Source organism: Beijerinckia indica subsp. indica ATCC 9039 (assembly GCF_000019845.1).
Lineage (GTDB): Bacteria > Pseudomonadota > Alphaproteobacteria > Rhizobiales > Beijerinckiaceae > Beijerinckia > Beijerinckia indica.
This window is the reverse complement of the sequence record NC_010581.1, coordinates 802,844-860,051: the sequence shown is the minus strand read 5'-3', so window position 1 is coordinate 860,051 and position 57,208 is coordinate 802,844. Positions and strand designations below refer to the sequence as shown.

The 57,208-nt window shown below is 57.4% G+C and carries 53 protein-coding genes and 1 riboswitch (2 of these 54 cut by a window edge); of the genes, 37 read left to right on the top strand and 16 right to left on the bottom strand.

Translation table 11 applies throughout. The features are described 5' to 3' along the window. The 6 genes from BIND_RS03905 to BIND_RS03885 all read left to right on the top strand — a co-directional run. Window positions 1-1,326: the 3' portion of a DNA cytosine methyltransferase gene (locus BIND_RS03905; protein ID WP_202944766.1), read on the top strand. 75 nt of this gene lie to the left of the window's left edge; 1,326 of the gene's 1,401 nt are visible here — the last part of the coding sequence; its start codon lies beyond the left edge, outside the window; the stop codon is at window positions 1,324-1,326. Continuing rightward, entirely contained in the window at window positions 1,326-3,179 is a 1,854-nt protein-coding gene (locus tag BIND_RS20005) for a DUF262 domain-containing protein (RefSeq protein ID WP_012383772.1), read from the top strand. The genes BIND_RS03905 and BIND_RS20005 overlap by 1 nt, the downstream gene beginning before the upstream one ends. Beyond that, entirely contained in the window at window positions 3,172-4,287 is a 1,116-nt protein-coding gene (locus BIND_RS03895) for a DUF3696 domain-containing protein (RefSeq protein WP_012383771.1), read from the top strand. Before BIND_RS20005 ends, BIND_RS03895 begins: the two co-directional genes overlap by 8 nt. Window positions 4,288-4,294: 7 nt before the next feature. After that, window positions 4,295-5,248 carry a hypothetical protein gene (locus BIND_RS03890; protein WP_012383770.1) on the top strand — a complete coding sequence of 318 codons (954 nt, stop codon included), beginning with the start codon at window positions 4,295-4,297 and terminating at the stop codon, window positions 5,246-5,248. A gap of 175 nt (window positions 5,249-5,423) precedes the next feature. Beyond that, entirely contained in the window at window positions 5,424-5,585 is a 162-nt protein-coding gene (locus BIND_RS21585; protein ID WP_012383769.1) for a hypothetical protein, read from the top strand. Window positions 5,586-5,587: 2 nt separating this feature from the next. Next, window positions 5,588-6,001 carry a very short patch repair endonuclease gene (locus tag BIND_RS03885; protein WP_012383768.1) on the top strand — a complete coding sequence of 138 codons (414 nt, stop codon included), beginning with the start codon at window positions 5,588-5,590 and terminating at the stop codon, window positions 5,999-6,001. 251 nt (window positions 6,002-6,252) lie between these two features. On the opposite strand, the gene BIND_RS20000 is transcribed toward BIND_RS03885, so the two are convergent. After that, entirely contained in the window at window positions 6,253-7,029 is a 777-nt protein-coding gene (locus tag BIND_RS20000; RefSeq protein WP_012383767.1) for an SIMPL domain-containing protein, read from the bottom strand. A gap of 286 nt (window positions 7,030-7,315) precedes the next feature. On the opposite strand from BIND_RS20000, the gene rlmN reads away from it, so the two are divergent. Next, window positions 7,316-8,509 carry a dual-specificity RNA methyltransferase RlmN gene (gene rlmN, locus BIND_RS03875; RefSeq protein ID WP_041777909.1) on the top strand — a complete coding sequence of 398 codons (1,194 nt, stop codon included), beginning with the start codon at window positions 7,316-7,318 and terminating at the stop codon, window positions 8,507-8,509. Window position 8,510: 1 nt separating this feature from the next. Here rlmN and BIND_RS03870 read toward each other — a convergent pair whose 3' ends face one another. Beyond that, a complete protein-coding gene (locus BIND_RS03870; protein ID WP_012383765.1) occupies window positions 8,511-9,014 on the bottom strand; it encodes a disulfide bond formation protein B in 504 nt (167 codons plus the stop codon). Beyond that, window positions 9,014-9,646 (bottom strand): YqaA family protein, encoded by a 633-nt coding sequence (locus BIND_RS03865; RefSeq protein WP_012383764.1) that lies wholly within the window; start codon window positions 9,644-9,646, stop codon window positions 9,014-9,016. The genes BIND_RS03870 and BIND_RS03865 overlap by 1 nt, the downstream gene beginning before the upstream one ends. A gap of 484 nt (window positions 9,647-10,130) precedes the next feature. Between BIND_RS03865 and BIND_RS03860 the strand changes: the two genes are divergently transcribed. The 3 genes from BIND_RS03860 to BIND_RS03850 all read left to right on the top strand — a co-directional run bounded on the left by BIND_RS03860 (window position 10,131) and on the right by BIND_RS03850 (window position 13,692). Next, window positions 10,131-10,751: a hypothetical protein gene (locus tag BIND_RS03860; RefSeq protein WP_244395954.1), complete on the top strand. Its 621-nt coding sequence runs from the start codon at window positions 10,131-10,133 to the stop codon at window positions 10,749-10,751. Window positions 10,752-10,832: 81 nt separating this feature from the next. Then, window positions 10,833-12,821 carry a tetratricopeptide repeat protein gene (locus BIND_RS03855; protein WP_012383762.1) on the top strand — a complete coding sequence of 663 codons (1,989 nt, stop codon included), beginning with the start codon at window positions 10,833-10,835 and terminating at the stop codon, window positions 12,819-12,821. Window positions 12,822-12,927: 106 nt separating this feature from the next. After that, window positions 12,928-13,692: a hypothetical protein gene (locus tag BIND_RS03850; RefSeq protein ID WP_012383761.1), complete on the top strand. Its 765-nt coding sequence runs from the start codon at window positions 12,928-12,930 to the stop codon at window positions 13,690-13,692. Window positions 13,693-13,832: 140 nt separating this feature from the next. Here the strand turns inward: BIND_RS03850 and BIND_RS03845 are convergent, their stop codons facing one another. The 3 genes from BIND_RS03845 to BIND_RS03835 all read right to left on the bottom strand — a co-directional run bounded on the left by BIND_RS03845 (window position 13,833) and on the right by BIND_RS03835 (window position 18,125). Further along, complete coding sequence (locus tag BIND_RS03845; protein WP_012383760.1) at window positions 13,833-15,506, bottom strand: NAD+ synthase; 1,674 nt, start codon at window positions 15,504-15,506, stop codon at window positions 13,833-13,835. Between the two features lie 355 nt (window positions 15,507-15,861). Continuing rightward, the gene (locus BIND_RS03840; RefSeq protein WP_012383759.1) at window positions 15,862-16,650 is read right to left on the bottom strand and encodes a DODA-type extradiol aromatic ring-opening family dioxygenase; all 789 of its coding nucleotides are present in this window, start codon (window positions 16,648-16,650) and stop codon (window positions 15,862-15,864) included. An 86-nt stretch (window positions 16,651-16,736) separates the two neighbouring features. Next, a complete protein-coding gene (locus BIND_RS03835; protein WP_012383758.1) occupies window positions 16,737-18,125 on the bottom strand; it encodes a class II 3-deoxy-7-phosphoheptulonate synthase in 1,389 nt (462 codons plus the stop codon). Between the two features lie 363 nt (window positions 18,126-18,488). Between BIND_RS03835 and BIND_RS03830 the strand changes: the two genes are divergently transcribed. Further along, window positions 18,489-19,676, top strand: coding sequence for a site-specific DNA-methyltransferase (locus BIND_RS03830; RefSeq protein WP_012383757.1), 1,188 nt, complete (start codon window positions 18,489-18,491; stop codon window positions 19,674-19,676). Window positions 19,677-19,938: 262 nt separating this feature from the next. On the opposite strand, the gene BIND_RS03825 is transcribed toward BIND_RS03830, so the two are convergent. Beyond that, window positions 19,939-20,208: an Imm74 family immunity protein gene (locus BIND_RS03825; RefSeq protein ID WP_012383756.1), complete on the bottom strand. Its 270-nt coding sequence runs from the start codon at window positions 20,206-20,208 to the stop codon at window positions 19,939-19,941. Continuing rightward, the gene (gene mutY, locus BIND_RS03820) at window positions 20,169-21,320 is read right to left on the bottom strand and encodes an A/G-specific adenine glycosylase (protein WP_012383755.1); all 1,152 of its coding nucleotides are present in this window, start codon (window positions 21,318-21,320) and stop codon (window positions 20,169-20,171) included. Before mutY ends, BIND_RS03825 begins: the two co-directional genes overlap by 40 nt. Before the next feature lie 277 nt (window positions 21,321-21,597). On the opposite strand from mutY, the gene BIND_RS03815 reads away from it, so the two are divergent. The 11 genes from BIND_RS03815 (at window position 21,598) to BIND_RS03770 (ending at window position 32,582) form a co-directional block, all read left to right on the top strand. Continuing rightward, window positions 21,598-22,113, top strand: a complete 516-nt coding sequence (locus tag BIND_RS03815; protein ID WP_012383754.1) for a DUF721 domain-containing protein — start codon at window positions 21,598-21,600, stop codon at window positions 22,111-22,113. A gap of 501 nt (window positions 22,114-22,614) precedes the next feature. Next, a complete protein-coding gene (locus tag BIND_RS03810; RefSeq protein WP_012383753.1) occupies window positions 22,615-23,292 on the top strand; it encodes a DsbA family protein in 678 nt (225 codons plus the stop codon). A gap of 95 nt (window positions 23,293-23,387) precedes the next feature. Next, window positions 23,388-26,840, top strand: a complete 3,453-nt coding sequence (gene smc / locus BIND_RS03805) for a chromosome segregation protein SMC (RefSeq protein ID WP_012383752.1) — start codon at window positions 23,388-23,390, stop codon at window positions 26,838-26,840. 203 nt (window positions 26,841-27,043) lie between these two features. Then, on the top strand, window positions 27,044-27,415 hold the full coding sequence (locus tag BIND_RS03800) for an AtpZ/AtpI family protein (protein ID WP_012383751.1): 372 nt from the start codon (window positions 27,044-27,046) through the stop codon (window positions 27,413-27,415). A 189-nt stretch (window positions 27,416-27,604) separates the two neighbouring features. Next, window positions 27,605-28,366 (top strand): F0F1 ATP synthase subunit A, encoded by a 762-nt coding sequence (locus BIND_RS03795; protein WP_012383750.1) that lies wholly within the window; start codon window positions 27,605-27,607, stop codon window positions 28,364-28,366. A gap of 56 nt (window positions 28,367-28,422) precedes the next feature. After that, window positions 28,423-28,653 carry a F0F1 ATP synthase subunit C gene (locus BIND_RS03790; protein ID WP_012383749.1) on the top strand — a complete coding sequence of 77 codons (231 nt, stop codon included), beginning with the start codon at window positions 28,423-28,425 and terminating at the stop codon, window positions 28,651-28,653. A gap of 122 nt (window positions 28,654-28,775) precedes the next feature. Then, a complete protein-coding gene (locus BIND_RS03785) occupies window positions 28,776-29,339 on the top strand; it encodes a F0F1 ATP synthase subunit B family protein (protein WP_012383748.1) in 564 nt (187 codons plus the stop codon). Between the two features lie 81 nt (window positions 29,340-29,420). Continuing rightward, a complete protein-coding gene (locus tag BIND_RS03780; protein ID WP_012383747.1) occupies window positions 29,421-29,906 on the top strand; it encodes a F0F1 ATP synthase subunit B family protein in 486 nt (161 codons plus the stop codon). Between the two features lie 291 nt (window positions 29,907-30,197). After that, on the top strand, window positions 30,198-30,713 hold the full coding sequence (locus BIND_RS03775) for a Spy/CpxP family protein refolding chaperone (RefSeq protein ID WP_041778413.1): 516 nt from the start codon (window positions 30,198-30,200) through the stop codon (window positions 30,711-30,713). A 240-nt stretch (window positions 30,714-30,953) separates the two neighbouring features. Continuing rightward, window positions 30,954-31,118 carry a DUF3309 family protein gene (locus BIND_RS20455; RefSeq protein WP_012383745.1) on the top strand — a complete coding sequence of 55 codons (165 nt, stop codon included), beginning with the start codon at window positions 30,954-30,956 and terminating at the stop codon, window positions 31,116-31,118. Between the two features lie 99 nt (window positions 31,119-31,217). Then, on the top strand, window positions 31,218-32,582 hold the full coding sequence (locus BIND_RS03770) for a PQQ-dependent sugar dehydrogenase (RefSeq protein ID WP_012383744.1): 1,365 nt from the start codon (window positions 31,218-31,220) through the stop codon (window positions 32,580-32,582). Window positions 32,583-32,627: 45 nt separating this feature from the next. Here the strand turns inward: BIND_RS03770 and gcvPB are convergent, their stop codons facing one another. The 6 genes from gcvPB to BIND_RS03740 all read right to left on the bottom strand — a co-directional run bounded on the left by gcvPB (window position 32,628) and on the right by BIND_RS03740 (window position 39,104). Further along, on the bottom strand, window positions 32,628-34,184 hold the full coding sequence (gene gcvPB / locus BIND_RS03765; RefSeq protein WP_012383743.1) for an aminomethyl-transferring glycine dehydrogenase subunit GcvPB: 1,557 nt from the start codon (window positions 34,182-34,184) through the stop codon (window positions 32,628-32,630). Window positions 34,185-34,228: 44 nt separating this feature from the next. Beyond that, complete coding sequence (gcvPA, locus tag BIND_RS03760; RefSeq protein WP_012383742.1) at window positions 34,229-35,572, bottom strand: aminomethyl-transferring glycine dehydrogenase subunit GcvPA; 1,344 nt, start codon at window positions 35,570-35,572, stop codon at window positions 34,229-34,231. Window positions 35,573-35,608: 36 nt separating this feature from the next. After that, entirely contained in the window at window positions 35,609-35,983 is a 375-nt protein-coding gene (gene gcvH / locus BIND_RS03755; RefSeq protein ID WP_012383741.1) for a glycine cleavage system protein GcvH, read from the bottom strand. Then, on the bottom strand, window positions 35,983-37,137 hold the full coding sequence (gcvT, locus tag BIND_RS03750; protein ID WP_012383740.1) for a glycine cleavage system aminomethyltransferase GcvT: 1,155 nt from the start codon (window positions 37,135-37,137) through the stop codon (window positions 35,983-35,985). The genes gcvH and gcvT overlap by 1 nt, the downstream gene beginning before the upstream one ends. A gap of 261 nt (window positions 37,138-37,398) precedes the next feature. Next, a riboswitch (glycine riboswitch) is annotated at window positions 37,399-37,522 on the bottom strand. Between the two features lie 60 nt (window positions 37,523-37,582). Further along, entirely contained in the window at window positions 37,583-38,281 is a 699-nt protein-coding gene (locus BIND_RS19995; protein ID WP_012383739.1) for a hypothetical protein, read from the bottom strand. A gap of 181 nt (window positions 38,282-38,462) precedes the next feature. Further along, on the bottom strand, window positions 38,463-39,104 hold the full coding sequence (locus BIND_RS03740) for an invasion associated locus B family protein (RefSeq protein WP_012383738.1): 642 nt from the start codon (window positions 39,102-39,104) through the stop codon (window positions 38,463-38,465). Between the two features lie 533 nt (window positions 39,105-39,637). On the opposite strand from BIND_RS03740, the gene coxB reads away from it, so the two are divergent. The 12 genes from coxB (at window position 39,638) to BIND_RS03685 (ending at window position 53,914) form a co-directional block, all read left to right on the top strand. Continuing rightward, entirely contained in the window at window positions 39,638-40,525 is an 888-nt protein-coding gene (gene coxB / locus BIND_RS03735; RefSeq protein WP_012383737.1) for a cytochrome c oxidase subunit II, read from the top strand. Window positions 40,526-40,685: 160 nt separating this feature from the next. Next, on the top strand, window positions 40,686-42,353 hold the full coding sequence (gene ctaD / locus BIND_RS03730) for a cytochrome c oxidase subunit I (protein ID WP_012383736.1): 1,668 nt from the start codon (window positions 40,686-40,688) through the stop codon (window positions 42,351-42,353). A gap of 259 nt (window positions 42,354-42,612) precedes the next feature. Then, window positions 42,613-43,578: a heme o synthase gene (locus BIND_RS03725; RefSeq protein ID WP_012383735.1), complete on the top strand. Its 966-nt coding sequence runs from the start codon at window positions 42,613-42,615 to the stop codon at window positions 43,576-43,578. 18 nt (window positions 43,579-43,596) lie between these two features. Beyond that, window positions 43,597-43,764 (top strand): hypothetical protein, encoded by a 168-nt coding sequence (locus BIND_RS21770; protein WP_012383734.1) that lies wholly within the window; start codon window positions 43,597-43,599, stop codon window positions 43,762-43,764. Between the two features lies 1 nt (window position 43,765). Further along, entirely contained in the window at window positions 43,766-44,392 is a 627-nt protein-coding gene (locus BIND_RS03720; RefSeq protein ID WP_012383733.1) for a cytochrome c oxidase assembly protein, read from the top strand. Window positions 44,393-44,765: 373 nt separating this feature from the next. Next, complete coding sequence (locus BIND_RS03715; protein WP_012383732.1) at window positions 44,766-45,629, top strand: cytochrome c oxidase subunit 3; 864 nt, start codon at window positions 44,766-44,768, stop codon at window positions 45,627-45,629. 94 nt (window positions 45,630-45,723) lie between these two features. Next, a complete protein-coding gene (locus BIND_RS03710; RefSeq protein WP_012383731.1) occupies window positions 45,724-46,107 on the top strand; it encodes a DUF983 domain-containing protein in 384 nt (127 codons plus the stop codon). Window positions 46,108-46,127: 20 nt separating this feature from the next. Beyond that, the gene (locus tag BIND_RS03705; protein ID WP_012383730.1) at window positions 46,128-46,871 is read left to right on the top strand and encodes an SURF1 family protein; all 744 of its coding nucleotides are present in this window, start codon (window positions 46,128-46,130) and stop codon (window positions 46,869-46,871) included. A 222-nt stretch (window positions 46,872-47,093) separates the two neighbouring features. Next, window positions 47,094-48,506 (top strand): threonine synthase, encoded by a 1,413-nt coding sequence (gene thrC / locus BIND_RS03700; protein ID WP_041778409.1) that lies wholly within the window; start codon window positions 47,094-47,096, stop codon window positions 48,504-48,506. A gap of 92 nt (window positions 48,507-48,598) precedes the next feature. Next, the gene (locus BIND_RS03695; RefSeq protein WP_012383728.1) at window positions 48,599-49,864 is read left to right on the top strand and encodes a M16 family metallopeptidase; all 1,266 of its coding nucleotides are present in this window, start codon (window positions 48,599-48,601) and stop codon (window positions 49,862-49,864) included. 244 nt (window positions 49,865-50,108) lie between these two features. Continuing rightward, a complete protein-coding gene (locus tag BIND_RS03690) occupies window positions 50,109-50,717 on the top strand; it encodes a GNAT family N-acetyltransferase (RefSeq protein ID WP_012383727.1) in 609 nt (202 codons plus the stop codon). Window positions 50,718-51,061: 344 nt separating this feature from the next. Then, window positions 51,062-53,914: a sensor domain-containing phosphodiesterase gene (locus BIND_RS03685; protein WP_012383726.1), complete on the top strand. Its 2,853-nt coding sequence runs from the start codon at window positions 51,062-51,064 to the stop codon at window positions 53,912-53,914. A gap of 64 nt (window positions 53,915-53,978) precedes the next feature. Here BIND_RS03685 and BIND_RS03680 read toward each other — a convergent pair whose 3' ends face one another. Next, window positions 53,979-54,596: a YqgE/AlgH family protein gene (locus BIND_RS03680; RefSeq protein WP_012383725.1), complete on the bottom strand. Its 618-nt coding sequence runs from the start codon at window positions 54,594-54,596 to the stop codon at window positions 53,979-53,981. A 291-nt stretch (window positions 54,597-54,887) separates the two neighbouring features. On the opposite strand from BIND_RS03680, the gene BIND_RS19990 reads away from it, so the two are divergent. The 3 genes from BIND_RS19990 to BIND_RS19985 are packed head-to-tail and all read left to right on the top strand — an operon-like array spanning window position 54,888 to window position 56,867. Beyond that, entirely contained in the window at window positions 54,888-55,619 is a 732-nt protein-coding gene (locus BIND_RS19990; RefSeq protein WP_158304350.1) for a protein-disulfide reductase DsbD domain-containing protein, read from the top strand. Next, window positions 55,616-56,206 carry an NUDIX hydrolase gene (locus BIND_RS03670; protein WP_012383723.1) on the top strand — a complete coding sequence of 197 codons (591 nt, stop codon included), beginning with the start codon at window positions 55,616-55,618 and terminating at the stop codon, window positions 56,204-56,206. The genes BIND_RS19990 and BIND_RS03670 overlap by 4 nt, the downstream gene beginning before the upstream one ends. A gap of 16 nt (window positions 56,207-56,222) precedes the next feature. Beyond that, window positions 56,223-56,867, top strand: coding sequence for a TIGR02301 family protein (locus BIND_RS19985; RefSeq protein ID WP_012383722.1), 645 nt, complete (start codon window positions 56,223-56,225; stop codon window positions 56,865-56,867). 147 nt (window positions 56,868-57,014) lie between these two features. Here BIND_RS19985 and BIND_RS03660 read toward each other — a convergent pair whose 3' ends face one another. Then, window positions 57,015-57,208: the 3' portion of a hypothetical protein gene (locus BIND_RS03660; RefSeq protein ID WP_012383721.1), read on the bottom strand. 106 nt of this gene lie beyond the right edge of the window; 194 of the gene's 300 nt are visible here — the last part of the coding sequence; the start codon falls outside the window, past its right edge — the gene reads right to left on this strand; its stop codon occupies window positions 57,015-57,017.

Here is a 57,208-nt window from a genome sequence, read left to right as displayed (position 1 = left end):
CGAGGGTTCCATTCTCTGGGCTTTGAACCCAAATTTGCCAATGACGTTTGGCCATTGGCTCTATACAACTTTCTAATGAATTTCGATGCAACATACGCCGCAACAAGCGGGACACATCATGGCGACATCTTGGGTCTAGTGGGTTCGGTTGAGGATATTTCAATATCGGATATTCTGCCGAAAATTTCCTCCTCCAGTGGAGAGGGATCCCTGAAGGTAGGCGAAATCGACGTTTTGCTCGGAGGACCACCGTGCCAAGGCTTCTCGCTTAATTCACATGTGCGGTCTGTACAGGATCCTCGGAATTACCTGTTTCGGCATTACGTACGATTGCTTAAGGGCCTGTCACCGAAAATCTTCGTGCTTGAGAATGTCCCTGGAATGCTGTCGCTCGAAGGAGGCCATTTCTTCGAGGAGTTTTTGAGAGAAGTGTCGCTCTCGACGACAGTGGATTGTCCTGGATATGAGGTGAGATTCAAAATATTGAACGCCGCACATTATGGTGTGCCTCAGGAAAGATTCCGTGTCGTTGTAGTCGGAACGCGCAAGGATGTTGCAGATAGAGCAGGCGTCGTATCTTTGCCTATTCCGCACCATTTTTCATTAGCTCAAGCACACTTCAAGGGAGGACGGACCCATACGTTTCATTATGCCATCGGACGTGGAAAGCATCCATCAACTGACCAGATTTCACACATAGGTCCCCAGCTTGAGCCGTTTGTGACTGTTATAGATGCTATAGGCGACTTGCCTAAGCTCACGAACGGTGGAGGAGAAAATGTTGGGCGCTACGGCTACAACAAAGACGCGCCGCAGCTAAGTAAATACCAGCAGAATATGCGCTCTGATGGCGAGCTATTAGCCAATCATTGGTGCCGAGCCCTTTATCCGCCGAATACAGAACGCATAAAGCATATTCCCGCAGGTGGAGACTGGCGCTCGATTCCCCGCGATCTACTTCCCCCTGGAATGCAAAGGGCGCTGCGAAAAGATCATACTAAGCGCTACGGGCGCCTTTCTCCGACGCAACTGGCTGGCACTTTGTTGACAAAACCTGATCCACACTGGGGCACGTTCATCCACTACGACTTGGCGCAGCAAAGGCTAATTTCCGTTCGTGAAGCTGCACGAATACAGTCATTTCCCGACAGGCACGTTTTTTATGGGGGTCAAGTGGATCAATACAGGCTTTGTGGGAACGCTGTTCCTCCTTTAATGGCGCAAGCAATTGCCAAGCAGGTAAAGGGGGTTCTTGACGTATATTATGGCTTCGATGAACGAAAGATTTTTGACAAGGTTGTTTCCGCCAGAGGTCCCAACACCTAATGGATGATGAAAAGCTCAGACACCTTCCGCTAGAGAAACATTTTTCGAATCTTGCGAGAGATTCAAAAAATAAATTATATTTTGAAGTTCTCGATGCAAGATTTATCGGGAGCCTCTTAGGCTCGGATATCAAATCTCGTAACCATATATATAGATTTAAACTGAATGATGACAATCAAGAAGTAAACTTTGTTGCTTATTCGCTAGTTTTAAACGGCCAAACCAGATCGAATACTCGCGCTGAAGCCTTCGGTAGAGCGCTTGCAGCTGCCAATGGCAAACTGTTTGAAGAAAATCCGTTTTTGCTAGTTTTTGATTATGTCGGCAATCAGATAATGGCAGTGTCAGCAGCAAAACTATTTGGAGCCTTTACAAAGAAATCGAAAATAGAACCGAGACTACCATCTAGGACAGCGACTTTCACACTTTCACCTCATTTCGGGAATGTGACGATCTCTATGTATGCGACGTTAGAGAAGCCTGATGTATGGTGGACCCCTCTGTCTGAGAATCATCCGACATTTGGTGAGGTACGTGAGCACCTTCTTCGATTCAAAGATGAAACGGCAAGTGCCACAGACAGAATCCAGGAAATAGTAGAGACGTTAAAGGCCCGGATCTCCGCGAAGGAAGTGCCGCCTGAGCCTATTGAAACGGCTGCCGCACGGATTTCTGCTTTGGAGCCAACGGACCGAGCGCCTGTCGGGCGAATTGATATTACACAAGTCGACACTGGTGTTGAATCCGAACGCTCTGTTTCTGAGGATGACGATCTTGAGAAGATCGCAGAACCATTTGATCCAGAAAATATTGACGTCATCACACGCTCAATGACAGTCGATCTTCTTCTGTCGCGCACAGAATCTCAGATGATCGATCTCCAGCCAGATTTTCAACGCCGATGGGGTATATGGGACAATCGACGGCAAAGCCGTTTGATTGAGTCCTTGCTCTTACGAATTCCGTTACCTGTCCTTTACGCAGCGGAAGACGACGACGAGCGATGGGAAATCGTTGATGGAATTCAGAGGTTGTCTGCGATTGCCCGATTCATAAGGCCGACGGTCATCCAAAGCGAGCCACTTGAACTGTCTAATCTCGAGTATCTGAAATCGTATGATGGAAAGAAATTCATGGATCTAAGTCAGCGTATGCAAATGCGCCTACGCGAAACGGAGTTAGTGATCCATTTGATCAGAAAAGGCACCCCACCTGAGGTCAAATATAATATTTTCGCGCGTATCAACACTGGCGGAGTTCCGCTATCGCCGCAGGAGCTTCGTCACGCGATCACCCCGGGCCGAGCGAGGATTGTTCTCCAAGACTGGGCGAAGTCCGACGTTTTTAAGCGTGCAACGGACGGAAGCGTCCAGCCGATCAGAATGGATGATCGTGAACTCGTATTGCGCTTTATTGCGTTCTATTCGCTCGGCCTACCTGCATACAGGCAACCGGATATGGACGGGTTTCTCGTCAATGCTATGAAGGCGATCAACGGTTTTTCAGAGGAACAAATAGTGGAGACCCAATCCGCATTCTACAGAGCGCTGAACACAGCGTATGCTGTGTTTGGGAATGATGCCTTCCGAAAAAGGTTTGGTCCGGAAAATAGCCGCCTGCCGATCAACAAAGCATTATTCGAAGCGGTGTCTGTGAACCTGGCAAATCTCGATCAATCGCAAGTAGTTCGTTTAATCGAACGGAAAGAAAGGCTGCATGAGGGCATTATTCGGCTTTGCAATGATCGTGCGTTCGAATCCTCGATTTCGCAAGGTACCGGCGATGTACGGAAAGTAAAGCGACGATTTACAAGGGTTTCGGAAATGATCACAACGGCGTTGCGCGATGATTGAGTTTATTGAACTGCGAAATTTTAAGACATTCGACGAAACAGAGCTAAATCTTGGTTCGTTAACATTGCTTGCAGGTCTAAACGGCAGTGGCAAGAGCACCGTTATTCAAGCTCTCGGTCTTTTGCGCCAGTCTTTTGACGCAAGATTTCTTACGTCTGGCGCCCTCGCTCTGAACGGCGAGCTCGTGGAGATCGGAACTGGTCGCGATGTTCTTTATCACGGTTTCGACATCCCGCAGATCAGAATTGTGTTGGGCACCCGTCGAGGGACCGAGGAAGCTATTTTATCTTGGGCGGCGGAAGTTCCGACAGATGGCGACGTTCTAACCTGCAACGAAAAGCCGGACGACCATGCTTTGGCAGATTTTGATCTATTTAGGCCGGGATTTCAGCTCCTTCGAGCCGATCGAATCACGCCATCAACGACGTTCCCGAAATCGCAACACGCCGTACGTCAACAGCGTTTTCTTGGTGCACGAGGCGAATATACAGCACATTTTCTCTTGGAATTTGGAGAGGAGATCAGCACTGCGAAATTGCTACGTTGGCCGGGTGAGCCGGAAGTAGCCAGTCTTGGCGCCCAGGTAAACGCATGGATGCAGGAGTTCAGTCCAGGTGTACGTGTAGAGGCAGTTCCAGTGCCAATGACGGACTTTATTCGACTTGTATTCTCATATAAGGGGGAAGGAGTTGCATACGGAGAGCCGTTGCGTCCGACGAATGTCGGATTCGGGCTGACGCATGCACTCCCTGTTATAGTAGCGTGTCTCGCAGCTTCTCCTGGCTCGTTGCTTATTGTTGAAAATCCAGAAGCTCAACTCCATCCTCGTGGGCAGGTGGCGATCGGGCGACTACTGGCGTTAACGGCGGCAGGCGGCGTTCAGGTCATCGTAGAAAGTCATAGCGATCACGTTCTTAACGGCATTCGGCTCGCTGTGAAGGACAAGCAATTAGCATCGTCGGAAGCACAATTTCATTTTTTCTCTCGCTTACCTGGTAAGGCAAGTAGCTACGAGACGCCCGTGGTTGGTGAAGGTGGTCGCTTGTCGTATTGGCCATCCGGATTTTTCGATCAGTGGGAAAAAAGCCTTGATAGCTTGCTCGGGTAACTTCTAAATGTCTCTAGAGCTTTTTCTTAATGAACTGTCGTCGCCAAATAAGGCGCTACCGTACGAGGTCGCAACGAACTACCTCAAAGCGATAGTTGCTACGACGCGCGCTGCGTTTCGTATCGACCCTGGACTTACGTTGAACAGCGAAACGCCCGTTCATTCCTTGTCCTTGGGCACAGCTTGCTCGATTGCTTCCATCCGTAATCGCGGTGAATGCGTTGAGGAAAGTCTGTTTCTGAAGGCTTTGCAAAACCGTGCGCCGCTGCGACAGGCGTTAGCCATATTAAAGCATATAGACGGTTCAGAATTCGAATACAGGTTATTGGCAGACGCTCCGGTCAGAGCGGCTGAACCTGCAGAAGCGCTAGGACTAGCTCATCTATTTGACGGCCTCACAATAAGTTTTCCTTCACATGTTTTTTGGCATAAGATATCGATTTCACTGAGACGGCTTCAACTCGACGCAAACGGTAATCTGGAAATTTCTTCTGTTGAGGCCAGAAACGCTTGTAGCCCAGACCACATTAACGAACACGAGGTCGCCCTTCGGTCAGTTGGCAAGCCTACCTTCCAAAACGGTCGCGAACTTTGGGCGTCGCGGAGCGAATTGCTTCCAAATCTCCGCTTCATCCCGCGGACACGGCCACAAATCGAGGGGATCCTAGAAGGAGATCCGGCACTTTTGTCGATTTGGACAAAACTGGCGGGCATCGATCAAGCTATTGCACTGTGGAGCCAGGAAAAATCAGACCATCCAATTTTCCCATTCAACGTACGCCCAGAAAGCCGAAGTAGATTGCATCTTGTCTCATTCAATGATGAAAACGGGTCACCGAGGACATTCAGTGATCATGTTGATTTCGCACCTGGCGAAGGTCGAATTCATTTTATCATAGAACCGAATCCACGGCGACATGCCATCGTCGGCCATTTAGGTCGCAAACTGGGAATCGGATGAGCTGGTGGGTCATCCCTCTTGCAGACGAGCTTCGAATGAGGTCACATCAATCAAAGTGGCATTTCTCGGCTGCTACGCCGGCGCCTTACTCATGCCTATTGAGGAAGTAAGATGAGATTTGCTTCGCGGTTCCTTAGGTTTGGAGCACTCTTACTAGATCGGATTTGGAACAGAGATGCCGACGGCGGTTTTATTGTTCATGGCACGTGGCGAGAGCGTCGGTGTGCGCTACTTTAGCTACCTCCACCGCGAGTTCGATCGTGCGCACCGCCAAATCAACTTTGTCCGGCCATCGTTATTTAAGGCGGTGACTGACACGATGCTCGACATTTTGTGAAAATGCGTTCGCGATGGGATGACGTACCGGAAAGTGTCCGCGCTTCGATGCGATCCAACAAATCAAAAGGAACGCGCCCTGAAGTCGCAGTTCGGTCCTTGCTCTGGTCTTTAGGATATAGATATCAGCTACACCGCCGCGATCTTCCGGGAAAGCCGGACATCGTTTTTCCGGTGAAGAGGAAGGCAGTTTTCGTGCATGGCTGCTTTTGGCATCAGCACGAGGGCTGCCGGAAGGCGCACATACCACATTCTAGAATAGAATACTGGATGCCCAAATTGGCAAGAAACCGAGCCCGGGACATAGCAGTACTCTCAGCCATGGAAAATATTGGCTGGTTGGCGCTGGTCGTGTGGGAGTGCGAGATTGAGAACCGCGAGGCGTTAACTAACAAACTCCGCGCGTTCCTTCAATAACCCCCCGCGACGATCTGCCAAATTTGACGACTGGTGAGTTGGTCGCATTATAATTTGGCAGCCGGCAAACCTCGAAAGTTGGAAACTTTCTAGACACGGATTATGCGTTAAAATAAAGATATTGTGAGCATTTTCACGGGAAGTGTTCGATGGCATCGCTCGTTAGGAACGACGCCATAAATCCTTCCAAACGCATCAAATTCATCCAAAAAGTGGTACCCCCTTGTCTGATTTGATGCTCTAGAAGCTACTCAAGGTTTCGCGGGCGTGAGTTCGAAGGTCACCTGCGTTTCCACCTGCACTTTCTGCGTACCAGGTTCGACGGGCAGCACGGGCGGATGATCGGCCTGAGCGAAAACCGCCTTTTGCGCCCGGACCATGGGAATGGGAAAGCCGACTGGCCCTTGCGGCTGAATCACCAACACCCGGCCGGGCTGCAAGCCGAGCGGCGCGGCAAAGCTTTTCGCCTGGGCCAAGGCATCGCTTGCCGCCTCCCCGCGCAACTTGTCCAAAACCTTGCTCTTGTCGGCCAGTTGGAAATCAATTCCATCGATGACATTGAGCCCCTTGTCGAAGAGGCTTCCCGCGAGCTGGCCCGCTAGAGCGAGAGGCGAGACGCGCAGGACGAATTCATTACGCGCCCTGTAGCCTCGCAAGACACGTTTTTTCAGCTCTCCCGCCGGATCGTGGCTGTCCTCATAGACCGGTACGAGACTAACTTGTAATGTCCTGATATCCTTAGACTCGACGCCTTGCCCCCTCAACGTGTCGATGAGCGTTTGCACGGAGCGGGCGTTTTCCGCGGACGCATCCGAAGCCCTTGGCATTTCGGTTTCCACACCGAGCGAAATCAGGGCCGTATCGGGGACAATCTCCGTGCTCGCCTGGCCTGTGACGGTGATCGCCGGCACCGAGTCCCGCAAGGGAACCGAAAGCCCCTGCGCCCGAACACCTGCTGCCGATCCAAAGGTGAGGCATGAGAAAATCGTCAGAACAAAGGAAAGGCTCAACGCGCTTTTTTCGATCATGGAGCACACCCTGTCATTGTGAGTCATACCAAAGGTCTTGAAGAACGACCTTTGGTTCCTTTCTTGAATTTTCGCTTTTTCAAAGCGATGGCGAAAATTCAAGAGCGGTCCAACGGTCATTGATCATGACCGTTGGTATAAGACCAATATACTTTTTAAAACGCATGCATGAAGAGCGTTGCCTTCCCTATATGTCCATTGTGAAGGCTCACCATTGCCCATGCCTTACCAGGCCGAATGATTTCGAAAACATTTCGCAGCCGGGCGACCAATGATAAAAGGGCCCATGAACGAGATTTCCTTAATGTCCGCCCCCGCCCCCGAGGCGACGATTGGCACCCTCCCCTCCCTGCTCGGCGCGACACGGGAGGAGCTTGGCGACGCGCTCGCCGCGATCGGCGTGCCGGAGCGGGAAATCCGCATGCGCACCGCGCAGGTCTGGCATTGGATCTATTTCCACGGCATCCGTTCCTTCGACACTATGCTCAATGTCGGCAAGGGCTTGCGGACAACGCTAGCCGCGCATTATTCGCTCGAACGGCCACAAGTCGTCAGTGAACAGGTCTCGGTGGATGGCACGCGCAAATGGCTGATCCGGCTCCCGCCGGTCGATGCTCAAGATCGCGGCGCGGAAGTCGAATGCGTCTATATTCCCGAAAGCGACCGCGGCACTCTGTGCATTTCGAGCCAGGTCGGCTGCACCTTGACCTGTTCCTTCTGTCATACCGGCACGCAGAAACTCGTCCGGAATCTAAGCGCGCGGGAAATCGTCTCGCAACTCGTCGTCGCGCGGGAGAAACTCGGCGATTTTCCTGGTCTTGTGCCGCCGAAAGACGGTCTTCTGCCAACTGAGGGCAACAGGCCCATCACCAATATCGTCTTCATGGGCATGGGCGAGCCTCTCTATAATTTCGACAATGTCCGCAAAGCTGTCAGCGTCCTCTCCGATGGCGAGGGCCTGTCGCTCTCACGCCGGCGCATCACCGTTTCCACGGCCGGCGTGGTCCCGCAAATGGAAGCTCTCGGACGCGAGGCCGGCAGCATGCTCGCCGTTTCCCTGCACGCGGTCCGCGACGATCTGCGCGACAAGCTTGTGCCGCTCAACAAGAAATATCCGATCAAGACCTTGCTCGAAGCTTGCCGCACCTATCCCGGCGCCTCGAATGCCCGACGCATCACTTTCGAATATGTGATGCTGAAGGATATCAACGATTCGCCAGCCGAGGCGCGCGAACTCATCCGCCTGCTCAAAGGCATTCCAGCCAAGATCAACCTCATCCCCTTCAATCCCTGGCCCGGCGCGCCCTATGACTGCTCCGATTGGGACCGGATCGAGCGTTTTTCCGACATTGTGTTCAATGCCGGTTACGCGAGCCCGGTGCGCACGCCGCGCGGCCGCGATATTCTCGCCGCCTGCGGCCAATTGAAGAGCGAAACCGAGAAATTGCGCGCCCGAGCCCGCCTGCTCGGCGAGGATTAGATCAGGACCGGCTCGGTGCGGCAGCTTTGAAGGCAAGCCCTGCCAGAAGCACGGAAATGACTGCGTTCCATCCGGCCAGGGAAAGACCAAGGATGCGAAGCGCCGCTTCGTCACAGCGCACGACCTTCACGCTTTGCAATTGCTGCCAGAAATCATTGATGGAACCGCCCCTTTGCAAGGGACCGGTGCAATCCGTCGGGCCTTTCCAAAACCCCCATTCGACCCCGGCGTGATAGAGGCCAAAAAGAGCGCTGACGACGAAAATAATCGCCAGCACGCTGCACAAGCTCCTGCAACTCCGGTCCGCGCCCCGAACAGCAAAAAAGAGGGCAGCAAGGCCAAGCGGGATGCCGGCATAATAAGGCCAGCGTTCCTTGAGGCAGAGTTCGCAAGGAACGACGCCAAAGGCCTGAAAAATCCACGCGCCGATAATGGCGCCGCTCGCCAGCAGAACAATGGCGAGCAGCAGAGGCACTTTGGGACGAGACAAAAGGGCCAAGCTCATCACAGGACGCGCGTGGCGATCCAGAAACCGCCGACCACGGTTACGAGGAGCAAAATCAAGAAGAGGCCAAAATATTGATCGAGCAGCCGCTTGATCGGTTCACCATAGAAATTCAGAAGCAGGGCCAGAATGAAAAAGCGTGCTCCGCGCGTGAGCAGGCACAAGGCGACGAAGACCGGAATATTATAGGCCAAAAGACCGCTGGTAATGGTGACGATCTTGAAGGGAATGGGCGTGAGGCCCTTGATGAGAATGACGGCCCAGCCCCATTGCGCGTAAAGCGCGCGCAATTCGTCGACCCGCGCCCCATAGCCATAGAGATTGATGAGCCATTTGCCGACGGTCTCATAGAGAAAGGCGCCGATCGCATAGCCAAGAAGCGCGCCGAGCACCGATCCAATGGTGCAGATCAGCGCGAAGACCCAAGCGCGTTTGGGCTTGGCGACCGACATCGGCACCAGAAGGGCATCGGGCGGAATCGGAAAGAAGGAACTCTCCGCGAAAGCGACGAGGCCAAGGGCCAAGGGCGCGTGACGGCTCTCCGCAAGACTCAAGGTCCAATCGTAAAGCCTTTGGAAAACGCTACGTTTCTCGGACGGTGAGATAGACGCTGTCGACGGGGCATTTTTCATGCTGGACTCAAATCCTCGAACCTACACGTCCAGCCCCCACGGCTTGGACTCGATTTTTTTTGCACGGGCGGCGAAGCCGCGCAGGAGCGGTGCCAGGCCAAAGCCACAGTTGATTGAGTTTTGTTGCAAACTCAATACGCTACAGCATTTAAATGGAAGCGAACGCGTTGAAGTTTGCTTCGCACCGCCATTACAAATCTCTTCTTTACCAGTAACAAAGCAGAGAATTGTGAAGGAAAGCAATATCACCCCTTTTCCCGGAGTTAAAAGCCGGTGCAGATTAAAAGGAAGAGAGAAATTGATTGAATTGCACAGCAAGGGAGGAAGCGCGGGACATGCCGGAGGGAAGGCCCAGACAGGAACAACCTGGAAGCAACATTTCTCTTTTAGCCTGTTTTTCCTATTCCTGGCGGGAAGTTCGATCTCGCCCCTTGCCGCTCAGACACCATCCCCTTCACCAGCAATCCCACAAGCGAATCCTCGCGTGACCTGGCCCGATACATTCGTCTCCCGCCTGAAAATATGGGCACTAATCGAGACACTGAATGCCGAGCTCCTGGCGGCCGACAGTGCGACCCTGACCCTCGACAAATGGTGTCGTGATCATCAGCTCGCGCCCGGCGCGCAAATCCTCGCCCGCCGCACCGATACGGAGCAAAAACCGCTGACACCGCAGCAGAGGAATGATCTGCGGATCGGTACCGAGGAACCCGTCGCCTATCGCCGTGTCGCCCTCCATTGCGGTGATCTCGTCCTCTCAGAAGCCGAAAACTGGTATGTGCCAAGCCGGCTGACTCCCGCCATGAACGAGGCCCTGGAACAGACCGATAGCGCCTTTGGCCGCGTCGTGCGGCCCTTGGCGCCGCAAAGGCATACATTTTCGGCGCGTATCCTTTGGCATCCCTTGCCGGACGGCTGGGAAATGGCAATGCCCGAAAACCCCGTTCAGGCGGCCCCAAGGCCGGCTGATCCGCCCGTCCCCCCTCTCGAAATCCCAGCCCATTTGCTGGAACATCGCGCTTTGCTCTCGACATCGGAGCACCAGCCCTTCAGCTTGGTCATTGAAACCTATACGAGCGGCATACTTTCCTTCAGATCCCGTTGAACGCGGCCCAGCCGCGGATGCTCCTTCAGGATAAATTGGGCGCGATTATAAAGGCTTACCATCGCTCATGCATCCAATTGAATGAGCGATGCTACAGAGAGGTCAGTCCGGCACAAGGTCACTTTGGCAGAGAGAGGATGTTTCTCTTTTCCGAAAGCCGACACATTGGACATCCAGGTCGATCACAACATCAATCGCGCGATCACCTTCTTGAACGCCGGGCAGCCACATGCAGCCGTCGAGCAATTGCAAAATCTCGATCAGAAGCTGGTCAATGATCCAATCCGTTGCAATCTCATCGGTCTGATCCGGCTTGCCGCCGGGGCGAAGGAAGAAGCCCTGGATTGGTTCGAACGCGCGCTCGTGCTCGATCCAGGCTTCACTGGCGCCTGGTCGAACAAAGCCATCGCCTTGCAGGATTTGCAGCGTTTCGAGGAAGCCCTCTATGCCTCTGATCACGCCTTGAAACGAGGCGCGCATAATCCCGATCTTTACTATCGCCGGGGTGTGCTCCTGCGTGATCTCGGCCGGTTGGATGAAGCGATCGCCGCTCTCGATATAGCCTTGATGCTGCAACCCGATCATGCCGAGGCTTTGCATACAGGTGGGCAAATTCTGCAGGCCAGCGGCCATTTCGAGGACGCGCTGGCATTTTATGACAAAGCCTTGTCGCTCAAGCCCCGTTTTATTGAAGCCCTAATCGATCGCGGCGCGCTCTTGCAGACAGTGAAACAGTTTGACGCAGCCCTCACATGCTACAACGCTGCTCATGCCTTGCAGCCGGATAATGCCGAGCTCTTGAACAATCGTGGGACCGCGCTGCAATGTTTCGGGCGTTTTTCCGAGGCACTCACTGATCTTGAGAGAGCCATTGCCCTCAGACCCAATTTTGCCCAGGCCTGGTTCAACAAAGGCAATGTCCATATCCAGTCCAGAGAACCGGAGCAGGCGCTTGCCTGTTTCAAACGGGCGCTCGAATTGCGGCCCGCCTATGGCGAAGCCATGAGCAGCCAGGCCGTCGCCTTGCAACATGCCGGACGCTTCGACGAAGCGCTGGCCGCCTATGATGCGACCCTTGCTTTCGACCCCAACCTCACCCACGCGCGCAATAATAGAGCAGGACTCCTGCTCTTGCTTGGACGTTTTGCCGAGGGTCTCGACGATTATGAATTTCGCTGGATCGCCAGGCAGACCCCTAAGGCAGACCTGAAATTCGACCTTCCCGAATGGAACGGACATTTCACACAAGGGGAACGTGTTCTCGTCTTCGATGAACAAGGGTTTGGCGACGCCATCCAATTTTCGCGTTATCTTCTTCTTATGGCCGCGCAAGGCGTGAAGGTGACGTTCCTGTGCCGCCACAAGCTGCACAGACTTTTCCAGGGTTTTGCTCCCACGATCACGCTTATCGACAGTTTTGATGATCCCGGCAGCTTCGACAGCCAGATCGCGCTTTCTTCGCTGCCCCGCGCCTTCAAGACCAGAGTCGACACAATTCCCGCTTTCCCCTTTTATCTGAATGCGGAAGAAGATCTGGTGCACCGTTTTGCAGAGCTTCTCGGCAATCAGGGCTTTCGCGTCGGCCTTTGCTGGCAAGGCAGTCAGAATCTCGATGCCGATCCCGCTCGTTCCATTCCCCTCTCGGCTTTCGCGCCCCTCGCGGGCCTCGACGCACTGCGCTTGATCAGCCTGCAACAAGGGGCGGATCTCACCAGCCTGCAAACCTCCGGCGTGCCGATCGAGGGTTATGCCCTCGATCGCGATCCTCGGGGAGATGCCTTCATCGAGACCGCCGCCCTTATGATGACGCTCGATCTCGTCATCACGTGTGATACATCCATCGCGCATTTGGCTGGAGCGCTTGGCCGTCCCGTGTGGGTCCTACTCAAACATGTGCCCGATTGGCGCTGGCTTCTCGAACGCGAGGATAGCCCCTGGTATCCTTCGATGCGTCTCTTTCGATGCAATCAAGGAGAGAATTGGGAAGCGCTCGTTACGCGCATACAGCCGATCTTGCAATCCTTGATCACGGAGCGACAGGAATTGAGTCTTCACGGGGATCCGTTGTGAAGCTCTTGGCGTTGATGCGCGAGTTTTGCTATAAGAAACTTCGTTTAGTTAAAGTGGTCATGCTTTATTGAGTTTTCCTTTCCCTTTTTGATCGAAATTCCAAAACATGACAGAGCCGCAAGACTCATTCACCCATGCATCATTTAAAGTCCAATGGGCCTTTAGACACATTAATGATCTGAATTGGTTCTGCCACGGGTTCATCAACGCAAAGCCATACACGATTCGTACTGAACGAAATAACGAAGGGGTTGCCATTATTCAAACTGGTGTTTCTCCTGGAATTCCCCCTCAAATCCCATTGTTTGCAGGCGACATTGTTCATGCGCTTAGATGTGCCTTAGATTACTGCTGGATGGGATTAGAGCGATCCGTTTTTGGAGATTCTGCAAAGAAGAAAACTTTCCCTGTCCATGAAGAACGGCAAAATCTTGTATCTCCTGTCTCTGAGGCTTCAAAACGTTGGACATTACCACAAATAGAGACATTCATTTTTGATAAGATAGCACCATATAAAGCTGGGAACGAGTTGCTCTGGCAACTCAATCGGTTAGACAATCGAGACAAACATAATCTCTTAATTGTATCCCTAGGAAAAATCAGCTTTTCGAAGCTCAATGTTACTGCAAGTGATGGCTCGTGTATCTCTTCACCAAGCGGTTTCACTCTAGTAGTAGGCCAAGAAGTCCCCCTGGCGGCAGTCGGCTCCCCAGGATGTAAAGTAGAATTGGACTACGAAATCGCGGCCCCCGTGGACATAGTTGTCAATGAAGCTGGCGTCATCGAAAGCGAGCCTTTAATCCCTACGCTTTTGAAGATGGCTGAGGCTGTCAATCAAGTGGTTGAACTTTTCCGTCAAACCTTTTCATGAAAAGGTTATTGCTTTTTGACCATATAAACCAGAGCTTGAGTGCTGACCAACGAGTGCGCTTCCAGGATTTAGATCGGCGACTATCGGGCTATCATTCGCTCCGATAGCGGGACCGCTTTCCGGTATCATGCCCAAGCTTTCTACCGATCCCGGAAACCATTGACGATCGGATAGCGGCGGTCCCGCCCGAAATTGCGGCGCGTCACCTTTACGCCCGGCGCCGATTGCCGCCTTTTATATTCCGCCAGGTAAAGAAGGCGCTCCACCCGGCGTATTGTGGGTTCCTCATAACCCGCAGCGACCAGATCCGCGACGCCTTGATCCTTCTCGACGAGACCTTCGAGGATCCCATCGAGGATGTCATAAGGAGGCAGTGAATCCTGATCCTTCTGATTTTCGCGCAATTCGGCGGATGGCGGCTTGACGATAATATTATACGGAATGACTTCACCGTCAGGTCCGAGCGCACCCTTTGGCTTCCAGCGATTGCGCAAATGACAAAGGCGAAACACCTGCGTTTTGTAAATATCCTTGATCGGATTGAAGCCGCCGTTCATGTCGCCATAGATCGTCGCATAGCCCACCGACATTTCCGACTTGTTACCCGTCGTGACCAGCATGGAGCCAAATTTATTGGAGATCGACATCAGCACTGTGCCACGTGTACGGCTCTGCAGATTTTCCTCCGTCAACCCCGGCGCCGTACCGGCGAACATCGGCGCGAGCAACGTCTCGAAACCTTCAACCGCGGGCGCAATGGGTACGATATCATAACGCAAACCAAGCGCTGTGGCGCAGGCCTTGGCATCGATCAAGGATTCCTGGGAGGTGTAACGATAGGGCAGCATGACGGCATGAACCTTCTCACGCCCCAGGGCATCGACAGCGAGCGCCGCGCAAAGCGCGGAATCGACACCGCCAGAGAGGCCCAGCACGACACCAGGAAAACCGATTTTTTCGACATAATCCCGCAGGCCCAGCATACAGGCCGTGTAATCCGCGTCGTCACCCTCAATCACTTGTGTCTTCGGTGCCTCGACGCAGACGAATGTATCGCCCCGGCGTTCCCAGACGGTTTTGGCGATAATGGCCTCGAAAGCCGGCAACTGGCAGGCGAGTGTTCCATCCGCGTTTAACGCGAAAGTGGCGCCATCAAAGACTAATTCGTCCTGACCGCCGAGCTGGTTCAGATAGATCAAAGGCAGATGGGTCTCACTGATCCGTGCCTTGACGACTGACAAACGCTCGCTGCTCTTCGATTCCCAATAAGGCGAGCCATTCGGCACGAGCAGGATTTCACCACCCGTTTCGGCAATGCATTCGACGGGATCAGGTCCCCAAATATCCTCGCAGATCGGAATGCCGATACGCACGCCCTTGAAGATAATGGGCCCCTGCAAGGGACCCGCACGGAAAACGCGCTTTTCGTCGAAAACGCCATAATTCGGCAAATCGACCTTGAACCTCATGGCTTCAATCCGGCCATGAGCGAGCAGCGCATAAGCATTATAGCAGGCGCCCAATTCGCCCCAGGGCAAGCCAACGAGAATGGCTGGGCCACCATCCGCCGTCTCGCGGGCAAGATTTTCACAAGCGACGCGGCAGGCGTCCTGAAAGCTGGGTTTCAGAACCAGATCCTCCGGGGGATAGCCGGAGATGAAGAGCTCAGAAAACATGACGAGATCAGCGCCGAAGCCGTGCGCCTTGGCGCGTGCCTCTCGAATACGGGCGAGATTGCCGTCGATATCACCGACTGTCGAATTGATCTGCGCGAGCGCGATGACGAGGCGATCCACTGGACGCGTGTCGCTCATGCCTGCCGGCTCCTCTTCCAATCTCGGGACTTGCTTGAGAATGCTCTAGAGCATCGGACTTTCAAATTGAATCCTGCCCGATGCTCTCTCTTTCTGTAAACGCATCAGATTGGTCCCAAAAGGGGGAGCCATTTTTGGGTCTGATACGCTAGAATATTTTCCGCCGAAGCGTCTTTGCTTCGTGTCAAGACAATAGGTAAAACAAAGAGATAGAGAACATTTCCTGATCCCTTGAAACAGAAAATGTTCTCAAAACACCCAGGACGTGGTGACCTCTTTCACTCTCATGCTGGCCCCACGGCGGCGGGGCGGCGGCTTTCCGCCGGACCTCCTGGATCACGATAGGTCGTGATCCCTATTCGAAAAGATAAACATCCATCAGCAAAGTGCCCTGTTGCACGGAATGATGCACGCGTCGTCCTTTCGCACCCTCCCCCGCCGCGCCGAGAGCGAAAGGAAAGGGCATAAAATGATCGGGCTCAGGATGATTGCGTGCGGAATGCGGAGCGAAAGCCTTGTAATCGACGAGCGTATCGAAGTCTCCCAGTTCAGCTTTCTCCCTCACCCATTCCCCAAATTCCGTAACCCAGTCGGGTGTCTGCGGTGGCGCGGCGGGGTCGCTGCTTTCCAAAACCTCGTTCGGGGCGTTGAGATGGCCGGAGCCGATGATCAAAACCCCATGCTGACGCAAGGGCGCCAGGCAGCGGCCGAGCACGAAATGGTGCCCAGCACCTTCTTCCGATTGAATCGCCGCTTCGACGACAGGAATATCAGCGCCCGGATAAAGCAGACTGAGAGGCCCCCAGGCACCTTGGTCGAACCCTCGCCCAATGATTTCCTGCGTCGGCAAACCGGATTGTTCGACCAGGGTCGCGGCGATTGTCGCCAATTGCGGAAGGCCCGGAGCCGGATAATCGATCTTGCTGACTTCTTCGGGATAGCCCTCAAAATCATAGAGCATCCCAGGCTTTTCGTCGGCGCTGAACGAGGGTTGCGCCATGTCATAATGCGAGCTCAGGATCAAAATTGCCTGCGGCTTGCCGAGCTTTTCGCCAAAAGTCTGGAGAAAGTCTCTTGCGGGGCTCGCATGAAGCGAGAAATCGGGCGCTCCATGCGAAAGAAAAAGCGTGGGAAAAACAGGCATATCGAATTTCGCAAGTTGAACGGAGTCAAAGCGCGAATAATCAGCTTTCGCGCTTTGACGCCATTGGGATCGACGAGTGAGAAATTTTATTCGGCCGCATGGATGAGACGCTGGCCGCGTCCAATCCGCTCTTCCTTAAGCAATTCGGCCACCAGGAACGCCACCTCGATCGACTGTTCCGCATTGAGGCGCGGATCGCAATAAGTGTGATAACGATCATGCAGATCGGCATCGGTGATGGCCCGCGCGCCGCCCGTGCATTCGGTGACGTTCTTGCCGGTCATTTCGAGATGAACGCCGCCGGCATAGGTGCCCTCGGCCCGGTGCACCGCGAAGAAGCTGCGGATCTCGCTCATGATCTTTTCGAAAGGCCTCGTCTTGAAACCGGACGCCGCCTTGATCGTGTTGCCATGCATGGGATCGCAGGACCAGACAACGCGTCGCCCTTCCTGTTGCACAGCGCGGATCAAGGCTGGCAGGTGATCGCCGATCTTGTCGGCACCGAAACGGCAGATCAAGGTGAGCCGCCCTGCCTCGTTCGCAGGATTGAGCAGATCGATCAGGCGCAGAAGATCGTCGGGCTTCAGCGAAGGGCCGCATTTGAGGCCGATCGGATTTTTCACGCCACGGGCATATTCCACATGCGCCTGGCCCGGATCGCGGGTCCTATCGCCAATCCAGAGCATATGGCCCGAGGTCGCATAATAATCACCGCTCGTCGAATCGATGCGGGTCAGGGCTTCTTCATAGCCAAGCAGCAAGGCCTCATGCGAGGTGAAGAAATCCGTCTGCCGCAATTCATGATGGGATTCCGGATCAAGGCCGATCGCCCGCATGAAACCGAGCGTCTCAGTGATCCGGTCGGCCAATTCCTGGTAGCGGGCCGACTGAGGACTATCAGAGACGAAGCCAAGCATCCAGCGATGCGCATTTTCCAGATTGGCATAGCCACCGGTCGCGAAGGCGCGCAACAGGTTCAAGGTCGCCGCCGATTGCCGATAGGCCATGAGCTGGCGCACGGGATCTGGTTCGCGCGCCGCGCTGTCAAAGGCAATGTCATTGACGATATCGCCGCGATAGCTCGGCAATTCGACGTCGCCAACCTTTTCATTGGGCGCTGAACGCGGCTTGGCAAACTGGCCGGCGATGCGCCCGACTTTCACGACCGGCAAAGCGGCGGCGAAGGTCGCGACCACAGCCATTTGCAAAAAGACCCGGAAGAAATCGCGAATATTATCGGCATGATGCTCGGCGAAGCTTTCCGCGCAATCGCCGCCCTGCAGGAGAAAAGCTTCCCCATCGGCAACCTTGCCAAGCAGGCTCTTGAGCTTGCGCGCCTCGCCGGCGAAGACGAGGGGAGGGAAACCGGCGAGCTGGCCCTCGACATCGGCGAGTTTCGCCGCGTCGGTAAATTCGGGCACCTGCACGATCGGCTTATTTCTCCAACTCGCAGGCGACCAGCTTTCGACGGCCATGATGGCAAAACTCCCTGTCAGATCATCTGCTCCTTGGCGGTGAACGATGATCCATCTCTCCATGAGACCAATTCGGACCAGTGCTGAGGTCCGCACGACATTAAAAGCAAAGCTCAGGCATGGACATCAGCCCAATGCGAACTTTGAGCCGTCTTCTTTACACCAAGCCGCCTTGCCGCGTCCATTTTTGATGTTGCGGGATCGCATAAGAAGAGGAAAGGGCCAGCAAGTGCCTGAGCGAATTTACCTTCTCTTTACACTATCGTTCAAAAAAGAGACGAACTTTATCTAATGCGTTAAACGCCGCCTTTACCAGAAACAGGGAAAAGTTCGAAGGTCAGTTGCGTTAGCGGTTTTCTCTACATGCCCATTGAACGTGCTGGTGTGGTCCGCTCGAAATCCCGGATCGAGGTACTGCGTACCGGGATTTCGACGGCTAACCGCCCCTGCCTCTCCCCTGTCGAAAATCCTCTTCCCCTCGATCAGATCCTGCTCGGGGATTGTGTCGAGAAACTCAATCGGCTGCCTGCCGAAAGCGTGGATCTGGTTTTCGCCGATCCGCCTTATAATCTTCAACTCGAAGGCAAGATCCTGCGTCCAGACCAGAGCCAGGTCGATGCGGTCGACGATGCTTGGGACAAATTCGACAGTTTCGCCGATTATGACCGGTTCACGCATGAATGGCTCGCCGCCGTACGCCGCGTCATGAAGCGCCATGCGACTTTGTTCGTCATTGGCTCTTATCACAATATTTTCCGCGTCGGGACAATTCTTCAGGATCAAGGTTTTTGGATCCTGAACGATATCATCTGGCGCAAATCCAATCCCATGCCGAATTTTCGTGGCCGCCGTTTCACCAATGCGCATGAAACAATGATCTGGGCCGCTAAAAGCGCGGATGTGAAGAATTACACCTTCCATTACGACGCACTGAAAGCCGGCAATGAAGATCATCAGGTGCGCTCAGATTGGCTCTTGCCGATCTGCTCGGGCGGCGAACGCCTCAAGAACGAGGCCGGACGCAAGACACATCCGACGCAAAAACCGGAAAATCTCCTTTCCCGCATTCTGCTCGCCACCACCAATCCCGGCGATGTCGTGCTCGATCCCTTTTTCGGCACTGGCACGACGGGAGCGGTCGCCAAAAAACTCGGCCGCTCCTTCATCGGCATTGAGCGCGAGGCCGGCTATGCGGCAGCGGCCAAGGCCCGCATCGCCGCGATCGACCCCCTGCCCTCGGAGGCGATCGCGTCCTTTCCCAATAAAAGAACCGAGCCACGCATTCCCTTTATGACCTTGATCGAGTCCGGCCTGCTTGCGGCAGGGGAAACCCTGACCGACGAGAAAGGCAGACACGAGGCCGTTGTCCGGGCCGATGGAACACTCGCGGTTGGTCCCATCATCGGCTCGATCCACAAGATCGGCGCTTTGGTCCAGGGCCTGCCAGCCTGCAACGGCTGGACTTTCTGGCATTTCCAGCGGGACGGACAGAAACATCCGCTCGACCGGCTCCGTATTCAATTACGCGAAAGCGGCAAGGAACCGGTGTAGCCGCCCTGTATTCCCGGCGTCGAACTGATCACCGGTCGAGCCACACAATCATCCGTGGTGGATACAATGCGGTTGGTCAGCTCCCTGCGCGTGGCTTTGTCACCAATTGCCTGCTTGCGCTACAAAGAGGCCGTAAAAATCGCGCAAGAAGATTGTGTCATGGCTTCTGGTCGCTCGGTCCATGCAAGCCAAGGATCTCGCGCATCTAGTGACGTGTTTCGGCGTCTTTAAACACGTCAGCTCCATTTCAAAAGCGATGGCTTTACTCAAAAGCGACACGGAGCCCATGTTCGTCAAAAGCGCCTTCGATCGCCTGGACGATGGTTTGCACTTCATCGATCTCGATCTCCACCGAGTCATGAGGCGCGTCCCAACACGTGATATCATCGAGAAAGATGATGAAATCGGCGGGATCTTCTTCCCCGGGTGGGCAATCCGCCCGCACCAGGGTCAGGATTTTTTCTCCCTTGATGATCCTGACGGCACCTTCCGTCAGTTCGACCTTGAGTTCCGGGCCTCGCCGTTTGGCCATCGCTTCTTCCTCTCGCCTGCTCGTTCCTGTTTGTCTGCGAAAAAGGCCCGCCCGGCTGCAACCGCTTTGCGCATCAGGCTCGGCAGCGCCTCGGCGTCGAGATCTTCTTCGGCGACGAAGCGGCACCCATCGGGGACTTTGAGGGTGGATGGCGCTTTCGCCGCATAGACACTCAGCCGCAATGCGAAATGGGTGAAGACATGCGTCACTTCACCCTCCAGCCTTTGCCAATCGGCCGCGACGGGTGCCAGGCGCAAGGGTTCTAGGTCGGGCGTTTCGTTCCATGCACCGCCTGGAATTTCCATCATGCCGCCAAGAAGACCACGCGCCGGGCGCCGGGTGAGAAGAACGGCGCCATCGCCGCGCCGCAGAAAAAAGGCCACGCCATGGCGGATGGGTTTTTCCCGCTTCGGCGCCTTGATAGGAAATTCACCCGCGCGGCCTTCTGCTTTCGCGACACAGAACGCCGCCAATGGACACAGCAGGCATTGCGGCTGCCGGGGTGTGCAGATCATCGAGCCGAGATCCATCATCGCCTGGGCGAAATCACCAGCCCGCTCGTTGGGTGTCAACCGATCCGTTTCGGCGCGAATCACCGCCTTTGCTTCCGGCAAAGGACTCTCTATCGCGAAGAGCCGGCTGATGACCCGCTCGACATTACCGTCAACAACCACGGCGCGGCGGCCATGGGCGATGGCGGCAATAGCCGCCGCGGTATAGGCGCCGATCCCTGGCAAAGCCCTGAGAAGAGATTCCTCGGCGGGAAAAACACCGCCATGGCGCTGCATGACCATAATGGCGCAAGCATGAAGGTTACGCGCCCGCGAATAATAACCGAGCCCAGCCCATTGCCGCAAAACCGCGTCGAGCGGGGCGGCGGCCAAATCTTCGAGACGCGGCCATTGGCCAAGAAAAGTCGCATAATAAGGTTTGACTGCCGTGACCGTAGTCTGCTGCAACATGATCTCGGAGAGCCAAACGGCATAGGGATCAGCCTGTTCGCCCGGTTTGGCGCGCCAGGGCAGATCACGGCGATGCGCGTCATACCAGGCGAGCAAGGCCCGCGAAACGGATGGCTCCGACAGGGAATAGCCCGTCAAGGGCGGCTCCATTTTCACTCCGTCATGCTCCCTCGCATGCTCCCTTGCCCATTCGCCGCCTTACGCCAAGAGACACAATGGGAGCCTCACGGGGGCCTCCCGGTTGCAGTCTCGAATGTTCGTCCTTTCAGAGACATCATGAACATTCGAGAGGATCCCAACGCTCATCCTTGCATGACCGCTGGCGCCCTTGAACATTCCAGACCCTATAGAACAGTGTATTATTGACAAAGTCGCTCGCGCACCAAAGGTTTCGAGGGCGCTCCCAGCATTTTAGATCTAAAAGACCATGCGCAAACCTTTTCCTCGCCAACAACCCCTCGCCGATCTCGTCGGCGGCTCTTTGCGGCCGCTCATGAACAAACAAGGATTCGGCGAGAGCGATCTCATTCTTTATTGGGACGATATTGTCGGCGAAAGACTGGCCTGCATGGCGCGGCCCATCAAGCTGCAATGGCCGGCCCGCCAGAAAGCCGGCATGGACTTCGATGGCTTTGGCGGGGCGGGTCAAGCGACCCTGGTCCTGCGCGTCGATTCCGCCTTCGCTCTCGATTTGCAGCATGAGACAAGTGTCCTCATCGAAAGGGTCAATGCCCATCTTGGCTGGAACTGCATCGCCAAACTCGTGATGCAACAGGGACCTTTGCCGCGCCCCCCGCAACGCAAGACGCCGCGCGGCGCCCCTGGACCCGAAACTTTGCGGCAAGCCGCAAGCGTTGTACAAGGTATTGCGGATACAAAACTCCGGCAGGCCCTAACGAGGCTTGGCGCATCCATTCTCCGCCAAGCAAAAGAAGATCAGTGAGGCTTGCCGGCATCACTGCGCCAGGAAATGCCCAATTTCGAGTTAATTGCTGCGCTTTTAGGCAAAACACGGTTTCAAACAGCGGGCGGAATATTCTAAAAGGTTTGTGAGAATGGGCTGCGCTTGGCGTCCTTGCGGCCAAAAAAACCGACGAATTTTGACCAGAATTTGAGTCGGACGCTCTTTCTCCAAATATGTCAGCCGGCATGAACAAACCGGCTCCTTGATCGTAAGTCACTGTGTTTTATGAACTGTCTCTTCGAAAGACATGCGGTTCAAGCATGGGGAAAAGTTCGGGGATGAGGCAACCATCGGTCATAACGATCTTGAAGTGATTCGATCGAGACCGACGGGCATGGGCTTGCCCTGCCTCCCCCCTTTCAAGCTGACGCTGATCGTTTAAGGGAAGGCTCCATCATTCGCACTCGCACTCGCCTGTCTATTCGCGCCCTGCATTCGCGTTTTGCACGTGCGCTTTCACTTGCCGCAACGGATCGTTCCATGACTTTGCCGACCCCTTCGATGATCTCCCCCCTGGCCTTCTCGCGCCGCAGCCTTTTCACGGCGCTCGCTCTCAGCCTGGCGCTCGCCCCCCTTGCGGCAAGTCACGCGACGGCGCAAGGCACATCGATTCCTACCGATCAATTGATGGCTCCCCAGGCCCTGCCCGACATTGCGCTCGGATCTGAGCAAGCGCCGATCACCATCGTCGAATATGCCTCGATGACCTGCTCGCATTGCGCCGCTTTCCATGCCGAGACCTATCCGGTGCTCAAGAGCAAATATATCGATACCGGCAAAGTTCGCTTCATCCTGCGCGAATTTCCCCTGGATCCACTCGCCACCGCCGGCTTCATGCTCGCCCGCTGCGCCGGGCCCGACAAACGCGAGGCGATGGTCGATCTCCTGTTCGCGCAACAGAAGAACTGGGCTTTCGTCGATAAGCCGCTCGAGGCACTGGCCGCTCTCGTCAAGCAGACGGGTATAGGCCAGGACCGTTTCGAGGCCTGCCTGAAGGATCAAGACCTGTTTGATAAAGTGAACAAGGTGCGCGATCAGGCGGCGGAAAAATTCAACGTCAACGCGACACCAACCTTTTTCATCAACGGCAAGAAACAGAACGGCGAAATTTCACCTGATGCACTCGACGCCTTGCTGCAGCCTTTGCTGAAAGGCTGAGACAGCTCCGTGGCGCCGGTCTCCAACCATTTTAACCCCTTGTTCCCGCTTCAAGCGATATTATCGCTTGAGCTTACAGGCTGGCGCGCACTCCGATGAAATTCACCAAGCTGCACATTTCCGGCTTTAAAACCTTCGTCGATGCCACGGATTTCCTGATCGAACCCGGCCTGACCGGTATTGTCGGGCCGAACGGCTGCGGCAAATCCAATCTTGTCGAGGCTATGCGTTGGGTCATGGGCGAGAATTCGTTCAAGGCCATGCGCGCCTCGGGCATGGATGACGTCATCTTTTCCGGCAGCGGCGAAAGGCCGGCGCGCGATCAGGCCGAAGTCAGCCTGGTCCTCGACAATAGCGACGGCAGCGCGCCCGTGGCCTTCCAGGATTGCCCGGCGATCGAGGTTACCCGCTGCATCGAGCGCGCCTCGGGCTCGGTCTATCGGATCAATGGCCGCGAGGTCCGTGCCAAGGATGTGCAACTTCTTTTCGCCGACGCTTCGACCGGGGCGAAGTCACCAGCCCTGGTACGCCAAGGCCAGATCGGCGAATTGATTTCCGCCAAGCCGCAGGCCCGCCGCCGCATTCTCGAGGAAGCCGCGGGCATAGCCGGGCTGCATTCCCGCCGGCAGGAGGCCGAGACGCGCCTCAAGGCGGCGGAAGAGAATCTCAGCCGCCTCGATGATGTCGTCAGGCAGATCGATTCCCAGGCCGAGGGTCTGAAACGCCAGGCCAAACAGGCGATCCGCTACCGGGCACTGGCAGGAGAGATCGAACGCGATGAAGCGCTGCTCGCCTTCATTAGCTACCAACAGGCCACGCAGGCGCTGAGCCAGGCCGAAACGGGGTTCGAGACCTCCCGTTTCGCTCTCGCCGATCAGGTCGGCATTCAGGGAGAAACGGCGCGTCAGCAGGGCATCGCCGCCCATGCCCTGCCGCCCTTGCGTGAGACGGAAACCGCCGCGGCGGGAGCCCTGCAACAGGCCATTGGCCGGCGTAATGCTCTGGAAGCGGAAGAAAAGCGCTCCAAGCTGCGCCGTGCTGAACTCGAACGCCGCATTGCGGAAATGGAAGGCGATCTCACGCGCGAAACCGCGCTTATCGAAGATGCTGCAGCGGTTCTGGCGAAACTCGAAGAGGAAGCCCGCCAACTGGCCATGCTCGGCGATGGCGCGGCGGAGGAGCGCGAGACACGCAATCGGCTGATCGAAGCCGAAGCCATCCTGGCGCAATCGGAAGCGGCCTTGACTGAGGTTCAAGATTTGCGCGCCGGCATGGAAGCCCGGCGCACGACATTGGAGGCCGCCGTTCGAGAGGAAGGCCGCAGGCTCGCGCGTCTCTCGGCGGAAATCGACAAGGTCACGCGGGAATGGGAAGAACTCGGCGGCGAAGCTGCCCTAGGAGAAGAGACCGCGGCGCTGCGGCGGGAGCTCGAGGAAGCCGAGGCGGCGTTCCACGCCGCTGAAACGCGGCAATCCCAAGCGGAAAAAGCCCATGGCTCGGCGCGCGAGGCCGATATCCAGTTGCGCGCCCCTCTCGCCGAGGCCGAACGCAAGGCCCAGGTTCTCGCTACCGAAGTGGCGACGCTCACCAAATTGCTGGCCTCCGGCACGGGTGGTTTCTGGCCGGCGGTAACGGAATCGATCAGCGTCACAAAGGGTTATGAAGCAGCCCTTGGCGCGGCCTTGGGTGACGATCTCGAAGCCTCGACCAATCCTTCCGCCCCCGCGCATTGGGCCTTGAGCGAGGCCAAGGGCGACCCTTCCTTGCCGCCGGGCGTGAAACCCTTGTCCGCCTATGTCGAGGCGCCCCCAGCCTTGCAGCGGAGCCTCGACCAGATCGGTGTCGTCCTGCGCTCGGAGGGCGCTGCCCTGCGGGCCTTGCTGGTGCCCGGCCAAAGACTGGTCTCGCAGGAAGGCGATCTGTGGCGCTGGGACGGTTTCGTCCAAGCGGCCGAGGCGCCAACCCCAGCGGCTCGCCGGCTCGTCGAAAAGAATCGGCTCGCCGATCTGACCAAGACCGCCGAGGCGGCGCGGCAGACCGCCGATATTCTGCGCGAGGACGTGGAAGCGGCGCAAGAAGCCCTTGCCCTCGCGGCCGAGGCTGAACGCGAGGCGCGCCAACAGTTCAAGACCATGCTTGCCGCACGTGATGCTGTGCGCCAGCGCCAGGCGGCTGCTGAAACGCGTGAAGCTCAGACCTACGCGCGCATCCAAGGCCTGCAGGACACCAAGATCCGTCTTGCCGCTGATCAGGCCGAAACCAATGCGCGGCTGGAACGCGCGGAACAGGATTTCGCGGGGCTCGACATTGCCGCTGATCTGCATGGCCGCGTCGAAACCGCCAGGCTCGAGGCAGCCACGCGCCGCGCGGCCATGATCGAGACGCGCACGGCCTTGAACGCGCTCTTGCGCGAGCGGCAGACGCGTGGCGAGCGGCAACGCGCCTTGCATGACGAACAGCAATCCTGGCAGGCGCGCGCCGGCGGCGCGGCGGGCCAGATCGCCGCCTTCAAGACCCGTCTCGGCGAGGCGCGGGCGGAACTCGCGGTGCTGATTGAGGCACCAGATACATTCCAGCAGCGGCGCAAGCAGATCCAGGACGAGATCGCTGTGAGCGAGCATGTGGCCAAACAGGCGACCAAGGACCGTGTGGCGGCGGAAAAGACACTCGCCGAAGCCGAAAAGGCCGCTCATGCGGCGCTCGAAGCCTTGGGCGCGGCGCGCGCCGAACAAGCACGGGCCGAGACGCGTCTCGAGGCCGCCCGCGCGCGCTGCGAGACTGTGCTGCATATGATCGCCCAGGATCTCGATTGCCCTGTCGAGGCTTTGCCCGTGCGCGCTGGCCTGGAACCCGGTGTAGAGCCGCCGGCCCCCTCCGTCGTCGAAAAAAGGCTCGAAACGGCGAAACGCGAGCGCGAGAAGCTCGGCGCCGTCAATCTGCGCGCCGATCTCGAATTGAATGCGATCGAGCAATCACGCCAGAGCCTCGACGAGGAACGGAGTGATTTGAGCGGCGCCATTCAGCAATTGCATGAGGCGATCGCCAACCTCAATAAGGAGGGTCGCGAAAGGCTCAAGGCAGCTTTCGACCGCGTCCAGACGCATTTTAAGGATTTGTTCACAACCTTGTTCGACGGTGGCTGGGCCGAATTGCAATTGATCGAGGCCGCCGATCCGCTCGAGGCGGGGCTTGAGATTCTGGCCCGTCCACCTGGCAAAAAGCCGCAGGTGATGACCCTGCTCTCGGGCGGCGAGCAGGCGCTTACCGCTCTTTCGCTGATCTTCGCGATTTTTCTGACCAATCCCGCCCCGATCTGCGTGCTCGACGAGGTCGATGCCCCGCTCGACGACGCCAATGTCGAGCGATTCTGCAATCTGCTCGACCATATGAGTCGCAAGACCGAAACGCGATTCATCACCATCACGCATAATCCGATCACGATGGCGCGGATGAACCGCCTGTTCGGCGTCACCATGGTGGAACGCGGCGTCAGCCAACTTGTCTCGGTAAACCTCGAAGAGGCCGAGCGTTTCCTGGAAACCGCATAACCCAATTCCATAGGAACGATCCGGCTCCGTTCAAGGCTAAATCTTGACAGGGGAAAAATCGGTCAATATGGTCCGCTCGCTCGCAAAGGCTTGCGGTTATTTGTCTCTTTGCGCCCGGTCGCTTTAGGCCACTCTACTCGCTTTTTGCGAGGGGCGGCTTTATAGGTTTCTCGTGTCCCTTCGAGAGGGCGGGAGGAATTCCGGTGCAAAGTCAAGGTGACGGCCATGATAATGGCCAGGAAGCCGGCAAGGACGAAGCCCTGCGCGCAAGGCTCGAACGCTTATCGAATGCGCTTGATGCTCAATCTGGAGCAGAAAGCGCCCGAAAGCAGGAAGATGCCGCCGAAAAGGCCCAACGAACCATGGGCCAAGCGATGAGTCTCGGCTTTCGGGTTCTTACCGAATTTGTCGCGGCCATCATCGTCGGTGGCGTCCTCGGCTGGCAATTCGATGCATGGTTCGGGACCTCACCGATCCTGCTCATCGTCTTCCTGGGGTTCGGGACGGCGGCGGCTTTTTGGAATGTCTATCGCATCGCCATGCCTGCCAAGGGATCGCGCGATAGGCTGATCTGATACATCATGGTCATCCTTCGATGACCATGGGACTGCTCTAGAATGAGCTACGGTTTAGTTATGGTGTCGCAAGATGCCGAAGTCCAGGGCGGAACCCGTCACTTTGTCGGGAGACGTGTTGGAGAATGTTGATTTTACGCATTTTCGGAAAGCCGAACGCTTTCCCCGAACATGCCCAGGGGACATGAGATGGCGGAACCACACGAAATTGATCCAATTCATCAATTCCACATCGACCGGATCATACCCCTGCATTTTCTCGGCACGGATGTGTCGTTTACCAATGCCGCCTTTTTCATGCTGGTGATCGTCGCCCTGGCGAGCCTGGTGCTGCTCGCGGGCACGCGCAATCACAGCTTGGTGCCGGGACGGCTGCAATCGATTGCCGAAGTCTCTTATGAATTCATTGCCTCGACCCTCCAGCTCTCCTCTGGTCGGGACGGCATGCGGTTCTTCCCCTTCGTCTTCTCGATCTTCATGTTCGTCTTCCTGGCGAATCTGATCGGCCTTGTCCCGTATACGTTCACGGTCACCAGCCAGATCGCTGTCACTTTCGGTCTCGCAATGATCGTCATCGGCACGGTCGTCATCTATGGCCTTATCAAGCACGGCACGCATTTTCTCGGCATTTTCGCGCCGTCCGGTGTTTCGCCCCTGCTGCTGCCTTTCATGATCATGATCGAGGTGATTTCCTTCATCTCCCGCCCGATCAGCCTCTCCATTCGTCTTTTCGCCAATATGCTCGCGGGCCACATCACCCTGAAGGTCATGGGCGGCTTCGTCGCCGGCCTGCTCGGCGCCGGCTCCGTCTATGCGCTGGTCGCGCCGCTGCCATTGGCCATGGTCGTTATCTTCACCGCCTTCGAACTGCTTGTCGCCTTCCTGCAAGCCTATGTGTTCACCATCCTTACCTGCGTCTATCTGAACGACGCGGTTCATCCGGGCCACTGAATAAAGATCTGTAACAACAATAAGTTGCCCTTTCATCGTCCCCTTAGGAGTTTTCAATGGATCCCCTGGCAGCAAAATATCTCGGCGCGGGCTTTACCGTTATTGGCATGGGCGCCGCCGCCATCGGCGTGGCGATCATCTTCGCCAGCTTCCTGTCTGGCGCCTTGCGCAATCCCACCGCTTCCGATGCGCAGTTTGGTCGCGCGTTCATCGGCGCGGCTCTTGCCGAAGGTCTGGGGATTTTCTCCTTCCTCGTCGCCATTCTACTCCTCTTCGTGATGAAGTAAGATCCGATCAAGACCTTGCGGAGCATGCCGGTCACCGGCATGCTCCGCTGCTTCCTTCTCCTCGGCTGTCCATCCATGAAGCTTCCGAGAGAAGTACCCGGATTTCTGATTAGGATATCGCCATGGCCCAAGAGCGCGCCGAACACGAAAGTGCCGACCAACACACGACAAGCACGGGCGTGCCCCATGAAGGACAGGGAGAACCCTTCCCCCCCTTCGACTCGTCGAATTTCGCGCCCCTTCTCATCTGGCTGGCGATTTCCTTCCTTCTCCTCTACGCCCTGATGTCGAAACTGGTCCTTCCCCGGATCGGCGGCATTCTGCACACGCGCAATGAAAAGCTCCGCTCGGACATGCATGAGGCCACAGCCTTGCATGCTCAGGCCAAGGAAGCGGCCGCCTTGCAGGAGAAGACCATTGCCGACGCCAAGGCCAAGGCAATTGCTTTGGCTCAGGAGAACCAAGCCAAGTTGCGTGCTGAATCCGATGCGAAGCAGCATGCGGTGGAAGCCGAACTCGCCGCCAAGCTCACTGCCGCCGAGGCTCGTATTACCGAAACCAAGGCCGCCGCGATGAGCAATGTCACCGCCATTGCCCAGGAAGCCGCCAGCGCCATCGTGCAGCAATTCACTGGCAAGGCGCCCGACGCGAAAAAACTCACCGCTGCGCTCAAAGCCAAGGCCTAAACCCAGCCGAAGTTGCGCGAATGAAATGAAAAGAGCATCAGGCCAGAGAGAGCCGATGCTTTTGGAGGCAGGATAAGCGAGATGGAATTTAACGAGGAATTTTACGTCGCGCTGGGATTTGTGATCTTTGTCGCCATCCTGCTTTATTATGGCGTCCACAATAAGCTCAATGCAGCGCTCGACAAGCGCGCGGATCGTATCCGCGAAGATCTGGCCCATGCCGTGCGCCTGCGCGAAGAAGCTGCCGCTTTGTTGGCTTCCTTTGAGAAGCGCAAGGCTGAAGCCGAGGCCGAGGCCGAGGCCCTTGTCGCGCAAGCCCGGACTGAAGCCGAAATGATCGCCAAGGAAGCCCACGAGAGGCTGGCGGAATTCGTGCAGCGTCGCACCCAGCAGGCGGAAAACAAGATCGCCAATGCCGAAGCGCAAGCGATGGCCGAGGTCAAGGCCATCGCCGCCGATGCCGCCACCAAAGCCGCCGAAATTCTTCTGACGGATGCAGCCAAGGGTGCTTACGGCCAGAAGCTGATCGACCAAGGCATTGACGGCCTCAAAGCCGCAGCTCACTGAACGCTCAAACCAAAGTTCACTCCTTAAAAAGCCCCGCTGGATTGAAATCCAGTGGGGCTTTTTTTGCCTGCGGCAAATCTTGCAAAATAGACCCATGCCTTCACCGGGCAAGACCAAAGCCTTACAGAGCCATAGTATTACTTCAAATCGTTTGATGGTCCTTAGCTGAACCAATGTGGGAACTGGGTAAACCGTCAAGCGTTTACCGCCGATCGTGTATGTGCGTTGGACGATTTTGCGGCGCTTCCCACGATTATGGGGATAGTGGCCGAAGCTTCCCTGGTGGACAAAATGAAGAAAGTTTTCTTTATCGGGCTTGCAAGCGCGACATTGATCGGCGCTGTTCATATCCATGATTCATTTGCCCAAACAAGTGAAACCTCCCCACCTGCGCAAGCAGTGCGAGCTGAACCTCCAGACAATCAAATCGTCAACGAGGTCGATGCAAGGATTGCTCGGCTCAAGGCCAATCTGCAATTGACACCTGACCAGGAAAAGAATTGGTCAGGCTTACAGACCGCGCTCCACGACTATGGAGTCGGACAATTCAAGACTCTCACGGCCGGCAGAAGTGTTTACCAAGATCGCGAGGGACAACGTCTGCGCAACGAGCGTCCCAATGATATCATTCAGATGCGAGATCAAGCTACCGAACTCACCTCGCGGGCCGCATCCTTGACGAAGCTCGCCAATGCGGCTGAGCCACTCTATAATAATCTGGACAATCACCAGAAGCATACATTGATCCGATTCATGAAGACCGAATTCGAAGGCAGGCATCCCCGAAGCTTCATGCCTGCTTTGTGAAACAGTCATCGGGACGCCTGTGTCACATACGGGAGAGGTATGTGTAACCGGTGACTTCGAAACAGAAAATGGCATGCCGGTCTTGGTCATTGCCTGACTTCGGATTGACCAACCCGAGCAGCACCTGTTTCATCATCAAAGTGTACCACACTTCAATAGGATCAATTTATCGGTCAATCAGCACACGATAGCCCCGTCTTTTTGCCGGCATTCCTTTGGAGCTGCGATGGGAGATAGATCATGTCGCTTGGACTCATTCTCCTCATTATCCTCATCATCTTCCTGCTTGGCGGCTTCAGCGGTCGCTTCGGAGGCTATGGCTATGGTTACGGCCACGGGGGCATGGGTGTCCTCGGCATCATTCTGATCGTCGTGCTTATATTGCTCCTCATGGGCCGACTTTGATCTGACAGGCACATGAGCAAGCACGGCGATTGAACAAGCGACAGGCCTTTTCCGTCTGCGAGCGGCCTCCGACGAAATCGAACGGAAGGAGCCTTGTTCATGCGCATTCGCATGGTGGCGAAGCTAGCTTCGAGCGCCGGTATCGGAGCGCTCATTCTGTCACTTGTCTCCTGCAATCGTCCGTCCAGCCTGCCGGAAAGCGCGGGATATGGTGCCGATCCACAGCTTCCCGAGCCCGAGAGTTCCTTCATTCCCATAGTGAGGATTGCGCAGGCGATCGGCTGGGCAAAGGGCCAGACACCCAAACCGGCAAAGGGATTCGAGGTCGTCGCCTTTGCATCCGGTCTCGACCATCCCCGCTGGCTTTACGAATTGCCCAACGGCGACATTCTGGTTGCGGAAACCGATGCACCGTCGAAACCCGAAGGCAAGAGCGGCGGTCTTCGCGGCTGGATCGAGGGGCTGGTCATGAAGCGCGCCGGCTCACATGAGCGAAGTGCCAACCGCATTACACTGCTGCGCGACAAAAATGGTGATGGCATCGCCGAGATCAAATCCACCTTTCTGGAAAATCTCGTTTCACCCTTCGGCATGGCGCTCATCGGCGATCAGCTTTATGTCGCGAATGCGGATGCCCTCATGCGCTTTCCCTATCAAGCGAATGCGACGCGGATAGAAACACCCGGCGTCAAGATCGTGGATCTTCCAGCGGGCCGCAATCATCACTGGACCAAGAGCCTCATCGCCAATGCGGATGGATCGCGGCTTTATGTCGGTGTCGGTTCGAATTCAAACGTCGCCGAGAATGGGATGGAGGAAGAGGAAAATCGCGCGGCGGTTCTGGAAATCGATCCTGTTGCCAAGACGTCGCGGGTTTTCGCTTCGGGTTTGAGAAACCCGGTCGGCATGGATTGGAATCCCGTGACCGGTGAACTCTGGGTGGCCGTCAACGAACGCGATGAGATTGGCAATGATCTCGTGCCAGACTACATGACTTCAGTGAAGGAAGGCGGCTTCTATGGCTGGCCCTATAGCTATTTTGGGCAACATGTGGATAAGCGTGTCGAACCACAAAGGCCCGATCTTGTGACGAAAGCGATCAAGCCCGATTACGCGCTTGGTGCGCATTCAGCCTCTCTCGGTTTCACGTTTATCCACACGTCCCGCCTCGGCCAGCACTATGAGAACGGAGCGATCATCGGCCAGCACGGTTCATGGAACCGCATCCCCTTTGCGGGCTATCGCGTCATTTTCGTGCCCTTCGAGAACGGCCGGCCCCTCGGTCCCCCAGAAGACATTCTCACCGGATTCCTGAATGAGGAGGACAAGGCGCAAGGCAGGCCGGTCGGCGTTCTGGTCGACAAGCACAGCGGAGTGCTCGTCGCCGATGATGTCGGCAATATTATCTGGCGCGTCACCGCATCCTCTGCGGCCACAAAAACAGAAAACGTGCCCATCCGATAAATCGAATGGGCACTCCCTCACAGGGCACGCTACGTCAGCCTGTTTTCAATTCTCGATCGGCGCCGGCTTCGTCCATTTGAGCACGGGCGTTCTCGCCGCCCGCGTTTCATCGAGCCTGCGGCGCGGCGCATAATGCGGGGCGCCAAGGAAACGCTCTTTATCGCCCCGCTGTACAGCCATGGCCAGATCGCGCAGGGCCGCGACGAACAGGTCGAGCGTCGCCTTGGATTCCGATTCGGTCGGCTCGATCAGCATGGCTCCATGTACGACGAGCGGGAAATAGACCGTCATCGGATGGAAACCTTCGTCGATCATCGCCTTGGCGAAATCGAGCACGCTCAGGCCCGTCCCCTTCAACCACGCATCGTCGAAGAGAGCCTCATGCATACAGGGGCGGTTGCCAAAGGGCAGTGACATCAGATCGGCAAGACCCACCCGCACATAATTGGCATTAAGGACGGCATCTTCCGACGCTTGACGCAAACCATCGGCGCCATGCGAGAGCATATAGGTCAATGCCCGCACGTACATACCCATCTGGCCATGGAAGGCGCCAATACGGCCAAATGTGCCGGGAGCCTCGGCCTTGTCCTCGACAAGCCTCAGACCCGCTTTTTCTTGGACAAGGAAAGGCAGCGGCGCATGAGGCGCAAGCCGGCTCGAGAGCACGACCGGCCCCGCGCCCGGCCCGCCACCGCCATGCGGCGTCGAAAAAGTTTTGTGCAGATTGATATGCATGGCATCGACGCCAAGATCGCCTGGCCGGGCGCGCCCGACGATCGCGTTGAAATTGGCGCCATCGCAATAGAAATAAGCGCCGGCCTCATGCATGGCCTCGGCGATTTCGACAATGTTCTTTTCAAACAATCCACAGGTGTTCGGATTGGTCAGCATGATAGCGGCGACGTCCGGTCCCAGCGCCTGGCGCACCGCTTCCACATCGACAATGCCGTCTTCGCGCGCCGGCACCGAACGCACCTCGAAACCGACCAGTGTCGCCGTCGCCGGATTGGTGCCATGCGCTGAATCTGGGACCAAAACCACCTTACGCTGTTCAGCCTCGCCCCTGGCGATCAAAGCTTGTTTGATCGCCATCATGCCGCAGGCCTCGCCATGCGCACCGGCCCGCGGCGAAAGCGCGACCGCCTGCATGCCCGTCAGCGTCAAGAGCCAATGGCTGATCTCTTTCATCAATTCGAGCGCGCCCTGAACACTCGATTGCGGCTGCAGCGGATGGATATCGCCAAAACCCGGCAAACGCGCCATGCGTTCATTGAGCCTCGGATTATGCTTCATCGTACAGGAGCCGAGAGGGAAAATGCCCGTATCGATGGAATAATTCTTCTGGCTGAGGCGCACATAATGGCGCACCGTCTCAGGTTCGCTGAGACCCGGCAGACCGATCGGCGTCTTGCGTTCAAGCCCGCCGAGGCGGCTCTGGAACGGCGCGGGTTCTGGCAGATCAACGCCCGAAGCTTCCGGCCGGCCAAGCTCAAAGATCAGGCCCTCCTCGATCGCCAGCCCCCGATTGCCGGTAAAAGTCGCACGATCGACCAGCACCCCGTCCGCCTCTTCGAGGCCCGTCTCCGGCTTATCCAACATGGCTTCGCACTCCGTCCTCAAATATCGCGCCTCAAATATCGCGTTCAGGCAATTTGCTTGGCGAGCGCATCGACCAGGGCCGCCCGGTCATCGTCGCTGTTCACTTCAGTGCTGGCGATGATCAGCAAATCATCGCAACCCTGCCCCGGCAGTAGACGCGAGACCGGGACACCGGCGAGAATGCCCTGCGCCGCCAGGGCTTCGACATGATCTTCCGCCCGCCCCGGCAGGCGAATCGTGAATTCGTTGAAGAACGTCTCGTTGAGGAGTTCGACGCCGGGCACTTTGGCGAGACGATCGGCGAGATCGACCGCATGGGCATGGTTGATCGTCGCCAACTGCCGCAATCCCTGCTCGCCCAAAAGCGTTAGATGGATGGTGAAGGCGAGACAGCAAAGCCCTGAATTCGTGCAAATATTCGAGGTCGCCTTATCGCGGCGAATATGCTGCTCGCGGGTGGACAGGGTCAGCACGAAACCGCGCCTTCCATCCGCGTCGAGTGTTTCGCCACAGAGGCGTCCTGGCATTTGCCGCAGATATTTCGAGCGCGTCGCAAAAAGCCCGACATAGGGGCCGCCAAAATTCAGCGCATTGCCAATCGATTGACCTTCGCCAACGACAATGTCGGCGCCCATATCACCCGGTGCTTTGACAAGGCCAAGAGAAACGGCTTCAGTAAAGACGGCAATGAGCAAGACACCCTGTTTGCGGCAGGCTTCGGCCAATGGTTCGAGATCGCGTAAATTGCCGAAGACGTCGGGCGATTGCACGACGAGGCAGGAGGTTTGCGCGTCAAGCCGACCGACGAGATCTTCCTTGGCTTGCAAGTCGGGCGGCATGACCACGACGTCATGACCTGTCAGAGCCGCCTGACTCGTGACGACCTGGGCATAATGGGGATGCAGCCCCCCTGAAAGTATCGCCTTACCGCGCTTGGTCAGGCGATGAGCCATCAGCACAGCCTCACCCGTCGCGGTCGAGCCATCATACATGGAGGCATTAGCGACCTCCATGCCCGTCAAGGCCGCGACCTGCGTCTGGAACTCAAACACATATTGCAGGGTGCCCTGGGCGATTTCCGGCTGATAGGGCGTATAGCTCGTCATGAATTCCGAGCGTTGGATCAGATGATCGACGCTGGCCGGCACATGGTGCTTGTATGCGCCAGCGCCGACAAAGAAAGGCGCGGCGGAAGCCGCGAGATTCTTGGCAGAAAGCCGGCCGAGCCAGCGTTCGACTTCCAATTCGCCTTTGTGGAGCGGCAAGTCCGGCAGTTCTACCAGGCGCTTGGCGGCTGGAATATCCTCGAAGAGAGCATCGACCGAGGGGACGCCGACGCGCGCCAGCATTTCGGTCCGATCCTCCGGCGTCAAAGGCAGATAGCGCATTTCTTTCTCCTATCGGATCGAAACCATCTGATCGGCTCAAAGCGTTTTCAGGAAATCCTGATAGCCGGCCTCGTCCATCAGGCCGTCGAGTTCCTTGGCATCGGCGAGCTTGATTTGCAGGAACCAGCCTTTGCCGGCTGCATCTTCATTGACGGTGCCCGGTGCCTCGGCCAAAGCCTCGTTGACCGCCACGACCTCGCCCGACACCGGGGCATAGATCTCGCTCGCGGCCTTCACGCTTTCAACGACCGCAGCCTCACCGCCCTTGGTCAGGGCCTTGCCGATGGCCGGCAGTTCCACGAAGACGACATCGCCCAATTGCGACTGGGCGTAATCGGTAATGCCGACCGTGCCGGTCTCTCCCTCGACGCGGATATATTCATGGTCCTTGGTGTAGCGGGTGATCGACATCAGGCGCCCCTGTAATAATGATTCGGAACAAAAGGCATGGAGGTAATCGTCGCGGCGAGTGGTTTTCCTCGGACGATCACCTGTAAGGCAGTCCCATTGGCCGCATGGGCGCTCGCCACATATCCCATGGCGATCGGCGCGCCGAGGCTCGGCGCAAAACCACCCGAAGTGACGAGGCCGATCACCTCACCCTCCAGGGTCTCGATTTTTGCTCCCTCGCGGGCTGGGATCTTGCCCTCGATCTTCAAGCCGACACGGCGGCGAGCGGGTCCTTCGGCAATCTCGCGCTGGACGCGCGCCGCGCCGGGAAAACCGCCCCCCTCACGCCGGCGCTTGGAAATGGACCAGAGGAGTCCGGCCTCGATCGGCGTCGTGATCGGATCGATATCATGCCCGTAAAGGCAGAGGCCGGCTTCGAGCCGCAGCGAATCACGGGCGCCAAGGCCAATCGGCCAGACCTCTTCATCGCCAAGCAAGGTTTCGGCGAAGGCCTCAGCGGCGCCAGCCGGCACGGCAATTTCGAAACCGTCCTCGCCCGTATAACCCGAGCGCGAAATGCGCCAGAGCGCCCCCTCTCGCTCGGTCTCGATCAGGCTCATGAAGGGCATGGTGGCGACGGCAGGAAAATGTTTCGCCAGCACGGTCGCGGCGCTCGGCCCCTGCAAGGCCAGGAGGGCACGATCTTCCAGAAGGGTCAGCCGCAGATCCGGCAAAGACGCACCAATATGGGCGAAATCCTGCGCCTTGGTCGCCGCATTGACGACGAGGAACAAACGCTCGCCAGCCGCATCATCGGCGAGGCGCGTCACCATCAGGTCGTCGAGAATGCCACCTTCAGGATTCAGCAGTTGCGTATAGCGCATGCGCCCGGGGGCAAGTGTCGTGAGATCGCCCGGCACCAGAGTTTCAAGGCGTGCAGCGGCCCCTTGGCCTTCGAGCAGGGCTTGGCCCATATGCGAGACATCAAACAGCCCGGCCTTGGCGCGGGTATGCAGATGTTCCTCAAGAATGCCGGTTGGATATTGCACCGGCATGGCATAACAGGCGAAAGGGACCATGCGGGCGCCGCGCGCGCAATGCAGCGCGTAAAGGGGCGTATGCAGAAGCGCCGGCGTCGAACCGGAGGTGTCGGAGGCAGAGGCAGCTTGCGACATGGCGCGGCAAATCCAGAGAGAGGCCTTAAGGAAAGGCGATTCGTGCGCAAGGACGGCCAATGACACCATCCCGAAGCGTCAACGAATACCTTGCCCCCTCTGTCCGGTGACCTGAGAGATTTCCGCCGCGCCTATACCAAGGTCAGCATTATGACCATTGGGAGGCTTGGAGTTACGCCCGTCGGTGGATCGGCGACTTGAGCAGACTCAAAATTGGAAATTTCCAATCTGCTTGCGTGCGACGATCGCTTTCCAGAGTGTCATCCCCTAGCGGTCCGTGGGCCTGAGCGTTTCCGGGGCGGTTGCGCCTTCGGCGCCGTTTTCAGCGAAACCGGTCGGAAGCTTCCAACCTGTCTTGGAAAACGGACTCTCCCGCTAGGGATTTGGTCTGACGCGCGGAGTTTTGATCGAGGCCGGTCAGCTTGTCAATGCCGCGTGCTCTGGATCAATGCCCTCTTTTACGGCGCGGTGCAGGCGCGCTTGCACTCGCGCTGCCATCGGCCAGGGCAATCTTGATCGAATAATCCTGATCCGCCTGTTCATGCCGGAATTCCATCTTCAGAACATCTGAGATCAGGGTGTAGACTCCCTCGGTCTGACCAGGGGCGATCGTCACATTTGTGCGGTAGATCTTGCTGAAAATTTCATCCTTTTCAGCCTCGTCAATAATGGCGACGCGGAGTTGGACGTTGAATGTCCCAGGACTGCCCACCGGCCCGAGCAGCACTTTGCCGCGCACGCCGACCTTGATCGCCAATTCGTCTCCCTCGCGCGCGCATTCACGCGCGGCATCATTGATGGAAACCTGGTAGCGCAAGCTGGCATTGTCCTCGCCGCTGGCATAGACTCGCTTGGCGGCATCACCATCGAGCAGAATCACCTCCGGGCATGCGATCCGCGAGACTTCCTCTTTCCCATCCGCGGTCGTAGCCGAGCTTCTGAGACCCAATAGGCTCGCCAGCTTCGGCGTGAGACTCACCTGGGTGCTGGAGCCGCTGCTATTTTCAACGCTCGCGCCGTCGAAAGCGCCCCCACCGCCCTTGCCTCCGCAACCGGCGAGGCCCACGAGCGCAACGGCAATCGCCGCCGTCCGCATCGCAGGGAACAAGGCAAAGGGCAAGTGTCGACGCAAGGCCCGCCGCATGCGCTAAAGCTCCAGCCAATATTTCAAGAGGGTCTTTCTTAAACTGGGACGGAAGGAAAGGAAATCGACCCAGCCCTAGTATCGAGAATCGTCGCTTTTTAAACCGTATCCACTTGTCCTCATTGAAGCGCGACACGTCGCGCTTCAATGAGGTGGATACTAGGAATTGAAGATTGAAACGTCATGGCAGGCTTTCAAACCCCTGTTTGAACCCATTGAGGGCGAGCGGGATGCCGATCCCTTCTTCCGGGGTCTGAAAGATGATGAAGGTCGCATTCTTGCCCGTCTTCATCTGGTCGATCAGCTTTTCATCCATCACCACTTCGGCGACGCAGCCGGTGGGTAGGCAGCGCACGAAACCAGCGCGCCCGACATCGGTCGCATCGATCTTGAGGCCGAGACCAGACGGCAAAAGGACACCGAGCGGCGCAATGACCCGCAACAGGCGGCTCTTGCCATCCGCTGTCTTCAGGACGATGACGACGAGATTGATGTTCGGCTTGTCTTCCGCCGCAACGCTCTGCAACAGGGCGCATTGCTCACTCTGCGCCCCAGGCGGGGTCTCGCACCGCAATTCCCAATCGCCATGCTTTGCCTTGACGACACCTTGCGCCAGGGCCGGCTGCCCCCCAAGGAAAGCTTGCGCCGCGACGGCAAGGAAGCCGAAGCTGGCCAGGTGGCGCCAGATCCGCTGCGGCCGCGAATTGACCGCCCTTGAGTTCATCGCCCATGAGCTTGTGACCTCAAAGAATCGCGCCGGCCTCGCAAAGGCTCCAGCAAAGCGTGGGTGCCCCCACATTTCACCATCCGTCCATTCAGCCATGCTTGCTCCCAAGGACACCGACCGAGCCTATCGGCTATCGGACTTTAGTCAGAGTTCCGACAGGATCGGCCACCGCGCGACCATGTCATTGAGTTCATAAGATTTTGTTTCCGCCTGAGAGCCGGGGCGGCCTCGATGGTTTTCGATTTCAACCACGAAAACAATGTTTTATCGGCAGATTTTCGCCATCTTTCGCAAAGCGGCGGGTAACGATGCTGGAGCACTAGCAAATCGCACCGTGCTGTCAAGCGGCGCTCGCAAGCCACACCGACGGGCAGAGCCATCGGCCCGAAACCGGAGCCGGAAGCATTTGTTTCACGCAAGGTGCAGCTTAAACAGCGCGTGATAGCGCCTTTATGCCGCAACGAATGAAATGCGGGCTTATTGCGCTTCAATCTTGTTTGTGTTTTGAACCCGAAAAGGTTCATCCATTCAGGCTGGACGGGTTGGCGCATGGCGCGCCGCCAAATGCGCCCCCAAGGCCGCTTTTGAGTCAACACGGCCCTATGCCGTGCAGCGGAGCGAGGATATTCATGAATTTTGTCCAACCAGCCGCGCGATCCCCAAGGTCGCTCCGAAACTCGATCGGATTGGGCTCACTGCTTGCTTCCATCCTGTCCATGGGCATCGCCCACGCCGACGGTTTCGCCCGTCCGGGACAGATCAGCATGCAGGAAGCTGTCACCCCGATCGCCGAAGAGCTGCATGTCTTCCACAATTGGATCCTGCTGCCGATCATCACAGTGATCTGCCTGTTCGTGCTGGGCCTGCTCGTTTTCGTGATGCTCCGGTTCAACGAAAAGGCCAATCCGGTTCCTTCCCGCACAACCCATCATACCGGTCTCGAGGTTGCGTGGACGATCCTGCCGGTGATGATTCTCGTCGTGATCGCCATTCCCTCGTTCCGGCTGCTCACCCACCAATTGGTGGTGCCTCCGTCCGATCTGACGGTTAAGGTCACCGGCAAGCAATGGTACTGGAGCTACGCCTATCCGAAGGATCAGGGCGGCGGTTTCGAGTTCGATTCGACCCTTCTCACCGAGGGTAACGAGAAAGACGGCTTCATCCGTCAGCTTTCCGTCGACAATGAGGCGGTCGTGCCGGTCGGCAAAGTCGTGCATGTCCTCGTGACCGCCGACGACGTCATCCATTCCTTCACCATTCCCGCCTTCGGCATCCGTATCGACGCCGTGCCCGGCCGCACCAACGAGACCTGGTTCAAGGCCGAGCGTGAAGGGATCTATTACGGGCAATGCTCGAAGATCTGCGGCAAGGACCACGCCTATATGCCGATTGCATTCCGCGTCGTGAGCCCGGAAAATTACGCCACCTGGCTCGCCTCGGCGAAGCAGAAATTCGCATCTTCCGATGCCGAACCGATGCATGTCGCGGAAGCCTCCCCGATCAAGGTCCAGCCCTGAGCGGGCGATTCTTCAAGGGGAATCAACACGCATCGTTTTATTCCGACCCAAGCGGGGCGATGCATCTGAGACAAAAACGAGCGGCGGTTTCGATCGGATTTGACCCGCCCGCCACTCGTCCCAATTGAGCCGCGATCTTCAGCTTTGAGGAGACCCTCTGATGGCGACAGCCACAGCCCATTCGACAGATCATCCACCACATCCGACCGGGTTGAAACGATTCCTGTTTTCAACCAATCACAAGGATATTGGCACCCTCTATCTGATCTTCTCCGTCATCGCTGCCATTGTCGGCGGCGGAATGTCGGTCCTGATGCGCATGGAATTGCAGCATCCAGGTATTCAGATCTTCAATCATCTCGCCCAGTTCATCGACGGCGCCTCTCCGGAAACCGCGATCGACGCCGCCAAAAACCTTTATAACGTCACCATCACCGCCCACGGTCTGATCATGATCTTCTTCGTGGTCATGCCGGCGCTGATCGGTGGCTTCGCCAACTGGTTCGTGCCCTTGATGATCGGCGCACCGGATATGGCCTTCCCCCGCCTGAACAATATTTCGTTCTGGCTGCTCCCCGCTTCTCTTACGCTTGCCGTGATTTCGATCTTCGTCGAAGGCGCGCCTGGCATGAAGGGTTTTGGCGGCGGTTGGGTGCTCTATCCGCCCCTGTCTTCCAACACCGGCCATCCCGGCCCGGCCATGGACTTCCTCATCCTCGGCCTGCATATCGCCGGCGTGTCCTCGCTGGTCGGCGCCATCAACCTGATCACCACGATCTTCAATATGCGCGCGCCGGGCATGACCCTGCACAAGATGCCCCTGTTCGCCTGGGGCGTCCTGACCACGTCCTTCCTTCTCGTCCTGTCGCTTCCGGTGCTCGCCGGCGCGCTCACCATGCTGCTGACGGACCGTAACTTCGGCACCACCTTCTTCGATCCGGCCGGTGGCGGCGATCCGCTCCTCTTCCAGCATCTCTTCTGGTTCTTCGGCCATCCCGAAGTTTACATCATGATCCTGCCGGCCTTCGGCATCATCAGCCACATCATTTCGACCTTCTCGAAAAAGCCGATCTTCGGTTATCTCGGCATGGCCTATGCCATGGTCGCCATCGGCGTCGTCGGCTTCGTCGTGTGGGCGCACCACATGTACACCGTCGGCATGTCGCTCGACACGCAGCGCTATTTCGTCTTCGCGACGATGGTGATCGCGGTTCCGACCGGCGTGAAGATCTTCTCCTGGATCGCCACCATGTGGGGTGGTTCCATCAGCTTCCGCGCCCCGATGGTCTGGGCGATCGGCTTCATCATGGTGTTCACGGTCGGCGGTGTCACCGGCGTCGTCCTCGCCAATGCCGCAACCGACCGCGCTCTGCATGAAACCTATTACGTCGTCGCGCACTTCCATTACGTGCTGTCGCTCGGCGCCGTCTTCGCGATCTTCGCGGGCTTCTATTACTGGTTCCCGAAAATGTCGGGCTATCTGTACAATGAAAGCCTCGCCAAGATTCACTTCTGGATGTTCTTCATCGGCGTCAACCTGACCTTCTTCCCGCAGCATTTCCTGGGTCTTGCTGGCATGCCGCGGCGCTATATCGACTATCCCGACGCCTATACTTTGTGGAACACGGTTTCCTCGATCGGCGCTTATATCTCCGGCATCAGCGTCGTCTTCTTCCTCTACATCGTCTTCAAGGCCTTCTCCGAGAAGCGTCTTGCCGGCGATAATCCCTGGGGTGTGGGTGCGACAACTCTCGAATGGACCCTGAGCTCGCCGCCTCCGTTCCATCAATATGAGACCCTGCCGCGCATCGTCGGTTCGGATCACTAAAACTTCTCCCGCGGCGCGTCTTCCGGCGCGCCGCGGTTTCCCTTTCGTGGATAAAATCTGGCGTTTGGTGTTTCGAAGGCCAGATTTTATCCAGGAGATTGGCTTCTCCCGGTTCTGCCGCCAGTGAACCCCTGGTCACTGGTTTACTTTCTAGTTCTAGGTTTCGATCTTTCGCGCCTTTTCCCGCTGAAGCCATAGGGCTCGCGGCGGAAAGACTTACAAAGCTTCAGGCTTCGGCCCAACCCGGCACGCTTTCAACATGACCTTTATCAGCCAAGCACCCTCCGTTTCGATTTCGAGCGCCGGTCCGTCCGATTATTTCGCGCTGCTGAAACCCCGGGTCATGTCGCTGGTCATTTTTACCGCCTTGGCCGGCATGTTGATCGCTCCCGATCCCGTCCATCCAATCGTCGGTTTCGCAAGCCTGCTCGCCATTGCCGTCGGCGCCGGCGCTTCGGGCGCCCTCAATATGTGGTATGACGCCGATATCGACGCCGTGATGAAGCGCACGGCCAAACGCCCGATTCCGCTTGGTCGGGTTATGCCGAACGAGGCTTTGGCCTTCGGCCTGACGCTGTCCTTCCTCTCAGTCTTCACGCTCGGCATTGTCGCGAATTGGCTGGCCGCCGGCTTTCTGGCCTTCACCATCTTTTTCTATGTCGTCATCTATACAATGTGGCTGAAGCGTTCGACGCCTCAGAATATTGTCATTGGCGGCGCAGCCGGCGCCTTTCCGCCCATGGTCGGTTATGCCGCGGCGACTGGCCACTTCAGCCTCTCAAGCTTCATCCTCTTCGCCATCATCTTCATCTGGACCCCGCCGCATTTCTGGGCGCTCGCTTTGGGGCGTTCGGAAGATTACCGGCAGGCCGGCATCCCGATGATGCCCAACGTCAAGGGCGCCGCGCGCACGCGGCTGGAAATCCTTCTCTATACGCTGCTGCTCGCCCCGCTCGGTGTCGCCCCCTGGCTGCTCGGTTTCGCTTCGTTCGTCTATGGCATGCTGTCGATCGCACTTGGCGCCGCCATGCTCTTTTTCGCGGCGCGTGTCTATATCGTGCAAGAGGGGCCCTCGGCCGATCGTCATGCCAAGGCCCTATTCGGTTTTTCTATCCTCTATCTGTTCCTGCTGTTCGCCGAGATCGTCGTCGAAAGGCTCGTGCCAATCGTCGTCGCGATGGGCGCCTGGTTGACCTCGGGCATGTTCCCCGGGTTTTTTCATTGAGCTGGAAAGGATCCGCTCATGACGGAAGAGAATAAGCCGGAAGGCATCGTGTTGACGCCGGAGCAAGAGAAAAGCCGGCGGCAGCGCAATATTGCGATTGGCCTTGCCGTCGCTTTCTTCATTCTGTTGTTCTATCTGGTCACCATCGCCAAACTCGGCCCTGGTGTCCTCAACAGGCCTCTATGAGATGAGCGATTCCCCCTCTCCCGAGGCGGGTCCGTCCCGCAATGCCGGTTCAACGGGTGGCAAAGCTTTGAGCGCCATCCTCGTGACCGGCGTCATTTTCGGCATGCTCGGTCTCTCCTTCGCCGCCGTGCCGCTTTATCGGATGTTTTGCGCCGCGACAGGCTATGGCGGCACGACTCAGGTCGCCAAGGAGGCGCCGGCGGCGCCGGGCCAACGCGAAATCATCGTGCGGTTCGACGCCAATGTCGCTAGAGGCCTGCCTTGGAGCTTTGCACCCGAAACCGCACAGATTCGCCTGCGGACCGGCACGGTCGCGACCGTGTTCTATAAAGTCACCAATCAGGCCGATCACGAGGTCTCCGCCCAGGCCATGTATAATGTGACGCCCGAAAACAGTGGCGGCTATTTCGATAAGATCTCCTGTTTCTGCTTCAGCGAGCAGACGCTCGCCGCGCATGAAACCGTGGACATGCCAGTCGTCTTCTTTCTTGACCCGGCACTCGAACAGGACGCCACGATGAAAGGCGTCGATCAGATCACCCTTTCCTATACATTTTTCGCCTCGAAGCCCAAGGCTCCTGTCACGGCTTCAAGCGATCATCGCGAAGGGGCCGACAAACCGCTGTAAAAGCCTAGAGGCACGATATGCGTCTCTCGGTTCCCTTCTTGGGTTTTCCGTCTTTTCAAAGACATGAGGAAAATTCGAGAATGGTCCAACTGTCATACCAAAGGTCGTAAAGAATGACCGTTGGTATCAGTCTCATGACCGTTGGACCTAGTCTTTTGATATATGCGTTACATCAACGCGGGTGGCCTCAAAAACGACCAGTTCGCCTTGACCCTGCCGGTCAAACAAGGCAAAGCCGGCAGAGAGCAGATTAGACTAAAGGCCCGTGATGGGCCTCGCGTTTGGAACAGGACGATTATCCATTTCCATTCAGCCTCGAATGGAACCACGACCGGAGAACAGGCTCTCGCAGCCATAAAGAAGGTAGACTCTCATGTCGGACGCGCATGCGAAACCGAACCACGATTATCATCTCGTCGATCCGAGCCCATGGCCTCTGACCGCATCGATCAGCGCTTTCGTCCTGGCCGTCGGCGGTGTCATGTATATGAAGGGCTTGACCTTCGGCGGCGCGAAAATCGGCTCTTATGTCTTCTTCGCCGGCCTTATCGGCGTGCTGTACGTCATGGCGGCCTGGTGGACCGATGTCATCCGGGAAGCCGAATATGGCGGCTACCACACCCGCGTCGTTCAGCTCAGCCATCGTTATGGCATGATCTTGTTCATCGCCTCCGAGGTGATGTTCTTCGTCGCTTGGTTCTGGGCGTTCTTCAACACCAGCCTCTTCCCGAACTTCCCGACCGAATATCTGCGGACGCAGTTCCTCGGCGGGGTCTGGCCGCCGAAGGGCCTCGAGGTCATCGACCCCTGGCGCCTGCCGCTCCTCAACACGCTCATTCTGCTGACCTCCGGCACCACGGTCACCTGGGCGCATCATGCCCTTCTCGAAAACGACCGCAGCACGGTCAAGAAGGCCCTGCTTCTCACGGTCGTGCTCGGCGTCGTGTTCAGCTTCGTGCAGGGTTATGAATATCTGCACGCTCCCTTCGCGTTCAAAGGCTCGATTTTCGGCGCCACTTTCTTCATGGCGACGGGCTTCCATGGCTTCCACGTCATCGTCGGCACGATCTTCCTGCTGGTCTGCCTGATTCGCGTCCAAGCCGGCCAATTCACCCCCACGCATCATCTCGGCTTCGAATTCGCCGCTTGGTATTGGCACTTCGTTGACGTGATCTGGCTGGTTCTGTTCGCCAGCATCTATGTCTGGGGTTCGTGGGGCGCCGCGATGGAAGGCTGAGGCCTCCAAAGCTTCCTTCCCTCTTCATATCTTCAAGGGCGGCCACGGCCGCCCTTTTCATTGCGCCGATGGTCTCGAAGGCTTACGATTCGCCATGAATGAACCCAACACACCAGTTCCCCCGCTTTCACCCCTGCTCACCGGATTGAAGGGGACCTGTCCACGCTGCGGCGAGGGCAAGCTGTTCCATAATTTTCTGACGCTCAATCCGCGCTGTACCCATTGCGGCCTGGATTTCACCTTTATCGATGCGGGTGACGGGCCAGCGGTCTTTGTGACCCTGATCGGCGGTTTCATCGTCCTTGGACTAGCGCTTTGGACCGAACTCACTTATGAGCCGCCTATCTGGGTCCATATCATCCTGTTTTTCCCGCTGACCGTCCTCATTTGCGGCGGCTTGCTACGCCCTTTGAAGGGCTGGCTCATTGCCATGCAATATAAGCATAAAGCCGAACAGGGCCGGCTCGAAAACCAGTGACCTCATCAAAGCGAGCCGATATGCGCGCCTCCCGCGGCCTGTTCTGGCCCACGATTTTCGCGGTCTTTTCCTTCGTCCTGTTGATCCTGCTCGGCGTCTGGCAATTGCAGCGTCTCGCCTGGAAAGAAGATCTGATCGCGAAGATCGAAGCGCGCGCCAAAAGCCCGCCGCAGGCCCTGCCTCCGCCCGCGCAATGGCCAAGCCTCGCGCCGGCGGATTATGATTACCGGCATGTCACCTTGAGCGGGTCTTTCCTGACCGGCCGCGACGCCCTGGTTTTTCGCGGCTCCGCCAATGCCGTGGCGGCCGGCGGCGGTCCCGGCTATTTCGTGATGACGCCCTTCCTGCTCTCCAGCGGCGGCACCGTCATCGTCAATCGCGGCTTCGTGCCACTCGATCGCAAAAACGAGGCGCTGCTTCCCGCCGCATCCCCCTCGCCTTCCGTGACCCTGAGCGGATTGATGCGGCCGCCCGAGGAGCGCAATCTCTTCACCCCAGCCGACAAGCCGGAAAAAGGCGAGTTCTTCACGAGAGACCCGGCACTGATCGCCAGCGCCTTGCAGGCCGACAATGCCGCGCCTTTCAGCATCGATCTCGATCCCGAACCGCACCAAGACACAACCTGGCCGCGTCCGGGCACGACCGAGATTTCATTCCCCAACAATCATCTTTCCTACGCTCTGACCTGGTTCGGCCTTGCGATTGGCCTTCTCCTGGTCTTTCTCGTCTTCGTTTGGAATGCGCGAAAAGGCGCGGCGGCCTGATGCCGAACCGCCGGCTAAGCAGACTTTTCAAAGTCTGCTTACACTTAAACCAATAGGCAGCATTGATTTTGCCTTAGAAAAGCAAAATCAATCGTGGCTTTAGCCACGCGAGGCTGCTTAGCGGATTTTGTTTGACGAAACACCGCTCTCTTGAATAGCGACGAGAGCAATGGTTTTGACAGACCGTTCCAGCATCTGCCGGAATGGGTTCGAGGTTCGATGATCAAATATCTTTCGACGCGCGGCGAGGCTCCGCCGCTCAGCTTCACGCAAGCCCTGCTCACTGGCCTCGCGCCGGATGGCGGTCTCTATCTGCCGGACCATTATCCGCATTTCACGCCGGAAACGATCAAGGGCTTTGCCGGAAAACCCTATGCCGAGGTCGCGACTCAGGTCATCGCGCCTTTCGTCGGCGACGATCTGCCATTGCCGATTCTGCGCGACATGATCGAAGCGGCCTATGCGGGGTTCCGGCATCCGGCCGTCACACCGCTCTCGCAAATCGATAGTGGCACGTTCCTCCTCGAATTGTTCCATGGCCCGACCTTGGCGTTCAAGGATGTCGCCATGCAATTGCTCGGGCGGCTGATGGACCATGTGCTCAAGGAGCGTGGTGCGCGGGCGACGATTGTCGGGGCGACTTCGGGTGACACGGGCGCGGCGGCGATCGAGGCTTTTCGAGGTCTCGAACAGGTCGATGTCTTCATCCTCTATCCGCATGGACGCGTCTCGGATGTCCAGCGCCGACAGATGACCACGGTCGAAGATGCCAATATTCACGCCATCGCCCTCGAAGGGACCTTCGACGATGCGCAGGCCATTCTCAAAGGCCTGTTCCAGAACGAGGCCCTGCGCCAGCGTCTGAATCTTTCCGGGGTCAATTCGATCAATTGGGCGCGTGTCGTCGCCCAGAGCGTCTATTATTTCACGAGCGCCGTCGTGCTGGGCGCCCCCCACCGGCCGGTGTCCTATACGGTCCCGACCGGCAATTTCGGTGATATTCTCGCTGGCTGGATCGCAAAACGGATGGGTCTAGCCATCGATCGGCTGGTGATCGCCACCAATGCCAATGACATTCTGGTCCGCGCTTTGGCGGAGGGACGCTACGAAGTGAAGGGCGTGCAGCCCACCCAATCCCCCTCGATGGACATTCAAGTTTCCTCGAATTTCGAGCGCCTGCTCTTCGAAGCTTACAACCGCGACGCCTCATCCTTGCGCCGCCTGATGGCGCAACTCGGGCAATCGCGCGGGTTCACCATCGATTCCGGCCCGCTCGAAACCATTCGCGCAGAATTCGACGCCATCAGCGTTGGCGAAGCGGACACCACGGCGGAGATCACCCGGATTTGGCGGAACGCCGAAATGCTGATCGACCCTCATACGGCGGTCGGCATGGCTGCTGCCCATCGCCATGCCAAACAGCATGCGAGCACCAGCCCGATGGTGGTTCTGGGAACCGCCCATCCCGCTAAATTCCCGGATGCCATGGAAGCAGCGACAGGCCTGCGTCCTCCTTTGCCCGAACATCTTGCCGAAATCATCAAAAAGCCAGAACATTTTACCGTGCTTCCCAATGATCAGGCCGCGATCGAGAGCTTCCTTCTGGATCACGCGCGGGCGGCCCGGCAAGCTTGAGCTAAAACGCTCAGCCCCGCTCTCTAGCGATCAGGCTGAGCCAAGACGGGGAGCGCGTTCTGCGACCCCGGCAAAAACGAGAGGAATCTGCCATGACCGTCGAGATCACCACCCTGCCGTCCGGGCTGCGGATCATCACCGACGCCATGCCGCATCTCGCCACCGCTTCCCTCGGGGTTTGGATAGGCGCCGGCTCGCGCCATGAACGGCCCGAGGAGCATGGCCTTTCGCATCTTCTCGAACATATGGCCTTCAAGGGCACGCATCGACGCTCGGCGCGTGAGATCGCTGAGGAGATCGAATCGGTGGGCGGCGATCTCAATGCGGCGACCTCGACCGAACAAACCGCCTATTACGCCCATGTGCTCGCGCAGGATACTCCGCTCGCGCTCGACATTCTTGCCGATATCCTGACCGAAAGTCTGTTCGATCCGCGCGAGCTCGAACGCGAAAAGGATGTCATTTTGCAAGAGATCGGCGCCGTCGAGGACACGCCGGACGATCTCGTCTTCGACCTCTTCAACGCCCGCGCCTTCCCCGATCAGCCGCTCGGGCGCCCGATCCTTGGCACACCAGCGCATGTCACGAGTTTCGGTCCGACGATGATCGGCAATTATCTTTCGACGCATTATCGCAGCGCCGCCATGGTCATTGGCGCCGCCGGCGCCGTCGAACACCAGAAAATTGTGGACGAAGCCGCAAGGCGTTTTGCCTCACTGCCCGTGCGGGAAGCGCAAATCCTGGTGCCCGCCCATTATCAGGGTGGCGAGATCCGGCTGAAGCGCAAGCTTGAACAGGCCCATATCGTGGTCGGTTTCGAGGGCTTGAGCTATCACGATCAAGACTCCTTCTACGCCATGCAGATCTTCGCCAATGCGACCGGCGGCGGCATGTCCTCGCGGCTGTTCCAGGAAGTGCGCGAGAAACGCGGCCTCGCTTATTCCATCTCGGCTTTCCATTGGGGTTATGCTGACGCGGGCCTGTTCGGCTTCTATGCGGCGACCGGCGCGCGTGACATCGCCGAACTGATGCCCGTGGCGCTCGATTGTCTGGCCGAGGCCACGACTGGCCTGACCGAGGTCGAAATCCGCCGTGCCAAAGCGCAAATGAAAGTTTCGCTGCTCGCCGCGCTCGAATCACCCTCCGCACGCGTCGAGCAGATCGCCCGACAATTGATCGCTTTCGACCGCGTCCTGACCCATGAGGAAATCGTCGAAAGGATCGATGCCATCACGCTCGAAGACGTGTGCCGCGTGGGCCAGGCCGCGCTGAAGAGCGCACCGACTTTGGCCGCCATCGGTCCAATTGCCAAGGTCATGTCGCCTGAGCGCATCGCCGAACGGGTAGGATCGCGCTGAATCTGGAGCAAGGAACCAAAAAGTGCTATGCACCATTGATTTCACGCTCTTTCACCCTGTTTCACGCATTAGGTCCCTACCACGAAGCGATTCCCTCTCGACACAGGGAGCCTTGGATAACGCCCCTTGGTTCCCTTTCTGGAGTTTTTACTTTTTCATAGTGTGAGCGAAAATTCACGAGTGGCTCATCGGTCAATGATTATGCCGGTGGCATCAGCGCATCGTCCTTCAGGAAACCAAGCCAATGGCTCTTTTCCGTCTCGGGCCTTCCAGCGAAAATGCCACTTTCGTCCGTGGCGATGGCGTCTATCTGCGGCCGCCGGAAATGCGCGATTTCGAGGCCTGGGCGGGATTGCGGGAACGCAGCCGATCCTTTCTGACACCGTGGGAGCCTACTTGGCCCGGTGACGATCTGACCCGCACCGCCTTTCGCCGGAGGCTGCGGCGCAATGAACAGGAAATCGCTAATGACGAGGCCTATCCCTTCCTCATCTTCAATACCAAGGATGTGCTGCTCGGCGGCCTGACACTCGGACAGGTGAAACGCGGTGTCGCGCAATCAGCGACGCTTGGCTATTGGATGGGTGCTCCCCATGCCGGCAAGGGCTTTATGGGGCGCGCGGTGAGGGCCGTCGTCGGCTTTTCCTTCGCGACTTTACGACTGCATCGGATCGAAGCGGCCTGCCTGCCGCATAACGAAGCTTCGATCCGACTGCTCGAACATGTGGGTTTTACGCGCGAAGGCTATGCCCGGGCCTATCTTCGTATCAATGGCTCCTGGCAGGATCACCTGCTCTTCGCCTTGCTAGAATCCGACCTCTTACTGCCACCGCGCCAGCCGCCGCTCCCTTGAGCCACTCCCTTGCGTCCCTCCGATCACACTTCTGTTTATTCGCTTCAGCGATGAAGATTTGTCAGGCGGATGGGCTCGGGTAAAAGCAGGCTCACCGTCCATTTCAGCCTGTGATTCCATGGAATCGGCTGTTTTCCATCTTTTGATTTAACGCGTGATCCTCGCCTCAAAAGCTTCCCACTTTGGCGGATTATACTCTAGGGTTTCTCCGTGGATACATTTGTCCGCCACCATCCGACACAACGCCCGTGACTGTTTTCGCTAAGACGCCTCTCCCCTCTTTTTCGTCCGCACATAATCCATGCGGCCGGCGCCTGGCGTCATGGCCCGTGATCTTCTTATCCATGGTGCTATGGGCCCTTGGCCTGTCGCTTCCCGCCGCCGCCGTCGAGGCGGTGCGTGTCCCGCTCGACGCGCAAGCGATTGATCTGACCCATTCGGTCGTGAGCTATCGCTCGGAAGGGGATCGCCTGCAGGTTTCGACCGCGCCGGGTTCCGATGGGATCGTGCGCCGTATCGAAGTGAGCGCCCGCGAGGCCGGCACGCAACCGTCCTGGATCGTCTTCGCTCTGACCAATGACACGGATGAGCAAATCGAAAGACTGATCGTCGCACCGCATTTCCGGCTGGTCGGCTCGGGCGTGATCTGGCCCGATCTCGGAGCGACCCGGATTTCCGCGATCACAGCCAGCCAGGGTTTCGCGCCCGAGCGCGAGGACAATAATGACGCCGATGTCTTCCGGCTCACGCTCGATCCCGGCACGACCATCACTTACGTCGCGGAATTGCGCACGCCCAACCTGCCGCAAATCTACCTGTGGGAGCCGGACGCTTATAAGGATAAGATCACCAGCCTGACGCTCTACAAGGGCATCGTCATCGGCATTGCCGGCCTTTTGGCCTTATTCCTGACCATCGTCTTTGTCGTGCGTGGCGCGGTGATCTTTCCCGCCGCCGCCGCTCTGGCCTGGACGGTGCTCGCCTATGTCTGCATCGATTTCGGTTTCTGGAGCAAACTCTTCGATCTCGAAGGGCCGGCCGAACGGATCTGGCGTGCCTGTACCGAAACCGTTCTCGCCGCGACGCTGCTCGTCTTTCTCTTCGCTTATCTCAATCTCAACCGCTGGCATGTGCGCGCCTCGCATATTACGGCCATCTGGCTCGTCTTCCTGACCGCACTCGTCGGTCTTGCGATCTATGACGCGCCGGTCGCGGCCGGCGTCGCGCGTATTTCGCTCGCGACCATTGCCGGCATCGGCTTCATTCTGGTGATCTATCTCGCGGCGCATGGCTATGACCGGGCCGTGATGCTGATCCCTACCTGGTTCCTGCTGCTCGCATGGATCGTTGGCGCGGCCTTTACGGTCACCGGCAAGCTCACCAATGACCTCGTCTCGCCCGCGCTCATCGGCGGCTTGGTGCTGATCGTCATGCTGATCGGCTTCACGATCATGCAAAATGCTTTCACTGGCCTCGCCCTCGGTCAGCACGCCGTTAGCGATGTCGAACGCAAAGCATTGGCGCTCTCCGGCTGCGGCGACAATATTTTCGATTGGAATGTTCCAGCCGATCAGGTCTATGTCGCTCCCGAAGTCGAAGCCCATCTCGGCCTTGATCGCGGCGCGCTGGAAGGACCGGCTTCCGCCTGGCTCGACCTTTTACATCCGCTCGATCGCGACCGTTATCAAGCCTCGCTCGACACCATGCTGGAACAAAGGCGCGGCCGTATTCATCAGGAATTCCGGCTGCGCGCGGTCGATGGCCAATATTTCTGGTTTCTGTTCAAGGCCCGGCCCGTCGTCGCCCAGGATGGCGAAGTGATCCGCATCATCGGCACCCTGGCCGATGTCACGGAAAACCGGATCTCACAGGAACGCCTGCTGCACGATGCCGTTCATGACAATCTGACCGGTCTGCCCAATCAGGCCCTGTTCTTCGACCGGATCGACGCGGCTTTGGTCTTTGCGGCCAATGATCCGGAGATCCAACCCTCGATCATCAGTCTCGATATCGATCGCTTCAAGACAGTCAATGAGACGATCGGTCTTTCCGCTGGCGATTCCATCCTCCTGACCATTGCCCGCAGGCTCGGCCGCATTCTCAAACCCCAGGACGCGCTGGCCCGCATCAGCGGCGATCAATTCGCCATTCTCATCCTGTCCGAACATGATCCCCAGGCCATCACGGCCTTCGCCAATGTCGTTCAGCGCGTCGTCTCGACGCCGGTGAGTTTCGCTGAACGGGAAATTCCCCTCACCGCCTCGATCGGCGTCGCTTTGTTCGATCCGTATCAGCCGCAAAGCCGCGAGGATCTCGTCAAGAACGCCGAAATCGCCATGCATCATGCCAAGCGGGGCGGTGGCAACAGGATCGAACTGTTTCGCGCTTCGCTGCGGGGCTTGCGGTCCGATCGCATCGCCCTTGAGGCGGATCTGCGCCGCTGCCTCGAACGCGGTGAGATGAAAGTTTATTTCCAGCCGATCATCCGGCTCGAGGATCGCACTGTCGCCGGCTTCGAGACCGTTTTACGCTGGGATCATCCGCGTCTCGGCCGGCTGACCGCCGCCGAATTTCTTCCTCTCGCGGAGGAAACCGGTTTTATCGTGGATCTCGGTATTTTCGCCCTGGAACGCACTGGGCGCGAGCTTGCCACCTGGCAGAACGCGCTCAATGTCGACCCACCCATTTTTGCGAGCGTCAATATTTCATCCCGGCAATTGCTGCGTCATGATCTTCTGCATGACATCAAGACGTTGCTTGCCCGCTTTCATGTCGCGCCCGGCACGCTGAAGCTTGAAGTCAGCGAGAGCCTGATCATGGAAAATCCGGAATATGCGGCGCAGATGCTGGGTCGCATCCGCGAACTCGGCGCCGGCCTGTCACTCGACGATTTCGGCACCGGCTATTCCTCCCTTGCCTATCTGCAGCGCTTTCCTTTCGACACGATCAAGATCGATCGTTCCTTCGTCCATCAGAACGGCCAGGGGCAAGGATCGCGCTCCGTCATCCTGCGCGCCATGGTGACTTTGGCGCATGACCTCGGCATGGATGTGGTGGCAGAGGGTGCGGAATCGGAATCCGATGCGATCGAACTGTATCAGCTCGGCTGTGAATATGCGCAGGGCCACGCCTTCGGCCATCCGATCAGCATGGCTGACGCCCGCAAGCTGGTCGGTGCCACGACGATAGCAGCTTAAAAAAGAAAGGCCCTTTCCGCAGGCAGCGGGAAGGGCCTTTTGATTTGCCTGAAACCATCAGGATTTATGCGTGGCCGGCTTCGCTGGAGAGATAGCCGGGATCGATGCCGACCTTGCGCAGAGCGCGCTCATATTTGGAGCCGAGCGCATCATCGAAGATCAGGGACGGATCAGCGGGACAATTCAGCCAGCCATTGTGCTGGATTTCTTCTTCCAATTGTCCAGCAGACCAGCCGGCATAGCCGAGCGCGAGAATGGCCTGATGCGGCCCCGACCCCTTGGCGATGGCCCGGAGAATATCGATCGTCGCGGTGAGCGACACGCCGCCATCGATCGGCAAGGTCGAATTATCGATGAAGAAATCGTCGCTGTGCAGGACGAAACCGCGCCCCGTTTCAACGGGACCACCATTTAGGACCTGCATCGTTTCGGCGCTGTTCGGCAAGCGGATCGCCTCATCGGCGCCGATAACCTCCAGCTGGACGAGAAGCTGCGGGAAATTGATCTTGCGCGCCGCGCGGTTGAGGACGATGCCCATGGCCCCTTCCTCGGAATGGGCACAGAGATAAATGACCGATCGAGCGAAACGATTATCCACCATATTGGGCATGGCGATCAGCAACTGACCGTCCAGGAACGCGCCAGTCGATTGTGTCGAGTCCAAAGACATCATCGATATCATCCTAACGTACCTCCCCGAGGAAGAGAAAGTCGCAGCCCAGGTTGCACCACTCGATCGTGCCAAATAAATTCGGCGAACCAAGGGAAAAAGCCTGTCAAAGGCTTCATGCAAAACTCTGTCCACTCATTGCGAGGCGGGTTCATGAAAAGTCAATTTCTTCAAGGTATCTTATCACGAAGCCTTTGCCTCGGCTTAAGCAGTGCCTTGTTTTTATTGGGCTCCTTGGAGGTTTCTTCGGATCTTTGGGCCGGTTCGCAACAGCCGGCCACTCTCGCGAATCCAGACGTCGAGGTGATCAAAGGTGAAGCAGAACAGGACGGCATCTATGTGATTGGTATTGCCATCGAGCTCGCCCCAGATTTGATGACCTATTGGCGGATGCCCGGCGAGGCCGGGGTCGCCCCGGTCTTTTCCTTCGATCATTCCAGCAATCTCGCCAAGACCACCGTTCTTTATCCGGCCCCCGAACGGATCAGCGATGAAGGTGCTGAAATTTTTGGCTATCGGGGCCGGGTCGTGTTCCCCATACGGGTTGAACCGCGAGACGCACACGAACAAGTCACGCTTTCGCTGGCCCTCGATTATGCCACCTGCGGTAAGATCTGCCGTCCGCAAAAGGCACAAACCGAGGTTCTTTTATCGCCCGGGAAAACGTCTCTTGCCAATCCGCGTCTCACCGAGGCTCTATCCGAGGTTCCCACGACGCTCACGCCCGAAGCGGTCGCCTCGGCGATAAAAATCATGTCCGAGCCAGGATATGATCATCCGACATGGCGGTTGCAATGGGTGAACGGTCACGCTCGCGACCTCTTCGTCGAGGCGCCGGACGGCTGGTATTTCGAGACAAAACCGACAGGGCAGCCAGATGAATTTCTGCTGCGGCAAATCCTGGCTCCCGCCGGCACCGGGGTGGAGGCGCCGCCACCGCCCCTGACATTGACCTTGGCCGGGATGGACCGCCACAAAAGCTATGAATTCTCCTTGCAGCTGCCACCCATAAAACCCACACAAAGGAAATCGTGAACGAGAGCCTCCGCCACGAGCCTTGCATCGCGGCCAACCAAAGCTGCTCCCTCCCTCATTTTCTCCTGGTCATGTCCGATTCCCCTGATTTCTCCCAAGATCCCACGTCGCGCGCCTATCCGGCCTATCCTTTCATCGGCGCAAGCGTCGCCGTTTTTCGGCGCCTGCCATTCGCTCCCCGCGCACAATCCGTGGAATTTTCGGACCGTGTCCTGCTCGCGCGCCGCACGAAGCCACCCTTTGACGGCGCATTTTCTCTGCCCGGCGGCCTTGTCGAAATCGGCGAAAGCCTCGCCGCAGCCGCCCTCCGCGAACTCTGGGAAGAAGTCGCGGTCAAGGCGAGGATCGTCTGTTTCAATCGTCACGTCGAGTCGATCGAACAAGATGAAGCCAAACGCATTCGCTATCATTTCGTCATTGCTTCCTTCGTCGCCGAATGGCTCGGAGGCGATGGAGAAATCGGCCCGGAAGCCAGCGAAATCATATGGGCGCGGCTCGATGAATTAAACACTCTTCCCTGCACGCCCATGGTGGAGCCCGTCGTGCGCGCGGGCTATCCACTCTTCCTCCAGCATTTGCGGGGCTGATGTGAAAAAAGGGCGGATGGTGGCTTGCTTCCGTTTCGCCAGCGCCATGCTGGTGGTCGTCCCGATCATGGCGAACACTTCCGCTTGGGCGCAATGGGACTGGTTCGAGGGGGTTGAAAAGCCAGCCCAACCCTCACGGCCGGTTCCCCATTCTGTACCAGCACTGCGCGTTCCGCCACGCTCCACGCCGAGACCGGACCGTTCCACGGCGGCTTCGCCAGGGAAAAAACATCACGAACGGCCGCATTCTCACGATGCTGATCCAAAGCCCGCGCATAAAAAGAAGGGGCAAGCCAAACAGGAGAGCACAAAGGCCGCCCCGGACTCAAATTCCCCTTCACAGCCCGTTGAACGCAAACCCGCTCCCTATGAAGGCGATCTTCTCAGGCTCGCCGAAATTCTCGGCGCTCTGAGCTATCTCGAAACGCTCTGTGGGGGACGGACGGAAAATTGGTCTGCAAGAATGACGGCGCTCATGGAGGCGGAAGCTGGCGGAGAACAGGAGAAGGAGCGTCTGGCGGGCGCCTACAATCGCGGCCTGCGCGATTATCAATTATCCTATCGTCTCTGCACGCCGAATGCGCAGGCGATCATTGCGCGCTTTTTCGCTGAAGGGGCCAGGATCAGCCACAGCGTCATCGACCGTTACGGTGCTTATTAGGGCGGGACGAAGCAAAAATTCGAGAGTGTTCCAACGATCATAGGGATGACCGTTGGAACACTCTCAATATTGTATGTGTATCACTATCCAGAAACAGACCGGAGACAATCCGATCTGTTTCGATAACCGAACAATCCAATCACGCAATTACGCGTGGTCTTGAACGCCGTTGTGCACCTTGAAAAGAACCTTGCCTTCGCGCCAAGCGAAAGCGCCTTCCGGCTTGGCAACTTGGATCTCGCGTTCAATGATCAGGCGATCGCACAGCATGATGATGATCGCTTCAAGCGGGGCGGACGTGTCGTTCTCTTCCGTCATGCGATCGATCGAGATTTCACCGA

What these genes read in the sequence shown, in the direction of transcription:
- BIND_RS20005 (WP_012383772.1), top strand. Translation starts at nt 1,326, where the DNA reads ATGGATGATGAAAAGCTCAGACACCTTCCGCTAGAGAAACATTTTTCG.
- BIND_RS03895 (WP_012383771.1), top strand. Translation starts at nt 3,172, where the DNA reads ATGATTGAGTTTATTGAACTGCGAAATTTTAAGACATTCGACGAAACA.
- BIND_RS03890 (WP_012383770.1), top strand. Translation starts at nt 4,295, where the DNA reads ATGTCTCTAGAGCTTTTTCTTAATGAACTGTCGTCGCCAAATAAGGCG.
- BIND_RS21585 (WP_012383769.1), top strand. Translation starts at nt 5,424, where the DNA reads ATGCCGACGGCGGTTTTATTGTTCATGGCACGTGGCGAGAGCGTCGGT.
- BIND_RS03885 (WP_012383768.1), top strand. Translation starts at nt 5,588, where the DNA reads ATGCGTTCGCGATGGGATGACGTACCGGAAAGTGTCCGCGCTTCGATG.
- BIND_RS20000 (WP_012383767.1), bottom strand. Translation starts at nt 7,029, where the DNA reads ATGATCGAAAAAAGCGCGTTGAGCCTTTCCTTTGTTCTGACGATTTTC.
- rlmN (WP_041777909.1), top strand. Translation starts at nt 7,316, where the DNA reads ATGAACGAGATTTCCTTAATGTCCGCCCCCGCCCCCGAGGCGACGATT.
- BIND_RS03870 (WP_012383765.1), bottom strand. Translation starts at nt 9,014, where the DNA reads ATGAGCTTGGCCCTTTTGTCTCGTCCCAAAGTGCCTCTGCTGCTCGCC.
- BIND_RS03865 (WP_012383764.1), bottom strand. Translation starts at nt 9,646, where the DNA reads ATGAAAAATGCCCCGTCGACAGCGTCTATCTCACCGTCCGAGAAACGT.
- BIND_RS03855 (WP_012383762.1), top strand. Translation starts at nt 10,833, where the DNA reads ATGAGCGATGCTACAGAGAGGTCAGTCCGGCACAAGGTCACTTTGGCA.
- BIND_RS03850 (WP_012383761.1), top strand. Translation starts at nt 12,928, where the DNA reads ATGACAGAGCCGCAAGACTCATTCACCCATGCATCATTTAAAGTCCAA.
- BIND_RS03845 (WP_012383760.1), bottom strand. Translation starts at nt 15,506, where the DNA reads ATGAGCGACACGCGTCCAGTGGATCGCCTCGTCATCGCGCTCGCGCAG.
- BIND_RS03840 (WP_012383759.1), bottom strand. Translation starts at nt 16,650, where the DNA reads ATGCCTGTTTTTCCCACGCTTTTTCTTTCGCATGGAGCGCCCGATTTC.
- BIND_RS03835 (WP_012383758.1), bottom strand. Translation starts at nt 18,125, where the DNA reads ATGGCCGTCGAAAGCTGGTCGCCTGCGAGTTGGAGAAATAAGCCGATC.
- BIND_RS03830 (WP_012383757.1), top strand. Translation starts at nt 18,489, where the DNA reads ATGCCCATTGAACGTGCTGGTGTGGTCCGCTCGAAATCCCGGATCGAG.
- BIND_RS03825 (WP_012383756.1), bottom strand. Translation starts at nt 20,208, where the DNA reads ATGGCCAAACGGCGAGGCCCGGAACTCAAGGTCGAACTGACGGAAGGT.
- mutY (WP_012383755.1), bottom strand. Translation starts at nt 21,320, where the DNA reads ATGGAGCCGCCCTTGACGGGCTATTCCCTGTCGGAGCCATCCGTTTCG.
- BIND_RS03815 (WP_012383754.1), top strand. Translation starts at nt 21,598, where the DNA reads ATGCGCAAACCTTTTCCTCGCCAACAACCCCTCGCCGATCTCGTCGGC.
- BIND_RS03810 (WP_012383753.1), top strand. Translation starts at nt 22,615, where the DNA reads ATGACTTTGCCGACCCCTTCGATGATCTCCCCCCTGGCCTTCTCGCGC.
- smc (WP_012383752.1), top strand. Translation starts at nt 23,388, where the DNA reads ATGAAATTCACCAAGCTGCACATTTCCGGCTTTAAAACCTTCGTCGAT.
- BIND_RS03795 (WP_012383750.1), top strand. Translation starts at nt 27,605, where the DNA reads ATGGCGGAACCACACGAAATTGATCCAATTCATCAATTCCACATCGAC.
- BIND_RS03790 (WP_012383749.1), top strand. Translation starts at nt 28,423, where the DNA reads ATGGATCCCCTGGCAGCAAAATATCTCGGCGCGGGCTTTACCGTTATT.
- BIND_RS03785 (WP_012383748.1), top strand. Translation starts at nt 28,776, where the DNA reads ATGGCCCAAGAGCGCGCCGAACACGAAAGTGCCGACCAACACACGACA.
- BIND_RS03780 (WP_012383747.1), top strand. Translation starts at nt 29,421, where the DNA reads ATGGAATTTAACGAGGAATTTTACGTCGCGCTGGGATTTGTGATCTTT.
- BIND_RS03775 (WP_041778413.1), top strand. Translation starts at nt 30,198, where the DNA reads ATGAAGAAAGTTTTCTTTATCGGGCTTGCAAGCGCGACATTGATCGGC.
- BIND_RS20455 (WP_012383745.1), top strand. Translation starts at nt 30,954, where the DNA reads ATGTCGCTTGGACTCATTCTCCTCATTATCCTCATCATCTTCCTGCTT.
- BIND_RS03770 (WP_012383744.1), top strand. Translation starts at nt 31,218, where the DNA reads ATGCGCATTCGCATGGTGGCGAAGCTAGCTTCGAGCGCCGGTATCGGA.
- gcvPB (WP_012383743.1), bottom strand. Translation starts at nt 34,184, where the DNA reads ATGTTGGATAAGCCGGAGACGGGCCTCGAAGAGGCGGACGGGGTGCTG.
- gcvPA (WP_012383742.1), bottom strand. Translation starts at nt 35,572, where the DNA reads ATGCGCTATCTGCCTTTGACGCCGGAGGATCGGACCGAAATGCTGGCG.
- gcvH (WP_012383741.1), bottom strand. Translation starts at nt 35,983, where the DNA reads ATGTCGATCACCCGCTACACCAAGGACCATGAATATATCCGCGTCGAG.
- gcvT (WP_012383740.1), bottom strand. Translation starts at nt 37,137, where the DNA reads ATGTCGCAAGCTGCCTCTGCCTCCGACACCTCCGGTTCGACGCCGGCG.
- BIND_RS19995 (WP_012383739.1), bottom strand. Translation starts at nt 38,281, where the DNA reads ATGCGGCGGGCCTTGCGTCGACACTTGCCCTTTGCCTTGTTCCCTGCG.
- BIND_RS03740 (WP_012383738.1), bottom strand. Translation starts at nt 39,104, where the DNA reads ATGGCTGAATGGACGGATGGTGAAATGTGGGGGCACCCACGCTTTGCT.
- coxB (WP_012383737.1), top strand. Translation starts at nt 39,638, where the DNA reads ATGAATTTTGTCCAACCAGCCGCGCGATCCCCAAGGTCGCTCCGAAAC.
- ctaD (WP_012383736.1), top strand. Translation starts at nt 40,686, where the DNA reads ATGGCGACAGCCACAGCCCATTCGACAGATCATCCACCACATCCGACC.
- BIND_RS03725 (WP_012383735.1), top strand. Translation starts at nt 42,613, where the DNA reads ATGACCTTTATCAGCCAAGCACCCTCCGTTTCGATTTCGAGCGCCGGT.
- BIND_RS21770 (WP_012383734.1), top strand. Translation starts at nt 43,597, where the DNA reads ATGACGGAAGAGAATAAGCCGGAAGGCATCGTGTTGACGCCGGAGCAA.
- BIND_RS03720 (WP_012383733.1), top strand. Translation starts at nt 43,766, where the DNA reads ATGAGCGATTCCCCCTCTCCCGAGGCGGGTCCGTCCCGCAATGCCGGT.
- BIND_RS03715 (WP_012383732.1), top strand. Translation starts at nt 44,766, where the DNA reads ATGTCGGACGCGCATGCGAAACCGAACCACGATTATCATCTCGTCGAT.
- BIND_RS03710 (WP_012383731.1), top strand. Translation starts at nt 45,724, where the DNA reads ATGAATGAACCCAACACACCAGTTCCCCCGCTTTCACCCCTGCTCACC.
- BIND_RS03705 (WP_012383730.1), top strand. Translation starts at nt 46,128, where the DNA reads ATGCGCGCCTCCCGCGGCCTGTTCTGGCCCACGATTTTCGCGGTCTTT.
- BIND_RS03695 (WP_012383728.1), top strand. Translation starts at nt 48,599, where the DNA reads ATGACCGTCGAGATCACCACCCTGCCGTCCGGGCTGCGGATCATCACC.
- BIND_RS03690 (WP_012383727.1), top strand. Translation starts at nt 50,109, where the DNA reads ATGGCTCTTTTCCGTCTCGGGCCTTCCAGCGAAAATGCCACTTTCGTC.
- BIND_RS03685 (WP_012383726.1), top strand. Translation starts at nt 51,062, where the DNA reads ATGGTGCTATGGGCCCTTGGCCTGTCGCTTCCCGCCGCCGCCGTCGAG.
- BIND_RS03680 (WP_012383725.1), bottom strand. Translation starts at nt 54,596, where the DNA reads ATGATATCGATGATGTCTTTGGACTCGACACAATCGACTGGCGCGTTC.
- BIND_RS19985 (WP_012383722.1), top strand. Translation starts at nt 56,223, where the DNA reads ATGGTGGCTTGCTTCCGTTTCGCCAGCGCCATGCTGGTGGTCGTCCCG.